Here is a 57,671-nt window from a genome sequence, read left to right as displayed (position 1 = left end):
GGCGCCTTGTGGGTGAGGGTGCGTTTGGCTGGGGCTGGCTCTGGGACTTCTGGGGCGCTTCGCTCGCTGGCGCTCGCTTGCTGGGGCCACGCGGGGGGTCGGTAGGCGGGCCGGGTGGGTTGGCTGTGGGTGGCCTTGGCTTGGCTATGTGCGGCCTTGGTGGTCGCTTCGCTCGCTGGCGCTCGCTTGCTGGGTACACGGCGGGGGTGGTAGGCGGATGGGTGCGTGTCCCCCCGTTCGGGGCGAGATCTACGATCGAGAGCCCGAGATCTACGTTCGGGGTGGCGAGGTCTTCGTTCCGGGCGGCGAGATCTTCGTTCGCCAGGCTGGGGCGTTCCTGGGGGCCCGAGGTGGGGTCCGGTCCGTGGGCGGCTACCCGAGGTCGCCTTCGGCTCGCGTCCTGCCACGTGGGACCCGTCCCACGTCAATGCCGCCCTCAGGATTGCGGGACGCGGGGAAACGGGGCGTACCACTGGTTCACGCGGGTTTGGATCACGCCCAGCTTGTCCAGCTCGGCGCCGGCACGGCCGTGGAAGGCCACGATCTGCCAGCCGGGGGGTGCGGTGTGGGTCCCCGTCGACGAGGTCGGGGTACCGCCGGACAGCACCCTGCCCAGATTGGTGCGGAACCGGACGTGGAAGATCCGCGTGCGGCCGTCCTTCTGCCCGGTGTCCAGCGTGATCTCCGTAAGATACTCGCCGGGCGACAGCGTGAGCGCACGCTCCGTTCCACCGCTTCCGCCGTGCGCGAACACCGTCCCGTCGGCCAACGTGGTGGACACGGCGTCGACGCGTTCGCCCGAGCGGATCGCCACCCTGCTCACCCGCGCCGGAACCGGAACCCGATCGACGTCGGTGAAGGGAACGCCGTGCGGACCGCCGACCTGGTCGGTGAGGCGCAGGCTCTCGTCAAGGCTCCACCGCAGGGTGGCGGCGATCGGGTAGTGGTCGGACAGCGGCTTGCCTTCCGCGTCGAGGAACCGACCGTGCTCGTTGCGGTAGTCGGTCGCGGTCAGCCGGACGTATCGGTTCCCCCGGTAGAGGATCTTGTCCACCACCTCGCAGACGTCCGTGACGTTGTCCGGGTCGCACACCAGTGCCGGGCTGCCCGCCGCCGGAGCCCGGCCCTCGCGCTCCAACTGGACCCAGGCATCGGTCAGTCCGTTGGCGACGACGAGCTCGCGGATGTTGTCCTCGGCGCGGGTGTACCGGGTGTTGGTGTCACCCATCACGACGACGGCGTTGCCCGCCGAGTACGTGGCGATGAACGCCGAGAGCTGGCTGATGTTCGACCGCCGGGCGGCCAGGTCGGCGGGGGACACCCCGGCATTGGGATGCAGGTTGTAGAAGTCGACGTAGGCGCCCTCGGCGAGCCTGATCCGCGAGAACGAGAACCCCTTCGGCGTGAGGCAGTCCGTGCCGTTGCAGGCGTTCCAGCGGACTCGCGCGAAGTCGGCGTAGGGGTGATGGGAGAGGGTGTTCAGTCCGTCACCGAGGCCGGCGCCGCCGCTGGTCGGGGTCCGGTGCGGATGGCGGTTGGTGCGGTACAGCGCGGCGTGGTAGTTGAAGTCCTCCTGGACGTGCACGACGTCGTAGGCGTTGATGTGCTCCCCGATGACCGGGGTGTTCCTCTCCGGATCACTGCCGGACAACAGTTCGGGCAGGCCGGCGATGTTGTAGGTGAGCACGGAGAACTGCCCGCCGGTGGCCGCCGGCTCCGCCGCGGCGGAGTCCACCGGGCCCGCCGGGGACGCCACCGCGAGAACGGCGGCGGCGCGGAGCGTTCCGATCCGCATCAGGCAATCCTGCCGGTGCCGATGGTGGATCGTCCAGGGAGTCACTCGAGGACGGCGAAGCGGATGTCGACGTTGACATGCGCGACGCCGTGGGGGGCGAACGGCACGTCAGGTAGCCCCCGGCCACGCCGGACCGGCCGGCGGCTCGCGGCGGCCGGCGGCGGCGCACCGAGCACGGTGGCCGCCGTGCCCACTCTCGCCGTTCACCGCACCCCCGTGCCTTCCGTCGACCTGGCGATCTGGGTGCCGTGATCGGTGGCCACGGACGAGAAGTACCGTGCACGAGCGGTGCGCACTCGTGCCGTCGGGCCGCGGAGGGTCGTGGGCCGCCGAAGGCTGGACGCGCGACCCGCCGCGGCCCGGACGTCATCGGCCGCGCCGCGGGTGCCGGTCAGCGGACCGCGAGGCCGGCGACCCGCGCGGGGGCCGGCGGGATGCGGAACATCTCGGCGAACCGGGTCAGCAGCTCGGGGCTGCCGGTGACCCGCACCGCGCCGCTGTCCAGTGCCTGGCGCGGCGTCATCTCCCCGGCCAGCATCGGCTTGATCGAGCCCATCGGCACGATCACCAGGTCCGCGTCCGGGTACGCACCCTCGGCCACCTTGAGCATGCCGTCGTCCACCATCGCGTGCACCACCATGTTCCCGTAGTGGACCTCGTAGGTCACGTGCGCTCCGGCGGCGTACTCCGGCCGGAAGGTGGTGTACAGCGACAGGATCGCCGAGTCCAGGGTGAAGACGTCATCCATCCCGGGCTCGCCCAGCGACCGCGCACCCCACAGCCCGAGCTGCAGCATGATCGGCTCCAGCTCGTTGCCGTACTCGGTTAGCTCGTAGACCACCGCGGCGTCGAGCTGCGGCAACACCCTCCGGCGGATCACTCCCGCCTGCTCCAGCTCGTTGAGCCGGGCGGACAGGATGCTCGCCGGGATCTTCGGCAACGTCTGCCGCAGGTCGGTGTACCGCTTCGGCCCCAGTAGCAGGTCCCGCACGACGAGCAGCGACCACCGCTCGCCCACGAGCTCCAACGCTCGCGCCACACCGCAGAACTGCCCATAGGTTCGACCAGTCATGATGCTCCCATAATCGTTTTCCGCTGTCGTTGAGTTGTGGTTGTCGGTGTCGACGGGGCGTCGGGACTCGGTGGGGGCACGGTCAGCACCTCGCCAGCCAGCTCTACACCGTCCAGTGTGTACGGAAGGGCTCGAGAAGCCCTCGACGATGCCACGACGTCTCCCGCTCGCCCTCCTGGCTGGTGACGATCGCCCGGCACGGCAGAAGAGGACAGCGTGCCGGATCTGGTGGCGGTTCGTGCCGTCAGCATGCCGTGGCCGCCCTTCCGTCCGAGGGGTCCTCCCGAACCGGATAATCCGGCAGCGGGAACCGGTGGCACAGCCGCGTCACCGCGTCCCGCACCCGCAGCCGCACCGCGTCGGGCAGCGAGTACTCCGTGTCCGACCGTGGCGTCACCGCGCCGAGCACGGTGTCCAGCAGCTCCGCGCAGCCGGCCATGTCGTCGGCCGACATCCCCCTCGCCGCCAGGACGTTGCTGCCCACCCGCAGGCCGCTGCCCACCTGTGGCGGCTTCACGTCGAAGGGCACGCGCGCTCGCGCGGTCAGCAGGCCGCACGACTCCAGCGCCGCCTCGGCCACCACGCCGGTCGTGCCGCGGGACATCACGTTCGTCACCACGAGGTGGTTGTCCGTGCCGTAGGTCAGCACGTCGTGCCCGTGGTCGAGCAGCACGGCGGCCATCCGCCGCGCCCCCGCCACCGCCCGCCGCGCCTGCCGGCCGAACCCCTCGGTGGTGACGTGCGCGAAGACCCTCGCCTTGGCCGCGACGGCGGCGGCGTCGGCGGCGCCCTGGGTGAGCGGGAACACCGAGCGCTGGACCAGTCGGCGTAGGGTGTGGTGCGCACCGGGCACCGGCGTGTCGGCGTCCTTGCCGAGCAGGATCACCCCGCCCCGCGCGCCGAGTTGAGCGGTGCTCGCCGTCGTGATGTGCGCGTCGTCCACGGGGTTGGGGTGCAGCCCCGCGGCGACCAGCCCGGCGACCTCCGAGATGTCGGCCAGTAGATAGGCGCCCACCTCGTCGGCGACGGCGCGGAACCGGGCGAAGTCCGGTGTCCGGGGATGGTCGCCGGCCGCGCACACGACGATCTTGGGCCGGAACCGCCGCGCCAGCCGCAGGAGTCGGTCGTCGTCGACCCTGCCCACCGTGTCGAAGCCGTAGCTGACCGCCGTGAAGTACCGGCCGGACACCGAGACCGGCGAACCGAGCGCGTGCTGCCCGCCGCCCGCCGGGTCCGGCACGAGGATCGTGTCCCCCGGCTCGAGCAGTCCGAAACAGACACTCGACCTGGCCGCGGTGCCGGAGTGCGGTTGCACGTTGGCGTGTCGGGCGGAGAACGCGGCCATGGCACGGTGCACCGCGAGCCGTTCGACCTCGTCGGCCTCCGCGCACCCGGCCCGAAGCCGGCGCCCGGGATACCCGTGGGCGGCGACTGTGCCGAGGGCGCCGGCACCGGCCAGCGCCGAGACGGGGCCGGCGCCGGCGGAGGCCACCAGTGAGAGGGTCCCGGCCTGCGCTCGCAGGTCATCGGCGAGCAGCTGGTAGAGCCGCGAGTCGGCCGCGGCCAGCGCTCGGACGGCCCGCTCGGCGAGCGCGGCCGGGCCGGGATCGGGTATCGGGGCGGTGACCGGGCCGCTCCGGAAAGGTGCGCTCATGGTCGGCTCCTCGCGGCCGTGCCGGGGACGGCATGCCGGGGTGGTACCGGTGTGGGGCCGGCGGAGCAGCACCGACACCGTCTACTGTGGATGAGGCTCAGGCGACGCGCTCGCCGGCGGAGAGCAGCTGGTGGTGCAGGTCCTGCAACTCCAGGCACGGCTCGAGACCGAGCTCCTCGTTCAGCTTGGCGCGCAGCTGCCGGTACGTGGCCAGCGCCTCGACCCGCCGCCCGCTGCGGCTGAGCACCTGCATCAGCTGGCTGTGCAGGCTCTCGTCCAGCGGGTTCGTGGCGACCAGGGACCGCAACTCGCCGATCAGGTCCCGGTGCATGCCCGCCTCGATCTCGGCCTGGAACCGCAGGTGCTGCACGGTACGGCGCTGTTCCTGCAGGTCCATCGCGTACGCCGAGAGCACCGGGCCGGAGTTCACGTTCGCCAGCGGGGGACCCCACCACAGCCCGAGTGCCGACCGGAACGCGGCGGCCGCCTCGGCGTGGCGGCGCTCGTCGAGCAAGGTCCTGCCCTGCTGACCGAACCGCTGGAAGGCAAAGACGTCGATCTGGGCGGAGGCGACGTGCAGCACGTAGCCCGGCGGCTTCGTGGCGAGGATCTCGTCGCCGTCGGCGGCGAGCCCGTTCTCCTCGATGCACCGGCGCAGCTGCCAGATGTAGGTCTGCATCGTGGTACGGACGCTGCGCGGCGGGTTGTCCGCCCAGAGCTCCTTAATGATCAGCTCGGCGGGCACGACCTTGCCGGGCCTGAGCAGCAGCATCGCGAGCAGCTGGAGGATCTTGGGCGCGGTCGGTGCGTGGTCGCGGCCGTCCTTCCGCACCTCCAGAGGACCGAGCAGGGTGAAGCTGACGTCTCTGTCGTCGGGTGTCATCGGGGTGTCCTGGGGGGCGGGTTCGGCGGCCATCGCGGGTGCTCCCATCTGTCACACCGCCGCGGGCCGTTCCACCCAGGTCGTCCGTGCGCCCAGCGGCGGTCGATCTTCTCGGAACCCTCGCAGAAGACCGGCGTCCGGCGGGAGTGCCAGTGCCACGAGTACGACCGTGAATCACACCCGTTGGGCCTATGAGAAAGCCACGTACGGCGCATGAGCCGAGCACTGGCAGTAGCCGTGATGGCCGACACAGAATCCTCTAGCCACCGCGACACCGGATCGCAACATCCGAAAGTCGCAACACATGGCAAGTCCGCAAGACCCGAAAGGATGGGGATTCCCATGCAGCAGCCAGGCGCTCGCCCAGTGAACCACGTCGGTGGGACGGTGCTCGACACCACCCCCGGAGTTCACCCGATCGAGTTCACCATCGACGAGTTCGACCAGTGGAGCAACCCGAGAACACTGCACCTCGGCCTTTCGCAGTGGACCAAGGCGGAGCGCTCTGAGAGAGCCGCCTGATGGATCTCGGCTCCATGGCCGAGCGCTTGGTGGGGTTCAAGCGTCACCTGCGAACCGAGGTCAGTCTCGACCAGGGCGCCTTCCTGTTCTCGGAGCGCGGGGTCACGGCCCTGCGTGGAGCGCAGATCGGGGCGCTGGTCGCACTGCTCGACGGCACGCGGGACCTCGCGACCGTGCTCGGGGCCAGACCGGGTGGGATGGGTGCCGACCAGGTTCGGCACGTCCTCACCCGGCTGGCCCGGGCCGGGCTCCTCGCCTTCCGCCCGCCGAACGCGCAGGGGAGTGCCGAGCCGGCGCTCGCCTACTGGGACGCGTGCGGTATCGACCCGGACGTACGCGACACCACGAAGCGGGTCAACCTGGTCACCGCCGGCGCACCGGGGGACACCGCCGCGGTCTCCGCCGCCCTGGAGGCGGCGGGGCTCCAACTGAGCGCGGGCGACTCCGATGTCTCCCTGGTGCTGTGCGACGACTATCTCCATCCCGACCTGGCGGAGATCGACGCCGCGCACCGAGCGACCGGCCGGCCGTGGCTGCTCGCCAAGCCGATCGGTGCCCAGGTCTGGATCGGGCCGATCTTCCAGCCGGGCGAATCGGCGTGCTGGCACTGCCTCGCTCACCGCCTCTGGCGCCACCGGCACGCGGAGGCGTGCGTCCAGTCGATGCTCGGCCGCCGCGGCCCCGCGCCCCGCGCGGCGGTGTCGGTGCCCCCGCTCGCCGCGGCGGCCGCCAACCTCGTCGCGCTGGAGCTGGTGAAGTGGCTCGGTGGCCACCGCCACCCCGGGCAGCGGTCCGTGTGGACCTTCGACAGCCTCGACCTCGGTGGCCGGTTCCACGAGCTGAGGGCCCGGCCGCAGTGCTCGGAGTGCGGTGACGTCTCGCTGATGGCCCGGCAGGCCCGGCGGCCGGTACGGGTGCCGCCGACGCCGAAGGTCACCGGCGCGGGTGGTGGGCACCGTAGCCTTCGACCCGAGCAAGTCCTCGAGCGCTACCGCCACCTGATGAGCCCGGTGACCGGCGTGATCAAGGAGATCACCCGGGACCCGCGCGGTCCCGCCTCGTTCCACTCGTTCCGCTCCGGCCCGAACCTCGGCGCGCGGGTGGGTGACCTGGACTCGGTGTACCGGGGGCTGCGCGACGAGAGCGGTGGCAAGGGCGTGACCGCCCTCGACGCGGAGGTGGGCGCGCTGTGCGAGGCGGTGGAACGCCACAGCGGCCGGTTCCACGGCGACGAGGAGCGGGTCCGTGGCAGCCTGCGCTCGCTGGGCGAGCGGGCCATCCATCCCAACGAGTGCCTGCTGTTCGACGAGCGCCAGTTCCGCGGGCGTGCCGAGTGGAACGCCACGCACGGCCCGTTCCAGCACGTCCTCGAGGTCTTCGACGAGACCGCGGAGACGGACTGGACACCGGTGTGGTCGCTGACCCACGAGCGGCACCGCCTGCTGCCCACCGCGATGCTCTACTACGGGGCGCCCGGTGGCTCGAACGCCGGGGCGTTGTCCGCCGACTCCAACGGCAACGCCGCCGGCAGCAGCCTCGCCGACGCCGTGCTGCAGGGGCTGCTCGAGCTGGTGGAGCGGGACGCGGTGGCGCTGTGGTGGTATAACCGCACGTCCCAGCCCGAGGTGGACCTCGACGCGTTCGCCGACCCGTGGCACGTCGAGATGCGGGAGCTCTACTTCGAACTGGGACGCGAGCTCTGGGTGCTCGACCTCACCGCGGACCTCGGTGTCCCGGTCATGGCGGCGGTGTCACGGCGTCGGTCCACGCGGCGGGAGCACATCCTGTTCGGATTCGGGGCGCACCTGGACCCGCGACTGGCGCTGCGCCGCGCGCTGACCGAGCTGAACCAGCTCATGCCCGCCACGCTGGCGGCCGACTCGTCGGACGAGATACCCACGACCGACCGGGACGCGCGGCACTGGTGGGAGCACGCCACGGTGGCCAACCAGCCCTACCTGCGGCCCACCACCGGCGAGGCCGCCCGGGGCCCGGACGCCTTCGACTATCGGCCGCGGACCGACCTCGCGGCGGATGTCGACGCGCTCGTCGCGGCGCTGGGAGAGCGCGGGCTGGAGACATTCGTGCTCGACCAGACCCGGCCGGACATCGCGCTTCCCGTGGTGAAGACGATCGTGCCGGGACTGCGACACTTCTGGGCGCGATTCGGGCCCGGTAGGCTTTTCGAGGTTCCGGTCCAGCTCGGCAGGATTTCCCGGCCGACCCCGTACGAGGAACTCAATCCAATGCCGATGTTCCTGTGAACGAGCGGCCCGATTCCCGGAGGAGAACGAGGTGGATTCCTCGTCGAACCGTTCCGTTCCGGCTACCGTCCGACGGTGGTCGCTGAGCGAGGACACGCTGGTGGAAGGCGATCCCGACGGCCCACTGCAGGTCGTCAGCCGATGGGGCGAGGTGCACTTGGGTGGTGCGGACGAGGTCGTTCGGGAGTTGCTGCGCCGGATGAGCTTCGGGCCGGTGTCGCTGGCCAACATCGCGCGGGGCACCGGCGCGGTGGAGCAGCGATTGACCGGCGTGCTGGAGCTGCTCGGCGGGTCGTTGGTGCACTCGCTCGCGCTGCACGACGGCCAGGCCCCGCTGCTGTCCGCGGTGCCGGTCTCGCCGACCGCCGCGTTCCGCTCGGCGCCGATCCCACCGGGGCGGCCGGTGCGGCTGTCCCGGTTCGCCACGCTGCGGACTGTCGAGGGTGAGCTGGTGGTGGACGCGCCGGGTGCCTCCTACCAGGTGCATCTGCACCAGCCCCTGGCCACCCGGGTCGCCGCGGCACTGGGCGTGCCCGCGCCGGTCCACCAGCTCCGGCCCGGTTCGCCGGCGCCCACCCCGGTGGTCGCCGACATCGTGGAGTTCCTGGTCGCGGCCGCCGTCGTGGTCGTCGGCGAGCCGGACGGCCACTTCGCCGAAGACCGCGACCCGGTGCTGCGGTTGTGGGCGCACCACGAGCTGCTGTTCCACACCCGCAGCAGGTCCCGGCACGCGGATCCGCCGTCGGAGGCACTCGTCAGCGGTGCGCTCGCCGCGCCGCCGACGGTGTGCAAGCCGGTGCCGGCGGGAAAGCGGTTCCCGCTACCGCGGCCGGAGCCGCGCCCAGCCGGTGCGGACGAGCCCTCGCTGACGGCGCTGCTCGAGTCCGAGCACGGCTGCCCGGAGCTGTCGGACCGGATGCTGACCCTCGAGCAGCTGGGCGGGCTGCTCTACCGCAGTGCGCGAGTCAGGTCCGTGAGGCCGGCCTACCTGCACACCGGGACCAGTCACGAAGCGTCGCAACGGCCGTACTTCAACGTCGCGTGCCTCTACGAGCTCGAGATCTACGTCAGCGTCGGGCGGTGCGCCGGGCTGCCCGAGGCCGTCTACCACTACGACCCGCTGGACCACGTGCTGACCATGGTCAATGACGACCGCGCGGCACCGGGCATTCTGCTGGACATGGCCAAGGTCGCGGCGGGCGGCGTGCGCCGACCGCCCGCGCTGCTCACGCTCACCAGCAGGATGGAGCGCGTCGCCTGGATCTTCGGTGGGGCCGCCTACGCGACCACGCTCACCCACGTCGGCGCGCTGCAACAGACCCTCTACCTGGTGGCGAAGGCGATGGGACTGTCGGCGCACGCGGTTCCGGTCGACGCCAGCGGAACGGTGGACCGATTGTTGCGCATCGACTCCCCAGCCGAAGTCAGCGTTGGGGAGTGCGTCCTCGACTCTCTCGGCTGAACGAGCGAACACCGTGTTGCCGAACGGAATTCCAGTAGCGGGGAATGACGCGGCGGGCCGAGCGACAGGCCGAGCGCGGAGGTCTCGTTACGGCAATTGCTCCGTTGTCTCGGGTTACGTAGGGTCGAGCCAGGTCAGTTGCGTTACGCGGCTGCGAGGGGAGACGCAATGAACGACGCGGGCCGCGACCAGGGAACCGTACGCCAATCGAGTGCCGATGATACGACGAACAGAGCAGTGGATCGGGTCTTCGCGTCGGAAAGCTCGGTGGGTGTGGACGACCGGCTGGGGGTGAGCCTGGCACCGAGGATGGCGTACGGCATCGTGACGGCCGTCTTCGCGACGCTCGCCGTCGTCTCCGTGCTCAGCCTGTTGCGCGTGAACGAACCTCCGGTCCAGGTCGCCCTCGGCGCGGTCTACGTGGCCGCGCTGCTGGCGCTGCAACTCGGCTACATCAGCCGGCCCAAGCTCCGCTTCCGCCCCATGCCGACCGCGATGGTCCTGACGGCGCAGGCCGCGCTGGTCTATCTGCCCATCCTGCAGTACGGCTACACCTGGGTCGGAGTCCCGGGCTTCCTGGTCGGCAGCCTGTTGGTCGCGCTGACTCCCAAGGTCGCGATACCCCTGGCGGCGGGAGTCGTGGCGAGCATCGGTGGGTTGGGACTGCGGTACGACCAGGATCCGTTGACCGTGGTCCACCTGATGATCTCGGTGGTCATCACCGGCTTGGTCGTGTTCGGTCTCACCCGCCTGGTCCGCCTGGTCCACGAGCTGCACGCCGCCCGGGGCGAGCTGGCCCGGCTGGCGGTGGCCGAGGAGCGGCTGCGGTTCGCCCGTGACGTGCACGACCTGCTCGGGCTCAGCCTGTCCGCGATCGCGCTGAAGTGCGAGCTGGCGGACCGGCTGCTCAAGGACCATCCCGACCGCGCGCGGTCCGAGCTCGCCGAGATCCTGGCCGTCTCCCGGCGCGCGATGGCCGATGCCCGCGCGGTCGCCAGCGGGTCCCGCGACCTCTCGTTCGAGGAGGAGTGCCAGGCCGCGCGATCCCTGCTCAGCGCGGCCGACATCGACGTGCGGCTCGAACGCGAGGTGCGGGACCTCCCCCGGCCGGTGGGCAGCGTCCTCGCCACGGTGCTGCGCGAGGGGGTGACCAACGTGCTGCGGCACAGCAAGGCGGAGCGCTGCGACATCACCGTCCGGAGAGTCGACCGGGTGGCCCTGCTGGAGATCGTCAACGACGGGGTCGAGCGTGATCCGCAGCCGAGTCGGGGCAGCGGGATCCGCAACCTCTCGCATCGCGTGGAGACGCTGGGCGGGTCGCTCACCGCGGCTACCGAGTCCGACGGGGAGTTCCGGCTGCGCGCGGAGGTGCCGCTGGCCGGGACCGTGCCGGTCGGCTGACCCGCCGGGTCACAGCCAGTCCGACTCGCGGGCGATCCGGATCGCGTCCACCCGGTTGCGGGCGTTGAGCTTGTTCACCACCGTCGTCAGGTAGTTCCGGACGGTCCCGGGGGAGAGGAACAGCTGGGCGGCGATGTCCGCGGCGTTGTGGCCGGCGGCTGCCAGCCGGAGGATCTCCAGCTCCCGCCTGGTCAGCGGGCAGTCGGCGGTGTCCCAGGCGGTGAGGGCGAGCTGGCTGTCCACCACCCGCCGGCCGGCGGTCACGTCCCGGATGGCGTTCGCGAGCTTGTCCGCGGGCGCGTCCTTGAGCATGAAGCCGTTGACCCTGGCGGCGAGCGCCCTGCGCACGGTGGCGGGCCGGCCGAGGCTGGTCAGGATCAGGGTGCGGCAGTCCGGGAGCGCCTCGTGGATCTCGGTCGCCGCGGTCAGCCCGTCCTTGCCGGGCAGGTCGATGTCGATGACCGCGACATCGGGCCGGTGCTTGTGGGCGGTCGGCAGGATCTCGTCCCCAGACGCCACGTCGGCGACCACCTCGATGTCCGGCTCCAGGCCCAGCAGCGCGATCAACGCGCCGCGAACCATGTGCACGTCCTCGGCCAGCAGGACCTTGATCAATGTCCGCCCTTCGTTCTCGCCTCGTCCGAACGGAGTCACTCCGTTCGGGCTATGTCCTTACTGCATTCGGGTAGGTCTGTTGACAGACGGTGCCGTTTTCAGCTCCTACCCGGCTCACCTATTACTGATTCACCTCGCCCTCGAACCCACTTTGACCTCCCAAAGAGCCCTGTGGGTCATGCTAGCTCCATCACTCGAGATCACGGCGCGATAAGGGATAACCGCATCACCGGACCGGTGGAAGGCGTGCTCCGGTGGAGGGACCCTGAGCCTCGCGGACGCCAGCTCGGGTAGTCGGGCTGACGGATCGTTCGTCGACCGGCACGGCATCTCCCGGCACCGACCCGGGGGTGACGGGACAGGGGCCTGATCCCGTCTTCGACGTGGCAAGGAGGGGCCATGCAGCTTCCTGTCCAGCAGGTGATCAAGGCGATGCGGGAGCGCTACTTCGACCCGATCACGCTTGAGGAGCTGGCGGCGGAGGTGTTCGTCAGCCAGTTCCACTTCTCCCGCATCTTCGCGAAGGCGACGGGGGTGACGCCGGGCCGCTACCTCACCGCGATCCGGATGTTCGAGGCGAAGCGGTTGCTGTTGACCACTTCGCTGACCGTGTCCGACATCGTGTGCAGCATCGGCTACAGCAGCGTCGGCACGTTCACCACCCGGTTCACCAGGGCCGTCGGGATGACCCCCACCCAGTACCGCGACCCGGCGGTGGGTGAACTTCTGCTCGCGCTCGCCCACGACTTCTTTCGGCTGCCTTCGCTGGAGGCCCTGCGCAACGCCGGCAAGAGCTGTACGTCGAGACCGCACCCGGGAAGCACCACGATCACCGGAGTTCTCGAGCTGCCGCCGGCGGTCTGCCCCGCGCACGTGCTGGTCGGTGTGTTCCCCGAACGGATTCCGCAGTGCGGCCCGGTCGCGTTCACCGCGTTGCCGTACACCGGCTCCACCCGGATGACCATCCCGAACGTCCCGCCGGGCCGCTGGCACGTCATCGCGGCGGCGGAACGGGCGGACGGCCTCCCCGGCAGACCGGTCTACCTCGGCACGACACGTCATCAGGTGACCGTGGTGCGGGGCCGGCCGGTGCACATCCACCTGCGCCTGCGGGAACTGCAGCCCACCGACCCGCCGATCGCCATCACGCTGGCCACCCAGACCTCCTCCGACAGCGGTCGGCTGAACGTGCCCCGCCGCCCCGCGTTGCGGATCGCCGCCTAAGCCAGAACCAGCAGGGCGCGCCGGCGTCCCCGCCCAAGGAGGCTCTGATGTCCACGTTCCTCGGCACGCTGCGCCGGTACTTCCTGGCGCCCTCCCTGACCGACGTGAGCTTCCGGGCCCGTGGCTTTCCTCCGGCCGAGCCGGAGGCGGTCGAGCGGTTAGAACGCATCCCGCAGGCCGTGGTGTGCGGGTTCGAGTGGGCGGTCGAGGCGCCCGCGCTGGAGGAGATCGAACGGCGCCTGGCCATGGTGGAGCCGGAGCTGCGCGGGTTCGCCTACGAGGGCGCCGCGATGGCGTTCTCGATTGTGGACTCCATGCCCGGCGGGCGGAGGGACCGAACCGCCGAGCTGCTGTCCGGTCCCGGCCGGCCGCACCTCTTCCTCACCTACATCGGCATCGGGTTCGCCATGGCCCGGCTTCCGCGCCCACTGTGGAAGGCGGTGCTGCCGGACCTGCCCGGCGAGCGCTACCACCCGACGATGACCTGGCTGGCGGTCGACGGCTACGGGTTCGACCGGGCCTACTTCGACACCCGCCGCTGGGTTGACGAGCAGCGGGTGCCGAGGCCCTACCCGTGGGCGGGCGCCCCGGACTACTTCCCGCGGGCGGTGGACCAGGGCATCGGCAGGGCGCTGTGGTTCATCCACGGGGCCAGGGCCGGTGACGTGGCGGTGGCCGTCGAACGGTTCGGCCCGCACCGCTGGGCCGACCTGTGGAGCGGGGTGGGACTGGCCGCCACCTTCGCCGGTGGCTGCCCGCCCGACGACCTCGCCAAGCTGCGGATCCTGGCCGGTTCGCACGCCGCTGACCTGGCGCTGGGCGCGGTGTTCGCGGTGAAGGCCCGGGACCACGCCGGCCACCTGCCGCCGCACACCGCGCCGGCCCTCACCGCCGTGGCCGAGCTGTCGGTCGCCGACGCGGTGGCGCTCGCCGACCGCACGGAGGTCACGGCGGACTCGTCCGACCCCGCCGACCCGGCCGTTCCTCCGTACGAGCTGTGGCGACGGGCGATCCGGTCGCATTTCGACGACAAGTGACCGGGTAACGACCGGTCCGCATTTCCGGAGTAGCCGCGCCGGGGTCGTGATCGTCACGATGAACTCCGGCAGTTTTTCGCCAGGATTTCCACCCGATGAGGGGGAGAGCGAGTTGGGCAACGGTTGGCGCGCCCTCAGGCGCCGAATTCTCACTCCGAACGTCTCGGCGACCTCGCTCGACGTCCGCGGTTTCCACAAGAAGAGCCCGCAGGCTCAGGAATTGCTCGAGACGGTCGGACGGACGTTTCTGGACGGTTACGCGTACGCCGTCGAGGCGCGGGACGTCGCCGCCGCGGAGGCGCGGCTGGAGCAGGTGCCCACCCGGTTCCAGGGGTTCGCCTACGAGGGCGCGGCCATGGGGTACGCGATGCTCGACGGCCTTCCGCTCGGCGGCGGTCGGCACGTCGTCGACTTCCTCGCCGGCAGGGCGCAGCGGCACGTCTACATGGTCTACGTCGGGATCGGGTGGGCGATGGCCAGGCTGCCCCGGTTCCGCTGGCCCCGCGGCGACGTGTTCGACCCGTTGCTGCGCTGGCTGATCCTCGACGGCTACGGGTTCCACCAGGCCTACTTCGCCACCCGCCGCTACGTGCACGAGCACTACCGGGAACCCGCCTTCCCCTGGCCGGCCGATGCCCGCGGGTACGCCGACTCCGCGATCGACCAGGGCATCGGCCGCGCCCTGTGGTTCGTCGGGGGCACCGACCCCCGGCGCGTCACCGAGTTGATCGACCGGTTCCCCCGGAAGCGGCACGCGGACCTGTACGGCGGTGTCGGCCTCGCCGCCGCCTACGCCGGTGGTGGCGACAGCGCGGAGCTGGTGCTGCTGCGCGAGCGCGCTGGCGAGCACCGGGCCCAGGTCGCCCAGGGCGCCGCCTTCGCCGCCGAGGCCAGGGTGCGCGCCGAGCTGCTGGTGCCGCACACCGAGCGGGCCGCCCAGGTGCTCTGCGGCACGTCGGCGGTGCGGGCCGCGGAGCTCACCCAGCGGCTCCGGCCGGAGTCGCCGGTGGACGGTGAGCTGCCGGCCTACGAGGTGTGGCGGCAACGCATCGCCGCAGAGTTCGTTTCCCTAGGAGGTGTTACCGCATGACCGCGACAGTCCGCTGGCTGCGTAAGCAGCTGGCCGGGATCGTGGCGCTCGTGCTCGTCGCGGGCATGTTCGCGGCGAGCCGCCTGCCGGAGTCCTCCGCCACGGAGCGGGCGGAGCTGGCGAGCGGGTACGGCTTCGAGCCGCTGTCGATCGCCCTGCCGAGTGGCTTCCCGCAGCAGGAGATCCGCGAGGTCAACAAGGACTACCAGCACATCGACGCGTGGATCTCCTCGGTCGGCGCGGGCATCGCGATGAACGACATCGACGGTGACGGGCTGGCCAACGACCTGTGCGTCACCGACCCGCGGATCGACAAGGTCGTGGTGACCCCGGCACCGACCGGGCGGGCCGACCGGTACTCGCCGTTCGCGCTGACCACCGGTGGCCTGCCGATGACCGACGTCACCGCGCCGATGGGCTGCGCGCCGGGCGACTTCAACGAGGACGGCCGGATGGACCTGCTGGTGTACTACTGGGGCCGCACCCCGACCGTGCACCTAGCCCTGCCGGACGCGCCGGGGCTGTCGGCCGCCGCGTTCCGGGCGGTCGAGCTGGTGCCCGACGTCGGCACTACGAGCTACACCGGTCCACAGTGGAACAGCAACGCGGTGGCGCTGGCCGACTTCGACGGCGACGGGCACCTCGACATCTACCTCGGCAACTACTTCCCGCACGGTCCGGTGCTGGACGGCTCGGTCTCCGGCGGGGTGGCGATGAACGAGTCGCTGTCCAACGCCAGCAACGGCGGCGAGGACTACTTCTTCCGCTGGACCGGCGCCGACGCGGGCCCCGAGCCGTCGGTGCGCTACCAGCGGCTCGACGACGTGCTGCCCACCGACCTGTCGAAGGGCTGGGTGCTCGCCTCCAGCGCCACCGACGTGGACGGCGACCAGCTGCCCGAGCTGTACCTGGCGCAGGACCACGGCCGCGACGCGATGCTGCACAACAGGTCCACCCCGGGGACCATCGCCTTCGAGCCGGTGCTCGGCGCGAACGCGCCCGGGTTGCCCAAGTCCAAGCGGATCGGTGCGGACTCGTTCAAGGGCATGGGCGTCGACTTCGGCGACCTGGACCGCGACGGCCTCTACGACATGTTCGTCAGCAACATCACCACGCCGTTCGGCATCCAGGAGAGCAACTACCAGTTCATGGCGACCGCCGGCAGCACGTCCGAGCTGCGCGCCCGGCTGCGGAGCGGTGAGGCGCCGTGGACCGACCGCAGCACCGAGACCGGCACCGCATGGGGCGGCTGGTGCTGGGACGTCAAGCTGGCCGACTTCACCAACCGCGGCGAGCTGGACATCGCGCAGGCGACCGGCTTCCTCAAGGGCGAGGTCAACCGGTGGCCGCAGCTGCAGGAGCTGGCCACGGCCAACGACCTGACGGTGGCCGACCCCGCGTGGTGGCCGCACGTCACCAAGGGCGACGACATCGCCGGCAGCCAGCGGCTGCGGTTCTTCGCACCCGAGGGCGACGGTCGCTATGTCGACATCGCGGGTGAGCTCGGGTTGGACGTGCCGGTGCCCACCCGGGGGATCGCGATCGGCGACGCCGACGGTGACGGCCGACTCGACCTGGCCGTGGCCCGGCAGTGGGACCAGCCGGTGTTCTACCGCAACACCGCGCCCGAGTCCGGCGCGTTCCTCGGACTGAAACTCGCCCACGACGACCCGGAGACGCCGGGTGTCCTGCCCGCGCCGGGCTCCCCGGTGGTGGGCGCGCAGGTGACGGTGACCACGCCGGACGGCCGCACCCTGCTGGGCGGGGTCGACGGCGGTGGCGGGCACTCCGGCAAGCGCAGCACCGACGTCCACATCGGACTGGGCGAGAACGTCACCGGACCCGTGTGGGTGCACCTGCGGTGGCGGGACCGGACCGGTCAGGTGCGGGAGCAGGAACTTCAGCTGACCCCGGGCTGGCACTCGCTGCGGCTCGGCGAGCGGGCCAAGGAGAAGTGAGGCGGAGATGGCCGAGCAGAAGACGACCAGCCCACCCCGGCACGACCCGAAGGTGATCACGGCGCTGCGGCGGTTCGCCATCTCGATGACCGTGTTCAACATCCTCGGCTACACCCTGCTCGGGTTCGAGCAGCCGTGGCTGTGGCCGCTCGTGGCGCTGGCCACGGGCTACACGGTCGAGCTGGTGCTGGAGACGATCGGCGCGCGGGCGGAGGGCCGGCCGGTGCGGTTCGCCGGCACCGGCGCGCGCGGGTTCGTGGAGTTCCTCTACCCCGCGCACATCACCAGCCTCGCGGTGAACATGTTGACCTACCCGCAGGACCAGATCCTGGTGATGATGTTCGGGATCACCGTCGCGGTCGGGGCGAAGTGGGTGCTGCGGGCGCCGGTGCGTGGCCGGCTGCGGCACTACATGAACCCGTCCAACTTCGGCATCGCGGTGATCCTGCTGCTGTTCCCGTGGGCGAGCATCGCGCCGCCGTACCACTTCACCGAGAACGTCGGCGGCGTGGTCGACTGGCTGATCCCGGTGCTCATCCTGGTGGCCGGCACGATGCTCAACGCCAAGCTCACCGGCCGGATGTGGCTGATCGCCGGCTGGCTCGGCTTCTTCGTGCTGCAGGCGGTGGTGCGCGGCATCCTGCTGGACACCGCGATCCTCGGCGCGCTGGGCATGATGACCGGTGTCGCGTTCGTGCTGTTCACCAACTACATGATCACCGACCCGGGCACGACGCCCTCGCGGCCCGCCTCCCAGTTCGCCTTCGGCGCCGGCGTCGCGGTGATCTACGGGCTGCTCACCGGCGCGGGGATCGCCTACGGGCTGTTCTTCGCCACCGCGGCCGTCTGCCTGATCCGCGGCGGGTTCCTCTGGTCGGTGCACTTCGTGAACAAGGCCAGGGAGCAGCGGGAGGCCCAGCAGCGGGCGGCGGCCGAGAGCGCGCCGGCGGCCCCGCCGGCACCCGCGGTCACCGGCCTGCCCACCGCCGGCTCGGCGGTGCCCGCCGCCGAGCCGGCCGTGGAGCCCGCCGCGCGGGCCGGCCGGCCACCCGGCGAGGCGGCCGCGGCATGACCGCCGTGGTCCCCGGCACCGTCGGTGGTACCCGGGACGGGATCCCGCCCCGGGTACCACCCGGCCCCCCGCGCCGGGCGACGCCGCGGCTGTTGAAAGACCTGGCCACCGACCGCCTCCGGCTGATGTCCACCGCGGCCCGGAACCACGGCGACGCGGTGCGGATGGCGATCGGGCCCAAGGTGCTGTACTTCTTCAACCACCCCGACCACGCCAAGCACGTGCTGGCCGACAACAGCGCCAACTACCACAAGGGCATCGGGCTGGTGCAGGCCAGGCGGGCGCTCGGCGACGGACTGCTCACCAGCGAGGGCGAGCTCTGGCGCACCCAACGCCGAACGATCCAGCCGGTGTTCCAGCACCGGCGGATCGCCGGCAAGGCCGGAGTGGTCGCCGAGGAGGCGGCCCGGCTGGTCGCGCGGCTGCGGACGAAGGCGGGCGGCCCGCCGGTCGACGTGACCGCCGAGCTGACCGGGCTCACCCTCGGGGTGCTCGGCCGGACGCTGCTCGACACCGACCTCGACGCATTCAACTCCATTGGCACGGTTGGCGCTGCCTTTGAGGCCGTGCAGGACCAGGCGATGTTCGAGATGGTCACGCTGTCGATGGTGCCGCAGTGGGTGCCGCTGCCCCGGCAGCGGCGCTTCCGCCGGGCCCGGCGCGAGCTGGAGCGCGTGGTCGCCACGCTGGTGAGCGAGCACCTGCGCACCGGTGGCGACACCCGGCCCGAGGCGGACGACGTGCTCTCCCGGCTGGTCCGGTCCACCCGCGCCGAGCCCGACCCCGCGGTCGGCCGGCGGCGGATGCGCGACGAGCTGGTGACCCTGCTGCTGGCCGGGCACGAGACCACGGCCAGCACGCTCGGCTGGGCGCTGTACCTCGTGGACCGCCACCCGGACGTGTTCGAGCGGTTGCGCGCGGAGGCGGTGGCCGTGCTCGGCGACCGGCTTCCCGAGCACGGGGACCTGCGCCGGCTGACCTACACGACGATGGTCGTGCAGGAGGCCATGCGGCTCTACCCTCCGGTGTGGATCCTGCCCCGGCAGGCGCTGGCCGGCGACGTGGTGGGCGGCTACGCCGTGCCGGCGGGGGCCGACGTGCTGGTCTGCCCGTACACCCTGCACCGGCACCCGGAGTTCTGGCCGGACCCGGACCGCTTCGACCCCGAGCGCTTCGACCCCGAGGCGACCACGGATCGGCCCCGCTACGCCTACCTGCCGTTCGGCGCCGGTCCACGGTTCTGCGTCGGCAGCCACCTCGGGATGATGGAGGCCGTCTTCGTGCTGGCCATGATCACCCGCGAGCTGCGGTTGACCGCGGTGCCCGGCCGGCCGGTGGTCGCCGAGCCGATGCTGTCGCTGCGCGTCCGGAATGGACTGGCGATGACCGTGCGCACCGCCTGACCCACCCGCCGGCGCGGCAGCCGAGGAGACGCCGTCGCCGCCGCGCCCCTGCTGTCCTGGTATCCCGCCCGACACATCCCGCCGAGGAGGAACCGGCCGTGGACCCCATCCCGACCGAGGAGGACAGGGTCGAGACGATGACCCTGGAGGCGTTCGCCGACACCATCGTTCCCGGCGAGAAGCGCTCCGCCGGCGACCACGCCATCGCCGGGGCGTCGGCGGGGCCGGGCGCCGTCGCCGCGGGCGCGCTCGAGCTGCTGCGCACCCCGGCGACCGGGGTGACCGCCGGCCTGCGGCCGCTGTCCGAGGCGCTGAACAAGCACGCCGAGGCGTTCGCCGCCGAGCGCGGGGTCGAGCTGGACGGCGCGCTGCCCGCGTTCGTCGCGCTGGACTTCGCGCACCGCACCGAGCTGGTGCGCACCCTGACCGCGCCCGGTCACCCGGAGAAGGACGGCTGGGTCAGCCTCGCGCTGTTCAGCAACATGGCCTTCGACAGCGCCGCCCACCGGCACACCGCCGAGGCCATCGCGAACGGCCACCCCGGCCTGCTGGCGATGGGCTTCACCACGCCGGACGCCGACGGGCTGTGGCGCTCGCCGAGCTTCTCCTACGGCCGGAAGCTGGCCGACCTCCATCCCGACACGACCGCATCCGGGAGCCCCGCATGAGCAGCATCGAGCGCACGGACGTCGTCATCGTCGGCAGCGGCTTCGGCGGCGCCATCGCCGCCTACCACCTGGCCGCGGGCGGGGCGAAGGTGGTGGTGCTGGAGCGCGGGCCGTGGCTGGAGTCCGCGGACTTCGAGCACGACTTCCTGCTCGGCTCGTCCTACACCCGGATCTTCGACTTCGTCGTCGGCGACGGGATGAGCGTGCTCGGCGGCAACTGCGTCGGCGGCGGCAGTGTCGTCTACTTCGCCGCCATGCCCCGCGCGCCCCGGTTCGTGTTCGAGCGGCACGGCGGCATCGGCCGTCGCATGTGGCCGGCGGCGATCAACAGGGACAGTCTCGAGCCCTGGTACGACCGGGTCAGCGAGTCACTCCCGGTGAGCAAGCAGGACTGGAGCGACGTGTCGTACGCGGGCGGGCTGTGGGCGGCCGCGTGCCACCACTCCGGACGGACCGCGAACCCGGCCCCGGTGGCGGTCGACAACGCCACCTGCACCAACTGCAACTGGATGATGGCCGGTTGCCGGTTCGACGCCAAGCGTTCGTTGCTGACCAACTACCTGCCGGCCGCGCTCGCGCACGGCGCCGAGATCCGCCCGCTGCACGAGGTGCAGCAACTGTCCAGGACAGACGATGGCTATCGGGTGCACTACACGATGGTCGACGACGAGGACTACCGCGTGCAGGGCGGCGGCGGCGTGCTGGACGCCAAGATCGTGGTGCTGGCCGCGGGCGCCGGCGCCACGCCGGTGATCCTGCAGCGCTCCGAGCCCACCCTCGGTGCGCTGCCGCACGCCGTGGGCCGGTACTTCTCCGGCAACGGCGAGCGGCTCAACACCGCGATGATCAACGAGGACCGGGTGCGCGAGGTGCTCGGCCTCGACCGCGGTGACGGCCTCGCCTACGCGGCCAACCAGATCGGCAAGGGGCCGACCGTGGCGTGCTGGGACCGGCTGGACGGCAGCCTGCCGGAGTATTCCCGGTACTCGCTGGAGCAGCTGTACTTCCCGCCGGGCCTCGGCACGATCCTCGCCCAGGTCCCCGGCGGCGAGGACCCCACGTGGTTCGGTGTCGAGAAGAAGGAGATGCTGAAGCGCTGGCAGTCCTGGCTGACCATCTTCCTGATGACCGAGGACGACAACGAGGGCGTGTTCGGCCCGCCGCCGCCCACCGGCAACGCCTACCGCATCTCACAGCAGATGCTCGGTCGGGGCACCCTGCGCTACGACCCGACACCCAACACACTGCGCGGGTGGGCCGAGGCCGACGCCGAGGTCAAGGAGATCCTCGAGCGGGACGGGCTGGCGACCGTGGCGCCGTGGACCAATGACGTGGTCGGCGCCTACACCGTGCACCCGCTGGCGTCCTGCCGGATCGGCGACGACCCCGCGACGTCGGCACTGGACGATCGGCACGAGCTGCGCGACCACCCCGGGATCTTCGTCACCGACGGCTCCGCGGTGCCCGGCGCGTTGACCGTGAACCCGGCGATGACCATCGCGGCACTCGCCGAGCGGGCCGTCCCGGCCATCGTGGCGGCGGCACGGGAGCGGGGCGTCGAGGTCACCTACGGGGCGCCCACCCCCGACGGGGGCACCGCGTCCCGGCGCGCGACCGCCCGGCAGGTTCCGGACCTGGCCCGGAGGTAGGGCGATGACGGCGACACTGCCGACGAGGCCGGCCCGCCCGCGGCCCGGCCTCGTCGAGACGCTCAACACCCGCCGGCACCGGCCCGCGCTGGTGGCGTTCGCGGTGCTCGTGCTCGCGCACTGGGCCGAGCACATCGCCCAGGCCGTGCAGGTCTACCTGCTCGGCTGGCCGGTGCCGGAGGCGCTCGGTGTGCTCGGGCTGTGGTTGCCGTGGGTGGTGACCTCGGAGTGGCTGCACTACTCCTACGCGATCGGGATGTTGGTCTGCTTCGTCGTGCTGCGGCACGGGTTCGTCGGGCGCGCGGCGAGCTGGTGGCGGGCGGCGCTGTGGATCCAGTTCTGGCACCACCTCGAGCACCTGCTCCTGCTGCTGCAGGCGGTCACCGGGACCTACCTGCTCGGTTTCGACAAGCCCACCAGCATCGTCCAGCTGGTGATCCCGCGGGTGGAGCTGCACCTGTTCTACAACACGATCGTGTTCGTGCCGATGGTGGTGGCCATGGTCCGGCACCGGCGCCCGCTGCCGGCCGAGCGGGACCGGATCGCGTGCGGCTGCGCGGTTTCCGCGCCCCGGCCGCCGGCCGAGTAGCCCCGTGCGGGCCGCGCAGGTCATCCACGAGCACGGGGTCGACGTGCCCGTGCTCGCCGGCCCGGCCGTGCTGCGGGTCGTGGTGCTCACCGCGGTGCTCGTGGCGGCCGGGTTCGGCCTGCTGCGGCCGTTCCTGCCGCTCGGCCGCGGCGCGGTCCGGCTGGTCACCGGGATCGCCGCCGCCGGCGTGCTCGGGGAGCTGCTGCTGGCCGAAGGGGTGGGCTTTCCGAGGCAGCTCGTGGTGCCCCTGCTCGCGGTGCTCGGCGTGCCGCTGTACGTGGCCGGGCACCGGGGCGACCCGCGGTTCGCCCCGGCGGTCGGGCTCGTGCACCGGGCGGCGCCGTACGTGGTGGCCGCCGCCGCGGGCGGCGCGCTCGTCGCGTTCGGTGGGGCCTGGCTCGGCGGTGGGGGCGCGGTGGCCCTGCACACCGGGCTGGTGGTCGCGCTGGTCGGGCTGTCCTGGTGCGCGCTCTGCCGGCCGCGGCCCGGGGCCAGCGTGGTCGCGGTGGGCGCGCAGGGATGGGCGCTGGCCTGCGCCACGGTCGGCGGCGTCGCGCACGTCGCGGCGTCGAGCCTGGCGCAGGTCACCGGGTAGCCAGAATCCACGTCCAGGGAGGAAGCATGTCGCTCGTCCGTCTCGCGCTGCGCGGCGCGCAGACCCGGATCCGGCACGTGGGCCCGGTGCGGCCTGGTGCCGCCACCGGGGTGGTCGCCCGCGTCTTCGCCCAGGTGGAGCGGGACTTCGGGATGCTGGCGCCGCCGGTCAGCCTGCACGCGCCGGCGCCGGACCTGCTGGCGGCCACCTGGGCGATGCTGCGCGAGACGCTGCTCGCCGACGGCCGTGCCGGGCGGACGGCCAAGGAGGTGGTGGCCACCGCGGTCTCCCGGGCCAACGCCTGTCCGTACTGCGTCGAGGTGCACGGCGCGACCCTGCACGGCCTGCTCCCGCCCGGCGACACCGGCGCCGTCACCGGGGACCGGACCGGGCCGGCGGCCGACCCCGGGGTGCGCGCCCTCGCCGCGTGGGCCGGCGCGGAGGGCGGCGCGGTGCCGTTCCCCGCGGAGCGGCTGCCCGAGCTGGGCGGGGTCGCGGTGACGTTCACCTACCTCAACCGCATGGTCAACGTGTTCCTCGACGACTCGCCCATCCCGCCGCGGGCGCCCGACCGGGCCCGCCGGTACGCGCGCCGGCTGCTGGCGTTCGTGCTGCGGCCGCGGCCGGGCCGGGTGCCACCGGGAAGCTCGCTGGAGCTGTTCGCCGGTGCGGTGCCGCCGCTGCCGGCCGAGCTGGCCTGGGCCGCCGAGCACGGCACGGTGGCCGGCGCGCTGGCCAGGGCGGCGGCCGCCGCCGAGGCGGCGGGCGCCCGGTCGGTGCCGCCGGCGGTGCGCGAACTGGTGGCCACCGAGCTGGCCGGCTGGTCCGGGAAGCCGCCGGGGCCGAGCCGGGCCTGGGTCGAGGACCCCGTGGCCACGCTGCCGGCGCCGGACCGGCCCGCTGGTCGGCTGGCCCTGCTCACCGCCATGGCCGCCTACCAGGTGGACGACGGGGCGGTGGCTCGGCTCCGCGACACGGGAGCCGACGACGCCCGGCTGGTGGAGTTGACCGGGTGGGCCAGCTTCGCCGCCGCTCGTAGGGTGGGCGCCCGCATCGCCGCGGCGACCGACCCCGGTGCCGCTCGGGGTTAGTTCGCTCGGTCAGAACTCGTTGGGGCGTCGGTGTCCCAGGCGGTGAGGACGTCGCGCTGATGCAGGGTTGGGGCCAAACGTGCCCAGATCGACCGCGCAGCCTGGGACGCCCGTTCAGGGCATTCAATCTCCTGCTCCGGAGGTACGAGCTCCGAGTGGTTGATCCGATCGGGGCGGTCGCCGTGCAGGATACGCAAGGCAGTGGGCTTACCGCAGGGACCACGCTTACCCATGACGTTCATCTCCCTAGCCGGACGCCTCAACAACGAGATGTCGACGCGATAACGACTGCCTATGACACAGAGCAGCCCAAGAGCTCACTCTCCGATGGTCATAACAATTCAGCACGTGACACGCGCGCGGAATCTAGAATTAGCGCCACTGGCAGTAGTGCTTAGCGAGAAGTTAGTGAGCTTTGAGGGAATCTGGTACAATTGCTCGATCTTTCTCTTGATGTCACGTTAGCTTCACGTTCATACGTGCGGAGTATTGCCCGCCACGGCTCATGAGTGAAGACTGTGAGGCGCCTGCGAAATTCCGTCGCCAACCAGGCGGTCAGTGAAACAGGGGGCGCGCGGGAAACAAACTTGGCGTCGGACAAGTACGCCCGCTGTTGCCGTGGAGTGCTTCTTTTGGAAGGAAGCGTTCGGACGACCGCCTACACTCAAGTAACAGGGGTGAAGTATATGCGCAGTTTTAGTTCCCGCACGTCAAATTTACGTGCGCGTACAGCTGTAGTTGCTGCTTTGCTGTCCGTGGTATTGGGGTCCCTGGCATCACCGCCAGCGCTAGCAAGTCCACCTACGCAAACAGATCATCAGTCGAGTGCGAACGATGCCAAGAGCGATTCAGAGATTCTTGGTTCGACGGATATCAACGGCGGCTGGCGAATGCACAACAACCAGCACGTAGCTTCGCCTGATGGTCAGACAAGGCTCGTGATGCTCCGGGGCCTTCTTGAGGTCTGGGTTGACGGTAGTCACGCCTGGACTGCTGCTCAGAGTCGCAGCAGGTGACTACGTCGACTTTCAACACGACGGCAACCTAGTGGTGTACACCCACTCCAGACAGGTAAGGTGGGCGAGCAACACTTCCACGTGGTGCGGAAACGATGGATGCCACCTCAGTATTCAAGACGACGGCAACGTTGCGATCGAAGACGACTTCACTCAGCACGACTATTGGTCGACAAACACTGCGCGAGATCTTGCAGTGGCACCCGCAACTAAGGGCTGAGTCTTGACATGCCTTGTGGGTCGGGCAGGTGGTCACTTGCCCGACCCACGAGTGGCCGCACTAGCGCTGAGTAGCAAGCGTAGATCCGTCTACCGAAATACCGCTTGCCGAAAGGCCGAACAGCGGCCATTCGGCCATCAATTTGAAGTGCGCTGACTCTACGGTAGGCCAAAGCCAGAGGCTTTGCCTGCTACTGAGTTGCTTGCCAGTGACGTGGTAGCCGGGCCCGCCAAGGCTGGCAAGGTAGGGTGGTGCAGGAGGCAAAGAAGGAACTAGTTGATGATCCAATGTACTGGCCGAACGGCCATCCGAAAGTTGAACAATGAACCGTAGAACCGCCGGCGGGGTGCCGCGGTGCTCAGCCATGCTCGACCGGATGAGCTCTCCTGGCTCATCGCTCTCGGTTGTGGCCGTCGCCTCAACCTCGATCGCATAACCATGCGTATACTTGCGCAACTCTAGTACCGTGACCGAGGCCTGCGCAGACTGCGCCAGTACCTGATTCGCTGGTCGAACGTTCAGCGCCGCTTCTCCGGCAGGCGGCCCTGCCCATCCCCCAGTCTCGTCACGTCCGGCAGAAGACAGCTCATTCATGTCTCGACGTTATCACGTTACGGGGTCAATCAGCATCCGGAGACTTGCAGCCCACGGGGGGACCGCGAGTTGCGTTCACCTCAAGCGCCGACATTCCACCACCATACAAGTGATCACGACTGGAAAAGTCCAATCGGGGCGGGTGTCACCCCTTTTCCGGTGGGCGTGCCCTGGCTGGACTTGGGGCGTGCGCCGCTGATCAGGCGGTCAGGTGGCGTTCCAGGTGGGCGGGGACCTCGGCCAGGGCGACCCTGGTCTGCTCGCCCGAGGCCATGTCCCGCACGGTGACCTCGCCGGCCTCCTGCTCGTCCGGGCCGTACAGCAGCACCACACGGGCCGACTGGTCGTTGGCCCACTTCAGCTGCTTGGCCAGCTTGCCGGAAGTACCGAGGTACACGCCGGTGCGCAGGCCCCTTCCCCGCAGCTCGCCGGCCAGCCGCATGACCTCCTCCTCCGCGCCGAGCACGGTGAGCGCCACGTCCAGTCCGCGCCGCTCGGGCACGCCGTCGGCCTCCTGGATGGCGAGGATCCGCTCGACGCCGATCGAGCCACCGCAGGCGGGCAGGTCGGGGCCGCCGAGCTTGGCGACCAGGCCGTCGTACCGCCCGCCCGAGGCGATCGAGCCGGGGAAGCCCGGCGCGACCACCTCGAAGATCGGCCCGGTGTAGTAGTCCAGCCCGCGCACCATGCCGGGGGCGTACCGGACCCGCCCCGCGGGCAGCCCCGCGGTCAGCTCCAGCAGCCGGTCGACCTCCGCGAGACCGCGCCGGCCGCGCTCGGTGTCGTCGAGCTGCTTGCGGACCCGGTCGGTGTCCTCGCCGGCGAGGTCGGCGACCAGGCTCTCCGCGGCCGCGGTCGGCAGCCCGCGCTCGACCAGCTCGGTCACCACCGCGGCCGGGGGCAGCTTGTCGAGCTTGTCGAGGCTGCCGAGCACCGGCGGGCCCAGCTCGGCCGGCACCGCGTAGGCGTCCAGCAGGCCGTACAGCGCCAGCCGGCTGTTCACCAGGAAGTGGAAGTCGGCCAGGCCGAGCGCGGCCAGGCCGTCGTGCACCGCCCACACCACCTCGGCGTCGGCCAGGGGGGAGGACGACCCCACGGTGTCGATGTCGCACTGGGTGAACTCACGGAAGCGGCCACGAGCGGGGCGGTCGGCCCGCCACACCGGACCGATGGCGTAGCGCTTGTACGGCGACGGCAACCGGCTCCCGTACGTACCCACGACCCTGGCCAGCGGCACCGTGTGGTCGTAGCGCAGGGCCAGATCGGCCGCACCACTGGCCTCGTGCACCCCCCGCTTGAGGATCTTGAAGATCAGCGCGGAGGCGTCCTCGCCGAGCTTGCCGGCGAACACCTCCAGCCGCTCGAACGCCGGCGTCTCCAGCGGGTCGAAGCCGTACCGCTCGAACACCGCCGCCAGCGTGTCGAAGGCGTGCTTGCGCCGCCGAACGTCGTCGGCCAGCAGGTCACGAGTGCCGGATGGCGGCTCGGCGGCCTTCGCCATGAACGGGTCCTTCCGGTGTCGGTCGAGGTCTGCGCTGCACCGCCATTGTCGCCTGCTCCGGACGACCCGGCACAGCCACCCGCCGGAGGCCGCACCCGCGGAGAAGACCGGGCCCCTCGCGGGGCGCCACGCTGGGCAGGACGGCGGCGGGCCCCGCCGCGAACCCGTCCAGGAAGAGGGCAGAAGCATGACCGATCTCCAGGGCGTCCTCGCCGACCTCGCCGCGGAGGCCGACGCGTTCGACCGGCTGGTCGCCGACCTCCCCGCCGACCGCTGGACGCTGCCCACCCCCGCGCCGGGGTGGACGATCAAGCACCAGGTGGGCCACCTCGCCTTCATCTTCCGGATCGCCGGCATGGCGGCCGCCGAGCCGGCCGCGTTCACCGCGATGACCGCGGGAATCGGTGGCGGCGCCGGCTTCGACGCGGCGGTGAACGGCGCACTCGCCGACTACGTGGACGACCCGCCGGAGGCACTGCTCGCCCGCTGGCGCGCCGAGCGCGACGCGGGGCTCAAGGCGCTCGCCGCGGTCCCCGCCGACCAGCCGGTGCCGTGGCTGGTCAACCCGCTGCCCCCGGCCGTGCTGGCCGCCGCCGGGCTGATGGAGCTGTTCGCGCACGGCCAAGACGTCGCCGACGCGCTGGGGGTGCGCCGGGAGGCCACCGACCGGCTCCGGATCCTGGCCGGCTTCGCGGCGCGGACCTGGGAGTTCGGCTACCAGGCGCGCGGCCTGACGCCACCGGACACGCGGTTCCGCTTCGAGCTGGTCGGCCCCGCCGGGCAGCGGTGGACGTTCGGCCCCGCCGACGCCGAGCAGGTCGTCTCCGGGCCCGCGCTGGACTTCTGCCTCCTGGTCACCCGGCGCCGGCACCGCGCCGACCTGTCCCTCACCGCGTCCGGGCCCGAGGCCGACCACTGGCTGGACATCGCCCAGGCCTACCGCGGCCCCGCCGGCCCCGGCCGCCAGCCGGGCCAGTTCGCGCGGGTAGCCGCCCAGCCGAGCTGAGCTCTTTCCCGATGGCCGGCGTCGGCATGCACGGAGAAGACGACCGACGCCGCCGCCACCCATGCTTGATCCGACCGCACACCGAACGTCGGCCATCCCTCCACTGTCAACGGATTCGATCTCCCGATTCAGTTCGCGGAACGGGATGTGCGTGCACGATGGAAGGTAGTCCATGAGCAGCGAGCGAATCGCGATCGTCGGCATCGGACTCCGCTACCCCGACGCCAACACGCCCGAGGAGCTGTGGGAGAACGTGCTGGCCGGGCGCCGCGCCTTTCGCCGGCTGCCCGACGAACGGATGAACCGCGCGGACTACTGGTCGGCCGACCCCGCGACGCCGGACCGCTTCTACTCGGAGAAGGCGGCGGTGCTGCGCGACTTCGAGTTCGACCGGGTGCGTTACAAGGTCGCCGGCAGCACCTACCGTGCCACCGACCTCACCCACTGGCTCGCGCTCGACGTGGCCACCCAGGCACTGGCCGACGCGGGCTTCCCCGAAGGCGCCGGCCTTCCCCGGCAGGCCACCGGCGTCGTCCTGGGCAACAGCCTCACCGGCGAGTTCTCCAGGGCCAACATCATGCGGCTGCGCTGGCCGTACGTGCGCCGCACGGTCGCCGCGGCGCTGGCCGGCAAGGGCTGGAGCGACGACGAGACCGCCGAGTTCCTGCGCGAGCTGGAGGTCCAGTACAAGGCGCCGTTCCCGGCGATCAACGAGGACAGCCTCGCCGGCGGGCTGGCCAACACCATCGCGGGGCGGATCTGCAACCATTTCGACCTCGGCGGCGGTGGGTACACTGTGGACGGCGCGTGCTCGTCCTCGCTGCTGTCGGTGGCCACCGCGGCGAACGCGCTCGCCGAAGGCGACCTCGACGTCGTGCTCGCCGGCGGCGTCGACCTGTCGATCGACCCGTTCGAGGTGATCGGGTTCGCCAAGACCGGCGCGCTGGCCACCGGCGAGATGAAGGTGTACGACAAGGACTCCAACGGCTTCTGGCCCGGCGAGGGGTCCGGCCTGCTGGTGCTGATGCGCGAGCGGGACGCGCTGGACCGCGGGGCGCGGATCTACGCCACCATCACCGGCTGGGGTGTCTCCTCCGACGGCAAGGGCGGGATCACCCGCCCCGAGGCCAGCGGGCACCGGCTCGCGCTGACCCGCGCCTACGGCCGGGCCGGCTACGGCGTGGAGACGGTGTCCTACTTCGAGGGGCACGGCACCGGCACGGCGGTCGGCGACGCCACCGAGATCGAGGCGTTGTCCACCGCCCGGCGCGCGGCCGACCCGACCGCCGTGCCGGCCGCGCTGAGCACGGTCAAGGGCAACTTCGGGCACACCAAGGCAGCGGCGGGGGTGGCCGGGTTGATCAAGGCCGCCCTCGCCGTCCACCACCAGGTGATCCCGCCGGCCACCGGGCACCACGACCCGCACCCGCTGCTGACCGCCGCCGACGCGGCGATGTACGTGCCGGCCACGGCCGCGCCGTGGCCGACCGAGCAGCCGGTGCGGGCGGGGGTGTCCGCCATGGGCTTCGGCGGGATCAACAGCCACGTGGCGATCGAGCAGGCCCCCGACGCCGCCCGCCGGGACCGGCTCGACCAGCGCGTCGTGGACATGGTGACCGGTCGCCAGGACGCCGAGCTGCTCATGGTGGACGCCGCCGACGTCGAGGCGCTGCGGGAGCAGGTGGCCCGGCTGGTCCGGCTGGTGCCCCGGCTCGCCATGGCCGAGCTGACCGACCTCGCCGGCGCGCTCGCCGGTGAGCTGTCCGGCCGGCCGGCGCGGGCCGCGGTCGTGGTCACCGGGCCCGACGACGCCGAGCGGAAGCTCACCCGGTTGCTGGCCTTGCTCGACGAGGGAGAGCACGGCGTGTTCGCGGCCGGGGAGGGCGTCTTCCTCGCGCATGCCGCCGCACCGCCGAAGATCGCGTTCCTGTTCCCGGGGCAGGGCTCGGGGCGCGGCGCCGCCGGCGCGATCCGCCGCCGGTTCCCCTCCGCCGAGGACGTCTTCCGCACCGCAGGCCTCCCCGCCGACGGCGACCAGGTGGCCACCGAGGTCGCGCAGCCGCGGATCGTCACCGGGTCGCTCGCCGCGCTGCGGGTGCTGCACGCGCTCGGCGTGGACGCCGACACCGCGGTCGGGCACAGCCTCGGCGAGCTGACCGCGCTGCACTGGGGCGGCGCGATGAGCGAGACCGAGCTGCTCCGGCTGGCCGCGGTCCGCGGCAGGGTGATGGCCGAGGCGAGCCGGGGTGACGGCGCCATGGCCGGGCTCGCCGCCAGCCCCGACCAGGCCGCCGGGTTCTTCCGCGACGACGACGTGGTCATCGCCGGCTACAACGCGCCCCGGCAGACGGTCGTCTCCGGCCCGGCCGAGGCGGTGGACCGGGTGTGCACCAGGGCACGCGCGGCCGGGGTCACCGCAACCCGGATCAACGTCTCGCACGCCTTCCACTCGCCGTCGGTCGAGCCGGCCGCGCTGGCGATGGCCGAGCACCTCGCGGGCTTCGACTTCGGCCGGCTGACCCGCCCGGTGCTGTCCACGGTCACCGGCGACGTGCTGCACGCCGCCGAGGACCTGCGTGCCCTGTTGCAGGACCAGGTGGTGCTGCCGGTGCGCTTCCGGGAGGCCGCGGCGAAGGCCGCCGAGCGGGCCGACCTGGTGCTCGAGGTCGGCCCAGGGCGGGTGCTGACCGGGCTGCTCGCCGAGATCGCGCCCGGCAAGCCGGTGCTGCCCGTCGACACCGACAGCGGCTCGCTGGTGCCGCTGCTGCGGGTGCTCGGCGCGGCGTTCGCGCTCGGCGCGCCGGTGCGGGCCGACGTGCTGTTCGCCGACCGGGTCGTCCGGCCGCTGTCCCTGGACGGCGAGTTCACCTTCCTCGCCAGCCCCTGTGAGGCCGCCCCGGCCATCGACGCCGAGCTGACCCTCCCCGAGGGCGTCCCGGCTCCCGACGTGGCGACCGAGCCCGCCGCCGAGTCCGGCGCGAACACCACCCTGGAGCTGCTCCGCCGGCTGGCCGCCGAGCGGGTCGAGCTGCCGCTGGAGACGGTCACCGCGGACACCCACCCGCTGGACGACCTGCACCTCAGCTCGATCACCGTCGGGCAGATCGTCAACGAGGTCACCAGGGCGCTCGGCCGGCCCGCGCTGGACGGCATGCCGAACTTCGCCACCGTGTGCCTCGGTGACCTGGCCGAGATGATCGACGAGCTGGCCGAGACCGCGCGGAGCGGCGACGACCCGGCCGGCGAGGTGCCCGGCGTGGCGCCGTGGGTGCGGCCGTTCGCCGTCGAGTACGTCGAGGCCCAGCGCCCCGCCGTCGACCTGCCGGGTGGCGGGACGACCAGCGACTGGAGCGTGCACGCCCCGCCCGGTCACCCGCTGGCCGAGCCGCTGCGGGTGGCGCTGGCCGAGGCCGGGGTCGGCGACGGCGTGCTGCTGTGCCTGCCGGCCGAGTGCGGTGCCGCGCACGCGGGGCTGTTCCTCGACGCCGGCAGGGCCGTCCTGGCCGCGCCGACCGGCACCCGGTTCGTCGTGGTCCAGCAGGGCCTCGGCGCCTCCGGCCTGGCGAAGACGCTGCGACTGGAGGACCCGTCGGCGCGCACCACGATCGTCGAGCTGCCGGACGTCGTGCCCGGTGACGCCGCGTCCCGCGCGGAGGCGATCGGCAGGGTGGTCGCCGAGACCGCCGCGACCACCGACTTCGCCGAGGTGCGCTACACCGCCGACGGCGCGCGGACCGTGCCGGTGCTGCGGGCGGTGCCCGCTCCGGTGTCCGCCACGGAGCCCGGCACGGACGTCGCGACGTCCCCGCTCGACGCGAGCGACGTGCTGCTGGTGACCGGTGGCGGCAAGGGCATCACCGCCGAGTGCGCGCTGGCCGTGGCGCAGGACTCCGGTGCCGCGCTGGCCCTGCTCGGCCGGGCCGACCCGGCCGAGGACACCGAGTTGGCCGGCAACCTGGCCCGGCTGGACGCGGCCGGCGTGCGCTACGCCTACCAGCGGGCCGACGTCACCTCCGCCGAGCAGGTGGCGGCCGCGGTCGAGGAGGCACAGGCCGCGCTCGGGCCGGTGACGGCGGTGCTGCACGGTGCGGGCCGCAACGAGCCGGCCGCGTTGTTCAGTCTCACCGAGGAGACGTTCCGGGCCACCCTCGCGCCCAAGATCGACGGGCTGCGGGCCGTGCTGGCCGCGGTGGACGCCGACCGGATCAAGCTGCTGGTGACCTTCGGCAGCATCATCGGAAGGGCCGGCCTGCGCGGCGAGGCGCACTACGCCACCGCCAACGACTGGATGTCCGAGCTGACCGCGCGCTTCCAGCGGGAGCACCCGGGGGCGCGGGCGCTGGCGCTGGAGTGGTCGGTGTGGTCCGGCGCGGGCATGGGGGAGAAGCTGGGCGTGGTCGAGGCGCTGATGCGCGACGGCATCACCCCGGTCTCCACCGAGAACGGCATCGCCGTGCTGCGCCAGGTGCTGGCCGACCCCGCCGTCCCACCGGTGCTGGTGGTCGGTGGCCGCACCGGCGGCCTGCCCACCCTGCCGCTGGAGCGGCGGGAGCTGCCGCTGACCCGGTTCGTGGATCGGGTGCTGGTGCACTACCCCGGGGTGGAGCTGGTCACCGAGGCCGACCTGTCCGCGGGCAGTGACCCCTACCTCGCCGACCACCTGCTCGACGGCGACCTGCTGTTCCCCGCGGTCATGGGCATGGAGGCGATGACCCAGATCGCCAGCGCGGTCACCGGGGCCGCCGGCCCGCCGCTGCTGGAGAACGTCGAGTTCCTCCGGCCGGTCGTGGTCCCGGTGAACGGGTCGACCACGGTGCGGCTGGCCGCGCTCGCCCGCGACACGGGAACGGTCGACGTGGTGATCCGCAGCGCGGAGACCGGGTTCAGCGCCGACCACTTCCGGGCCACGCTACGGTTCCCCCGGCCGGACGTGCCGGGTGAGCCGGCGGCAGGGGAGAGCGGGCTGCCGGTGGTCCCGGTCGACCCGGTGGCGGAGCTGTACGGCGGCGTGCTGTTCCAGGGCAAGCGGTTCCAGCGGCTCACCGCGTACCGCAGGGCCAGCGCGCGGCACGCCGTCGCCGAGATCGCCACCCGCACGCCGGCGCCGTGGTTCGCGCCCTTCCTGCCGCAGCAGCAGCTGCTGGCCGACCCGGGCACCCGGGACGCGATGATGCACGCCATCCAGTGCTGCGTCCCCGACGCGACGTTGCTGCCGCAGGGCATCGAGCGGCTGTACCTGGCCGACCCGGCCGACCAGGACACCGACTACGTGGTGCTCGACGCCCGCGAGCGATCCCAGGACGGGGACTCCTACGTCTACGACCTCGACGTGCGCGCGCCGTCGGGCGCCGTGGTCGAGCGGTGGGAGGGCCTGTCGCTGCGCGCGGTGCGCAAGCGTGACGGTGCCGGCCCGTGGGTGCCCACCATGCTCGGCTCCTACCTGGAACGGGCGCTGGAGCGGGTGCTCGGCGGCGGAAGGGCGGTGGTCGTCGAGCCGGACCCTGCCGGGGTTCCCATAGGGTCTACTTCGGAGCGTCGCAAGCAGACCGAGCTCGCGGTGAGTCGCGCCGAGAACCGGCCGGTGCGGCTGCGCTACCGCCCGGACGGCAAGCCCGAGGCCGACGGGGTCGAGGTGTCGGCGTCGCACGGCGCCGGGCTCACCATGGCCGTGGTCGGCGATCGGCCGCTCACCTGCGATCTCGAGTCCGCCGTGGACCGTGGCCCGCAGGACTGGGCCAGCCTGCTCGGTCCCGAGCTGCTGGCCGTCCGTGACCTCGTGGCCGTCGAGGCCGACGAGGCGATGGCGGTGGCGAGCACCCGGGTGTGGAGCGCGATGGAGTGTGTCCGCAAGACCGGCAGCATGACGCAGGCGCTCACCGTCGACACCGTGCGCGCCGACGGCTGGGTGCTGCTCTCCGCGGGGGAGGTCAGGGTCGCCACCTGGGCGACCACCGTGGAGGACCGGGCGGAGCCGGTGGTCTTCGCCGTGCTCGAGGCAGGAAGGGACTGACATGTCCGGCTACTACGAGATCCGCCACACGGTGGGGTTCGAGGAGACCAACCTCGTCGGCAACGTCTACTACGTGAACTACCTGCGCTGGCAGGGCCGGTGCCGGGAGATGTTCCTCAAGGAGAAGGCGCCGAGCGTGCTGGAGGAGGTGCGCGACGACCTGAAGCTGTTCACGCTCAAGGTCGAGTGCGAGTTCTTCGCCGAGATCACCGCGTTCGACGAGCTGTCCATCCGGATGCGGCTGGAGGAGCTGACCCAGACGCAGGTGCAGTTCAGCTTCGACTACGTGCAGGTCACCGGCGGGCAGGAGAACCTGGTCGCCCGCGGCCGGCAGCGGATCGCGTGCATGCGCGGGCCGAACACCAACACGGTCCCGGCCAGGGTGCCAGAGGAGCTGCGCGCGGCGCTGGTCCCGTACGCCGAGTCCGTCCAGACCATCGGAGGATGACGTGACCGGCAATGGCCAGGCAGCGCCGCGAACGGCAGGGCCCCGATCGAACCTGCGGACGCTGCCGGTGCCCCCGCAGCGCCGGTCCCGGCTGTCCCAGCAGGCCTCGCTGCGCGAGGTGATGGCGCAGTTCGCCACCGGGGTCACCGTGCTCACCGCGGGCGGCAGGGACGGGCACGGGATGACCGCCAACGCGTTCAGCTCCGTGTCGCTCGATCCGCCGCTGGTGCTGTGCTGCGTGTCCAGGGCGGCGCGGATGCACGAGGCGATCATGGCGGCCCAGTCGTTCGCCGTGTCGATCCTCGGTGCCGAGCAGCAGGAGCTGGCTCGCTACTTCGCCGACTGGAAGCGACCCCGTGGGCGGGCCCAGTTCGACGCGGTGGACTGGCAGCGCGGTCCGCGCACCGGCGCGCCGTTGCTCACCGGTGCGCTCGCCTGGCTGGAGTGCGAGCTGGTCAAGGTGTACGCCGGCGGAGATCACTCGATCTTCCTCGGTGAGGTGCTCGACTGCAGCCGCGGCACCGGGCCGGAGGCGCTGCTGTTCTTCGGCGGGGACTTCCACCAGATCGGGCGGATGCCGGCCTGACGTGGTTCGAGCGAGAAGGGAGACGTGCCGTGCGGAGTGAGTCGACGTCGGGGCAGCATCCGACCGGTGACGTGGTGCGGCTGAGCCGTCCTGCCGACGAGGAGTCGGAGGAGCATCTGCCAGCCGTGGTGCCCCGGCTGGCCAGGGGCATCCGGTGGAGCGACGTGGTGGCCGAGATGGAGCGGGAGCACGAGGCTCGGCGGGTGAGCCGGATGGGGAGGGCCGCGTGACGACGGCACGACCGGATTCCGGGCCGGTGCCGCCACCCGGGGAGGGGCGGGGCGGCCTGCGGGTGGTGCGCGCGGACGAGTTCGCCGAGCCCAAGCCGCCGCTGCCGGCTCGGGGGTCGATGGACCGGTTGCGCGCCGAGCACGCGGCGTTGCGGGAGCGGATCACCGCCGGTGACGCCAAGGCCGTCGAGCGGCAGCGCGGGCTGGGCAAGCACACCGCGCGGGAGCGGCTGGACATGCTGCTCGACGCCGGCTCGTTCACCGAGATCGACCAGTTCCGCCGGCACCAGGCCAGCGGGCGCAAGCTCACCGACCACCGGCCGCACACCGACGGTGTGGTGGCCGGTTCCGGGACGATCGAGGGTCGGCGGGTGTTCGTCTACGCCCAGGACTTCACCGTCTTCGGCGGCTCGCTGGGACAGGCGCACGCCGCCAAGATCCGCAAGGTGATGGACCTCGCGCTGGCCACCGGCGCGCCGCTGATCGGGTTGAACGACAGCGGCGGCGCGCGGATCCAGGAGGGGGTGCTGGCGCTGCACGGCTACGGCGGCATCTTCCGCCGCCAGGTCGCCGCGTCCGGGGTAATCCCGCAGATCAGCGTCGTGCTCGGCCCGTGCGCCGGCGGTGCCGCCTACTCACCGGCGCTGGCGGACTTCACCTTCATGGTGCGGGACACCGCGAAGATGTATCTCACCGGGCCGGACGTGGTGGCCGCGGTGAGCGGCGAGCGGGTCAGCCACGAGGAGCTCGGCGGCGCCGACGTCCATGGTGGACAGTCGGGAGTGGCCACCGTGGTGCACGACGACGAGGAGAGCTGCCTCGCCGACGTGCGTTACCTCGTCTCGTTGCTGCCGGCCAACAACCTCGATCCAGCGCCGCGGCTACCGGAGCGGGGCGCGGCCGGCGACGAGCGGCCCCGGCTCGCCGAGCTCGTCCCACCGGAGCCGAGCAAGCCCTACGACATGCGGGACGTGGTGGCCGAGCTGGTCGACGACGGCGACTTCTTCGAGGTGCACGAGGGCTGGGCGGCCAACGTGATCTGCGCGCTGGCCAGGATCGACGGCGACGTGGTCGGCGTGGTCGGCAACCAGCCGATGGTGCTGTCCGGCGTGCTGGACCGGGCCGCCTCGCAGAAGGCGGCGCGGTTCGTGCGGTTCTGCGACGCGTTCGCGATCCCGCTGGTCACCCTGGTCGACGTGCCCGGGTTCCTGCCCGGCACCGAGCAGGAGCACGCCGGAGTGATCCGGCACGGCGCGCAGCTGCTCTACGCCTACTGCGAGGCGAGCGTGCCGCGGATCCAGGTGATCCTGCGCAAGGCGTACGGCGGCGCCTACATCGTGATGGACTCCCGCTCGATCGGCACCGACCTCTCGCTGGCCTGGCCGACCAACGAGATCGCCGTGATGGGCGCGCAAGGAGCGGTGGACGTGCTGTTCCGCCGCGACCTCGCCGCGGCCGCCGACCCCGAGCGGCTGCGTCGGGAGCTGGTCGCGGAGTACACCGAGCAGCTCATGCACCCGCACTACGCGGCGGAGCGCGGGCTGGTGGACGACGTGATCGACCCGGCGCACACCCGTGCCGCCGTGGCCGGGGGGCTGGCGATGCTGCGGGACAAGCGCGTGCAGGGCCCGCGGCGCAAGCACGGCAACGTCCCGCTGTGAGTGTCTGCTGTGGATCCTGAGTTCCGGGTGAACCGCGGCCGGCCCGACGACGTCGAGGTGGCCGCGCTGGCCGTGGTGATCGCCGCGGCCGCCGCCGCGCCGCCGCCCGCCCCGGTGCGGCGGCGCTCGCGGTGGGCGGATCCGGCGCCGGTGCTCGGGGTGCCACCGCGGGCGGCGCCGGGAGCGTGGCGGGCGTCGGGTGGCCCGGCCTGACTCGAGGTGGGGGTTCCGGCGGGGCGACGGCGGTGCGATGATGAGCCGGTCGGCGGAGCTCGTCCGCCCTTCCGCCGACGGTCCACCGGTCGGGGGCGCGAGGTCGCGCCGGGTGGGCCCCAACTCACGGCATACCGGGCCGCATCGGCACCGGCCGGAAGAAGGTACCCATGACCTGGGCACGGCACAAGACAGCGCTCGACGCCACTGAGGACACCGGCTGGATGGCGGGGGTGCGGGCCGAGGCGAGGGCCAGTCGCGACGCGCAGGCCGGCCGGGCCGCGCGCACCGTCGCCGGGCACTGCCGGGACGTGCGGGAGTGCGTCGAACTGCTCGAAATGCTCGGCCTGACCACCGCCGACGCCCGTCGCGGCACCGAGGGCTGACCCCGGGACCTCCCCGGCGAGGGCGTGCCGGGCCAGCTGCCGGTCGTGCGCGCGGGAGAACACCAGCTGGCTCAGCACCGCGCCGGACAGCGCCATCGCCATGTCCCACTGGCTGTCCAGCGGGTCGCCCCGCGTGGCCAGGTAGTCACCGCCCTGCCCGGAGACCGCCGCGACCAGCATCTCGACCAGCTCGAACGCGGCGCTGAGACCCAGGCTGCCGAGGGTCACCGCGAGCACCAGCCAGCGCCCGGGGCGCATTCCGGCCCGGCGCCGCAACAGCTCGCGCAGCACCACGGCCGCGACCAGCCCCTGCACGAAGTGCCCGACCCGGTCGTAGTGGTTGCGCTCGAAGCCGAACCAGTCCTGCAGCCAGAAGCCGAGCGGCACCTCCGCGTAGGTGTAGTGCGCACCGAGCGCGATGAACAGCGCGCCGGCGGTGAGCAGCCGGTAGCTCAGCAGGGTCAGCGGGAAGCGTCGGTGCACCGCGACCAGCACGGGCACCGCCACCGCGACCGGGGCCATCTCGAGCAGCCAGGTGCCGAGGTCGCGGGCGTCGATCCCGGACCAGACCGTCGCGGCCAGCACGACGCCGAGCAGCGCGGCGGGCTCGCGGGAGGTGGCCGAGGTCGTCGATGAGGTCACCATCGCCCAGGGGTGCCCGGGCGGCCGCGTCGCTACCGTCGTGCCGGTCGTCGACGCCAGGAGCCCGCACCCGCCTCCCGCCTGTCCGGCCGCCGGCGGTGACGTCGGCTAGTGGGGCCTCGGAGCCGCGCCACGGCATCCTCCACGACATCCTCGGCACCACCGTTTGACCACTCCCGACCAGGGGCAACCCGAAGGGTGGACGACGTGGAAGGAGAGGTCATGCGACACGACGAGTTCATCGGTCAGGTCCAGGCCCGCGCGAAGCTGCCCAGCCGCGGGGCCGCCGAGGGCCTCACCCGCGCGACGCTGGAGACGCTGGGCGAGCGGGTGCCGGAACACGTCGCCGACAACGTGGCCGCGCAGCTGCCCACCGAGATCGGCGAGCACCTGCGGCGCACGGTGGTCATGGGTGGCGCCGGCTCGGGCGAGCGGTTCGACCGGGACGAGTTCACCCGGCGGGTCGCCGAGCGTGGCCACCTCGCCGAGCCGGACGCGGTGTACGGCGCGCGCGTGGTGCTCGAGGTGACGCGGGAGGCCACCCAGGGCGTCCTGGACAAGGTGCGTGACTCGCTGCCCGAGGATCTGCGCGAGCTGGTCGACTCCGGCAGCGCCGGCGAGCTGCGGTAGCGGCCCGGCCACCGCGCCGTCGAGGTCGCCGCCACACCGTCGGCGCGACGGAGGGGCCCTCATCGCGCCGGTGGCCAGGGCACCCGGCCGCCCAGCCGGCCGGTCAGCTCGGTGGCGGTGCGCCGCACCTCCACGGCCAGCTCGGGCCAGTCCGCCCCGCACGGCTCGCCCTCGCACGGGTGCCGCAGCGTCACGCTGATCGCCGCCAGCGGCCGGCCACCGTGGTCGAACACCGGCAACGCCACCGACGCGAACCCCGCCGTCACGAACCCGTCCTCCACGGCCCACCCGCGCCGGCGCAGCGCGGCCAGCGTCGCGCGCAGCTCGGCCAGGCTCGCCGGCCCCCGGCCGGTACGCAGCACGAAGGCCCCTGCCGAAGGGAACAGCGCCCGCACGTGCGCGCCCGGCAGGTACGCCAGCATCGCCAGCCCCGACGCGGTGAGCTGTGCCGGCAGCCGCACGCCCACCTCGGTGACCAGCGTCTCCGGCCGCGCCGGCCGCTCCTTGATCAGGTACAGCGCCTCGTTGCCGTGCAGCACGCCGAGGTGCGCGTTGTGCCCCACCCGGTCGACCAGCCGGCGCAGCAGGGGCGCGGCCAGTCGCTCGAGCGGCTCGTGCCGCAGGTAGGCCGAGCCGAGCTCGAACGCCGCGATGCCCAGCCCGTACCGCCGCTCCGCGGGCAGATGGGTGACGAACCCGGCGGCCTGCAGCTCGGCGAGCAGGTGGTACGTGGTCGACCGGGGCAGCGCCAGCTCCCTGGCGATCGCCGACGCCGACACCGGGCCGGGCCGGGTGGCCAGCAGCCGCAGCACGGCCAGCCCGCGGCGCAGTGCTGGCACCTCACTGCTGCCGTGCGGGGCCGCACCACTGGCCACGGTCCTCCTCCTCGGGGGTTGTCTGGAATACCAGACAGTGTCCCCCATCGAGGACTCGCCCGCCGGCGCGGCGCGCGCTGGGATGGAGGGCATGAACGCAACCGTCGTCGTCGGCGGCCGACCGCTGACCCCGGACGACGTCGTCGCGGTCGCCCGCGGCGGCGCCCCGGTGCGGCTCGCCGAGGAGGCCGAGCGAGCGCTCGCCACCGCGCGCGCCCACGTCGAGGCTCTCGCCGGCGCGGAACGCCCCACCTACGGCGTGTCCACCGGGTTCGGCGCGCTGGCGGTCCGGCACATCCCGACCGACCGGCGTGCCGAGCTGCAGCGGTCGCTGATCCGCTCGCACGCCGCGGGCGCCGGGCCCGCCGTCGAGACCGAGGTCGTGCGCGCGCTGATGCTGCTGCGGCTGCGCACCCTGGCCACCGGGCACACCGGCGTGCGCCCGGAGACCGCCTCCGCGCTGGCCGGGCTGCTCAACGCCGGCATCACGCCGGTGGTGCCGGAGCACGGCTCGCTCGGCTGCTCCGGCGACCTCGCCCCGCTGGCCGCGGTGGCGCTCGCGCTGATGGGCGAGGGCGAGGTGGTGGACACCGCGGGTACGCGCCGGCCCGCCGCCGAGGCGTTGCGCGCCGCCGGGCTGGCGCCGCTCACCCTGGCCGAGAAGGAGGGCCTCGCGCTCACCAACGGCACCGACGGCATGCTCGGCATGTTGCTGCTGGCCGCCGCCGACCTGCGCCGGCTGCTCGACGTCGCCGACCTCACCGCCGCGATGAGCGTGGAGGCACTGCTGGGCACCGACCGGGCGTTCGCCGCCGACCTGCAGGGACTGCGCCCGCACCCGGGGCAGGCCCGCTCGGCCGCGCGGCTGCGCGCCGCGCTGGCCGGCTCGGCGATCGTGGCCAGCCACCGCGGGCCGGACTGCACCCGGGTGCAGGACGCCTACTCGCTGCGCTGCGCCCCTCAGGTGCACGGTGCGGCCAGGGACACGCTGGCGCACGCCGAGCTGGTGGCCGAGCGCGAGCTCGCCGCCGCGGTGGACAACCCGGTGGTGCTGCCCGACGGGCGGGTGGAGTCCAACGGCAACTTCCACGGCGCGCCGGTGGGCTACGCGCTGGACTTCCTCGCGATCCCGGTGGCCGACCTGGCCAGCATCGCCGAGCGGCGCACCGACCGGATGCTCGACATCGCCCGCTCGCACGGCCTGCCCGCGTTCCTCGCCGCCGACCCCGGCGTCGACTCGGGGCACATGATCGCGCAGTACACCCAGGCCGCGGTGGTGAGCGAGCTCAAGCGGCTGGCCGTGCCGGCGTCGGTGGACTCGATTCCCAGCAGCGCCATGCAGGAGGACCACGTGTCCATGGGCTGGGGCGCCGCGCGCAAGCTGCGCCGCGCGCTGTCCGGGCTGACCACCGTGCTCGCCGTCGAGTACCTCACCGCGGCTCGGGCGCTGGACCTGCGCGCGCCGCTGGAGCCCGCGCCGGCCACCGCCGCCGCGCGCGACCTGCTTCGCACCCGCGTGCCGGGCCCCGGCCCGGACCGGCACCTCGCACCGGAGATCGCCGCCGCCGAGGACCTCATCCGCACCGGCGCCGTCCTCGACGCCATAGCCACTCACCTGGAGGAGCAATGACCCGAACCGTCCGGGCCGCCCGGGGCGGCACGCTCGCCGCGCGGAGCTGGCAGACCGAGGCCGCGCTGCGCATGCTGCACAACAACCTCGACCCGGAGGTCGCCGAGCGGCCCGAGGACCTGGTGGTCTACGGCGGCACCGGCAGGGCGGCGCGGGACTGGGCCAGCTTCGACGCCATCACCCGCTGCCTGACCACGCTGGACGAGGACGAGACGTTGCTGGTGCAGTCCGGCAAGCCGGTCGGGGTGTTCCGCACGCACGAGTGGGCACCCCGGGTGCTGCTGGCCAACTCGAACCTGGTGGGCGAGTGGGCCACCTGGCCGGAGTTCCGCCGGCTCGAGGCGCTCGGGCTGACCATGTACGGCCAGATGACCGCCGGCTCGTGGATCTACATCGGCACCCAGGGCATCCTGCAGGGCACCTACGAGACGTTCGCCGCGGTGGCCGAGAAGCGGTTCGGCGGCTCGTTGGCCGGGACACTGACGGTGACCGCGGGCCTCGGCGGGATGGGCGGGGCGCAGCCGCTCGCGGTGACGATGAACGGCGGTGTGGCGCTGGTCGTCGAGTGTGACCCGCGGCGGGCCCGGCGCCGGGTGGAGACCCGCTACCTGGACGAGCTGGCCGACGACCTCGACGACGCCGTCGCCAGGGTCACCGCGGCGCGCGGGGAGCGGCGGGCGCTGTCGGTGGGGCTGATCGGCAACGCCGCCGAGGTGCTGCCCGAGCTGCTGCGCCGCGGCGTCGAGGTGGACGTCGTCACCGACCAGACCTCCGCGCACGACCCGCTGGCGTACCTGCCGATCGGCGTCGACCTCGACGACTGGCCCGACTACGCGGCGGCCAAGCCGGACGAGTTCACCGACCGCGCCCGCGACTCGATGGCCGAGCACGTCGACGCGATGGTCGGGTTCCTCGACGCCGGCGCCGAGGTGTTCGACTACGGCAACTCGCTGCGCGGTGAGGCCAAGCTGGGCGGCTGCGCTCGCGCGTTCGACTTCCCCGGCTTCGTCCCCGCCTACATCCGGCCGCTGTTCTGCGAGGGCAAGGGCCCGTTCCGGTGGGCGGCGCTGTCCGGCGATCCCGCCGACATCGCCGCCACCGACCGGGCGATCCTCGAGCTGTTCGGTGAGAACGAGACGCTGGCCCGGTGGATCCGGCTGGCCGGCGAGCGGGTGGCGTTCCAGGGGCTGCCCTCGCGGATCTGCTGGCTCGGCTACGGCGAGCGGCACCTCGCCGGGCTGCGGTTCAACGAGATGGTGGCCAGTGGCGAGCTGAACGCGCCGGTGGTGATCGGCCGCGACCACCTCGACTCCGGCAGCGTCGCCTCGCCCTACCGGGAGACCGAGGGGATGGCCGACGGCTCCGACGCGATCGCCGACTGGCCGCTGCTGAACGCGCTGGTGAACACCGCCTCCGGGGCGAGCTGGGTGTCGATCCACCATGGTGGCGGCGTCGGCATGGGCCGCTCGATCCACGCCGGGCAGGTGTGCGTGGCCGACGGCACCGAGCTGGCGGCGCGGAAGATCGAGCGGGTGCTGACCAACGACCCCGGCATGGGCGTGATCCGGCACGTGGACGCCGGCTACGACCGGGCGAGGGAGGTCGCCGCCGAGCGCGACGTCCGCATCCCCATGCGGGAGGAGCGGTGACCCCAACCAGCCGTGTCCGCGCGCTGCGCACACGTGTCCGCGGTCTGTGCACGCGTGTCCGCACCTCCGGTACGCCAGGCAGTTCACGAAACGCGGACACGCGATCAGGAACCGCGGACACGCGGTCAGGGAGCGCGGACACGCGGTCAGGGAGCGCGGACACGGCGGGGGTGGAGGTGTGACGGCGCAGGGGTTGTTGGACGAGTTGGTTGACGTCGGGCGGGATCGGGGGCGGGGTGGGTACTCGCGGCACGTGTTCACCCCGGTCGAGCGGGAGCTGCGCACTTGGTTCACCGAGCAGGCCACCCGGCGCGGGCTGGACGTGGAGACCGACCGCAACGGCAACCTGTGGGCGTGGTGGGGCCGCCCCGGACCGAACGCGCTGGTCACCGGCAGCCACCTCGACTCGGTACCGGGCGGCGGCGCGTTCGACGGCCCGCTGGGCGTGGTGAGCGCGCTGGCCGCGGTGGACACGCTGAAGGCACGGGGGTCCACCCCGGCTCGGCCGTTCGCCGTGGTGGTGTTCGCCGAGGAGGAGGGCGGCCGGTTCGGGGTGCCGTGCCTTGGCTCGCGGCTGCTCACCGGGTCGATCGACCCCGACACCGCCCGCCGGTTGGCCGACCCGGACGGGGTGACGCTGGCCGAGGCGGCCGCGTCCGCCGGGCTCGACCCCGCGTGGCTGGGCGCCGACCGGCGGCGGCTGGCGATGCTGGGCACGTTCCTCGAGCTGCACGTCGAGCAGGGCCGCGGGCTGGTGCTGGTGGACCGGCCGGTCGCGGTGGGCAGTGAGGTGATCGCCCACGGGCGGTGGCGGTTCACCTTCACCGGTGAGGGCAACCACGCGGGCGCCACCCCGCTGCGCGACCGCCGCGACCCGATGCTGCCGGCGGCCGAGGTGGTCGCCGCCGCCCGCCGCGCGGCGCGGGCCGTGCCGGACGGCAGGGCCACCGTGGGTCGGCTGGTGCCGACACCGGGCGGCACCAACGTGATCGCGTCCACCGTGGACGTCTGGCTGGACGCGCGGGCCGGCGACGAGGCCGCCACCAGGGCGATGGTGGCCGAGGTGACCGCGGCGGCCGAGGCGGCGGCCGCGGCGGAGGGGTGTGCGGTGACGGTGCGCGAGGAGTCCTACTCGGACACCGTCGGGTTCGACCCCGGCCTGCGCGAGCGGCTCGGCCGGCTCCTCGGCCGTGGGTCCGACGATGCCCCCGAGCTGCCCACCGGGGCCGGCCACGACGCGGCGATCCTCGCGCCGCACGTGCCCTCGGCGATGCTGTACGTGCGCAACCCGACGGGGGTGAGCCACGCGCCGGAGGAGCACGCCGAGCCGGCCGACGTCGAGCGCGGTGCTGCGGCGCTGGCGGATGTGCTGGACCATCTGGGGGCGAGCCGGGCCGGCACAGTCGACGACGAGTGAGGCGGGATCGATGGCGACGAAGCTCTGGTGCGAGTACGCGTGGCTGCCCGACGGGGTGGCCGAGGGAGTGCGGATCGAGGTCGAGGACGGCCGGATCCGCTCCGCCGAGCCGGACCTGCCCCGCGCCGGGACCATCCTTAACGGACTGACCGTGCCCGGCATGACCAACGCGCACTCGCACGCCTTCCACCGCGCGTTGCGCGGCCGCACCCACGACGATCGCGGCACGTTCTGGACCTGGCGGGACCGGATGTACGCGGTCGCCGGGCGGCTCGACCCGGAGTCCTACTACCGGCTGGCCAGGGCGGTCTACGCGGAGATGGTGCTGGCCGGCTACACCAGCGTCGGCGAGTTCCACTACCTGCACCACGCTCCCGGCGGCACCCGCTACGCCGACCCGAACGCGATGAGCGCGGCGCTGGTCGCGGCCGCCGCCGACGCCGGCATCCGGCTGACCCTGCTCGACACCTGCTACCTCACCGGCGGGTTCGGCACCGGGCTGGCCGAGCACCAGCTGCGCTTCGGCGACGGCGACGCCGAGGCGTGGGCCGAGCGGGTGGCGACGTTCCGCCCGGAGGGTGACCTGGTGCGGGTGGGTGCCGCGGTGCACTCGGTGCGCGCGGTGCCCGCCGAGCAGATCCCGGTGGTGGTGGAGTGGGCGGGGGAGCGGCCGCTGCACGCGCACCTGTCCGAGCAGCGCGCGGAGAACGCCGACTGCCTCGCGCACTATGGCCGCACGCCGACCGCCGTGCTGGCCGAGGCGGGGGCGCTGGGGGAGCGGACCGTCGCGGTGCACGCCACCCACCTGACGGAGGGCGACATCGGGGCGCTCGGCCGCACCGGCACCCGGGTCTGCCTCTGCCCCACCACCGAGCGGGATCTCGGTGACGGGATCGGGCCGGGCCGCGCGCTGGCCGACGCCGGATCGCCGCTGTGCCTCGGCAGCGACAGCTCGGCGGTGATCGACCCGTTCGCCGAGGCGCGGGCGCTGGAGCTGGACGAGCGGCTGGCGAGCGAGACGCGCGGCCGGTTCACCGTGACCGAGCTGATGGCCGCCGCGGTCGACCACGCCGCGCTCGGCTGGCCGGAGGTGGGCCGGATCGCCGCCGGCGCGGCCGCCGACCTGGTCACCGTCGACCTGCGCTCGCTGCGCACCGCCGGCGTCGACCCGGCCGGCGCGGTGTTCGCGGCGACCGCCGCGGACGTGACGGACGTGCTGGTCGCCGGCCGCCAGGTGGTGCGCGACCGGGCGCACCGGCAGATCGCGCATCCGGAGTCGCTGCTGGCGCGGGAGGTCGAGGAGCTATGGCGGTAGTCGTCACGGGCATCGGTGAGCTGACCACGAACGAGCCCGGGCTGGGGACGGTGACCGACGCGGCCGTGGTGCTGGAGGGCGACCGAGTGGCGTGGGTCGGGCGGTCGGCGGAGGCGCCGGTGGCCGACGAGTGGGTCGACGTCGAGGGGCGCGCGGCGTTGCCCGGCTGGGTGGACAGCCACACGCACCTGGTGTTCGCCGGCGACCGCACGGCGGAGTTCGAGGCGCGGATGTCCGGGCAGCCCTACCGGGCCGGCGGGATCGCGACCACGGTCGAGGCGACCAGGGCCGCCTCCGACGCTCAGCTGGCGGCGAACCTGCGGCGGCACGTGGCCGAGGCGGTCGCCCAGGGCACCACGTACCTGGAGACGAAGACCGGCTACGGGCTCGACGTCGAGCACGAGGCCAGGACGGCGCGGATCGCGGCCGGGCTGGCCGACGAGGTGACCTTCCTCGGCGCGCACCTCGTGCCACCCGGCGCCGACATCGAGTCCTATGTGGACCTTGTGTGCGGGGACATGCTGGACGCGGTGGCGCCGTACGTGCAGTGGGGCGACGTGTTCTGCGAGAGTGGGGCGTTCGACGAGGCGCGGGCGGAGCGGGTGCTGCTGGCGATGGCCGATCGTGGGCTCGGCCTGCGGGTGCACGGCAACCAGCTCGGTCCGGGGCCGGGAGTGCAACTCGCGGTGCGCCGCGGTGCCGCGAGCGTGGACCACTGCACCCACCTCACGGATTCCGATGTGGATGCTCTGGTGGGCTCGGCCACGGTGGCGACGTTGCTGCCGGCGTGCGACCTGTCCACCCGGCAGCCGCTGGCGCCGGCCCGCCGGCTGCTCGACGCCGGTGCGACGGTCGCGCTGGCGTCCAACTGCAATCCCGGTAGCTCGTACACGACGTCGATGGCGTTCTGCGTCGCCACGGCGGTGCTGCAGATGGGGATGTCCGTGGGTGAGGCGGTGTGGGCCGCCACCGCCGGCGGGGCGCGGGCACTGCGCCGCGACATCGGCGAGGGGGCGGTGGGCGTGCTCCGGGTGGGGGCGCGGGCGGACCTGCACGTGCTGGACGCACCGTCGGTGACGCATCTCGCGTACCGGCCGGGGGTGCCGCTGACCTGGGCGGTGTGGCGGGCTGGCGAGCGCGTCCGCTGACCTCGGTAGACGGGCGGCGGCCGATGCCGCGCGGCGCGGATCGGGCACTCGGCGACGGCGGTACGGTCACCGTGCTGGCACGACAGCGGCAGGGGGTATGCGGTGGAGCTGCGACATCTGCGGTACTTCCGTGCCGTGGCCGAGGAGGAGCATCTCACTCGGGCCGCGAACCGGCTGCGGATCCAGCCGACTTCGCCGAGCCAGCAGATCCGGGCCCTGGAACGGGAACTGGGAGCCGCGTTGTTCTGTCGGACTCCTTCCGGCATGACACCCACATCAGTGGGCGGGCTCTGCTGCCGCAGGCTCGACGGGTGCTCGACGCGGCGGACGAGGCCGTCCGCGTGGCGCGCGGCCCGCCCCGCCACGGGCTGTTCGTGGCCGAGCTGCGCCACGGTGGAGCGGTGGTGGCGTTGCGTCCGCGCTGGGATCTGCGTCCGGGCGACGCGCTTTCCTGGGTGCCGCTCGCCGGGGACGCGCCGCGATTGCGTCACGGGCTCGTGTGGAATCCGGCACACGAGCGCGCGCAGCACCCTGCTGATCTCGCGGCCCACCTCAAAGCTGAGGCGTTGCCGCACGAGCGTGTGCCCTCACCTCGTGGACAGCGGTGAGGGATCTCAGCTGGAGTGAACGCACACAGCCGTTCACACCACATGGGGAGCAGACATGGCACTCGTTCACTGGGGGTTGATCTACGTCGCGGAAGGTTGCGATCCCGCACGCGACGTGTCCGTTGTGGACACCGGCGCCTGCCGCATAGTCCTCGTCGGCATGGGCCATGTCGACCAAGCCGCCGAAGTGGCGACGTCCTTGGCGGCCCAAGGTGTGCAGCTCATCGAGCTGTGCGGAGCGTTCGGCCCCGTGGGGACAGCCGCAGTCATCCAGGCGGTCGAGGGATTGGTCTCAGTCGGGGCGGTCGGCTGTGGTGCCGAGGCGATCGACCAGGTCCACGCCATCGTCAACTGACGCGGCCCATCGAACTCAGGACTCGGTCAGATAGCGCTGCAGGGTGGGGCCGATCCAGTCGATGATCTCCTCGCGGGTCATGGACACCACCGGCGGGAACGCCAGCACGTAGCGGCACAGGGCCATGCCGAGCACCTGGGTCGCCGCCAATCCCGCCCTGACCGGCGCGGTGGTACTCGACGTCCCCTCGGAAACCGCGGCGACGACGGGGCTCAACTGGGCCGCGAAGATCTGCCGCATCCGCTCCGCGACGGTGGGATTCGTCACCGCCGCCCGCAGTAGAAGGGTCAGCGCCTCATCCCCTTCCCACCGGTTCAGGAAGTGCGTCGCCAGCGCCCTTCCGATCCGATCGCGCGGCACTTGGGCCAGGTCGGGCAGCGCCAGATCGAACTCGGCCGCGGCCGCGAAGAGCCCCTCCTTGTTGCCGAAGTACCGCATGACCATCGCAGGGTCGATGTGCGCCTCCGCGGCGATCGCCCGGATGGTGGCCCTGTCGTAGCCGTCCGCGGCGAACCGTTCACGGGCCGCGGCCAGGATCTTCGACTTCGTCTCCTCGGCTGACCTCCGCACGCCAACAAGTGTAGGCCAACAGCTGTTGACTTGCAGTGGCAGCCCGGTCTAACGTCGAAGTCAACAACCGTTGACCACCGCAGGAGTGGATCATGAGCAGCGACGTACTCATCATCGGCGCGGGGCCGGTCGGCCTGGCCGCCGCGATCGTGCTCACCCAGCACGGCCATGACGTCGTCGTGGTCGACGCGCAGGCCGAGGGCGCCAACACCTCGAGAGCGGCGGTGGTGCACTCACGCACACTGGAGCTGCTCGAGCCCTACGGCGTGGCCGCGACGCTGACGGCTCGCGGCGTGCCTGCCCCGCGCTTCACCATCAGGGACAGGGACCGAATCCTGATCCCCGTCCCGTTCGACGACCTGCCTACCGCATACCCCTACACGTTGATGGTGTCCCAGGCGGACACGGAGGCGTTCCTGCTCGCCAGGCTGGAGGAACTCGGCGGCAAGGTGCGTCGTCCGACCACGGTGACCGACGTGCGTCAGGACTCCACCGGGGTCACCGCCACGGTCGAGGACGGCAGCGAGTTGCGGGCGGACTACCTGATCGGGGCCGACGGCATGCACAGTGTGATCCGCGACCGAGCGGGAATCGGGTTCTCCGGCGGCACCTACGCCGAGTCGTTCGCCCTCGCCGACGTGCGACTGACTGGCGGCGCCGAGGGCAACGAGGTCATCCTCTACTTCTCCCCCGACGGCCTGGTCGTCGTGGCACCGTTGCCCGGCGGGCTGCACCGTATCGTGGCCACCGTGGACCAGGCGCCCAAGGCGCCAGACATGGCATTCGTGCAACAGTTGCTGGACACCCGGGGACCGCAGGCGCATCCGGCCATCGTGCGGGAGGTGGTCTGGGGATCCCGGTTCCGGGTGCACCATCGCATCGCCGACCGCTACCGGCAGGGACGCATCCTCCTGGCCGGCGATGCCGCCCATGTCCACTCCCCCGCGGGCGGTCAGGGGATGAACCTCGGTATCGAGGACGCCGTGCTACTGGGCGAGAGTCTCCACAATGTCCTCACCGGAGCGCCCAGCGAGCTGCTCGACGACTACGCGAACGCACGAAGGCCGGTCGCCGAGAAGGTCGTCACGCTGGCAGGCAGGCTCACCACGCTGGCCACGATGGAAGCGCGGCGCCGCCCGCTGCGCAATCTGGTTCTCGGTCTGGCCGGCAGGCTTCCCGCTGTCCGCCGCAGGCTCGCGCGGCAACTGTCGGGGCTCTACCGCCGCTGAGCTGACTGCCCCACATCATCAGTTCGAAGACGAAGAAAGGTGACAGCAATGAAGATCGTCAACGACCGGCTCGCGGTCAAGGCCAGCCTCCGCGAACCCAATCACAACGGCTACCTCCTGCTGGCCGGCGAGGTCGGCCGCTGGCGTGGGCTGTTCCCGGTGGCCACCCGTACCACGAAACGGATCGCCACCCAACTGAGCACACTGGCCGCCGGCCTGACCGCTCGCGACGATGTCGAGGAAGCCACCGTGTTCCGCGCGGTGCTCCGGGCACCGGGCGAAGGCAGTGAGATCCTCGACCAGCGAGGGCGCAGGCACGCGCGGTACGACATCGTCGTGCTGATCCGCACCACCAGTCCGGACTCCGCGGGCGGCCTCCGCGACGACCCCGGCTACCAGAAGCTGGCCGAGACCCTGCGACGGGAAGCCCGGCACACCCACCAGATCGTGGCCCGCAACGCCGCGCGCATCGACGATGTCGACCCGACCCAGGACCACGCGTTCCTGTTCAACTACTTCTACGCCGACGACAACGACGTCCTCCTGGACGTGTGGGAGTACACGGCGGGCTGGTTCCAGACCAAGACGGACCTGCCCAACTCCATCCTGATGCGCCCCCTTGACGGGGAACCCGCCGACTACGGCATCATCAACTACGCCAGCTGGCCCGGCCTGCGGACGTTCTTGCCCAGCTTGGTCTTCCGGCCCAGCTTCCGCAGCTTCGTCCTCGCCAACTTCAAGGCCAATGGAGTCGCCGCGCAGCCGATCATCTACCGCCGGACCTGAGTGGGGAATTCAGTGGCGTTTCGGCCGCGCACATCTGGTGCCCAGTGGCAGAAACCCGTGAGATGTGTGCGTGTCGGGAGTTCGAGGATGTCTTCTCCTTTCCTTCCTCCAGGCGAAGGGCTGGGATCCTCGGCCAAGTTTGCCGATCCATGCGCGGACCTCCTTCTCCGGCGCGGCAACACTTTGTGAACGCCGCGCCGGAGGAGTCGACGGCGACAAGGAATTTCCAGCTGAGCCGACAGTCCTGCGGTTCTCGTTCGGTCTCGTCTGCGCAGGACCGTTGTGCTCGGCGGGCGGACGAGCGGGGGAGCGGGCGAGCGGGCGAACGGGGGAGCGGGCGGGTAGAGAGGAACCAGCGGGCCCGCCGCCGAAGGCGCGGCCACCGACGGTGCGCCCGACAAGCAGACGCGCACCAACGAACCCCACCCGCGGATCGGCGAACCCCACCTCGTAACCCACCGCACCCTGGGGGCCATCCCCGAGTCCAGTCTATCGCTGGTCAGGGCGTCGTGGAGGCGTCGCGAGAAGATGTGGACAACTTCGGGTGTCCAGGCGGCACGAACGGTCGCCTCGGGTCGGATTTCGCCCGTTCGTGGATGGTCGGCACCGCCGTTGCCGTCATCGTTTCGACCCTCTTCGGAAGAGGGTGGCCGTTCCTCCCGGCAGGGCCAGGCTGGCGGTGGAACCGGAAAGGGACCCCTTCGGGACAGCTGCGCATCGCCTCGGTCCGCTCCGCGGCGACCTCGGTGCTCCGGGTGAGTGGCCGCGCGGGAATCCGAGGCAACCAGGAGTCCTACCCGCGCCCGGCCGGCTGGCTGCCCCCGCCACGGCTCCGCTCGGCGGCGACCAACTCGCGGGTGGCCGGTGCGACGTCCTTGGCGAAGGTCTCGGTCGACGCGGCGTCGTCGGTGGCGAGGACGAACGTGCTGACGCCGTGGTCGAGGACGAGGCCGGCGAGCTCCTCCGCCCACTGGTCCGGCGGCCCGTGCAGAAACGCGGTGCTCGTCCCGGCGAACTCGCCGGAGATGTTGAGCAGGCGCCGCACCGCCGCGGGGTCGCGGCCCGCCGTCTCGGCCGCCTCGTCGATGGCGCGGTTCATCCCGGTGAGGTCGTCGGGGCCGCCGGGCAGGTAGCTCAACGACGGGAGCCAGCCGTCCGCGACACGACCGACGAGGTCGAGCATCCTCGGCTTGTAGGCGCCCACCCAGATCGCGATGTCGTGCGCCGGTGCCGGCCCCCGCTTGGCGCCGCCGATCCGGTAGTGCCTGCCGTTCAACCGGACCCCGCCGCGCCGGTCGGCCGCCCAGACGGCCCGGATGACGGCGATGGCCTCCTCCAGCGCCACCCTGGCCTGGCCGGGGGAGAGCCGGTGACCGCCCATCGCCTCGATCGCGTCCCAGAACGCCCCGGCGCCGAGGCCCAACTCGACCCGACCGCCGCTGAGCAGGTCGAGGCTGGCGGCGGCCCTGGCCAGCACCGCCGGTTGCCGCAGCGGCAGGTTCAGCACGTTCCCGCTGAGCCCGACCCGCTCCGTGCGAGCGGCCACATAGGACAGCAGCGTCCAGGTGTCGTGGAAGCTCGGTTGGTACGGGTGGTCCTGGAAGGTGACCAGGTCTAGCCCGGCCCGGTCGGCGACGACGGCGAGGTCGACCGCGTGCCGCACCGGCCGGACGGTGGGCGTGACGAACGTGCCGAACCGAAGGTCGTGCCCGTAGTCGGTCATGATGTGCTCCCCGCGGTCGAGCAGGCGTGCCACCTGGGCGAACCCGGCCGGCCGCGGACCTATTCCGCGCCGTCTCAGGTGCCGGTGACGAGCAGGACGCCCATGGTGATCATGGTGCCGGCGACGAGCCCGTCGAGGACCCGCCACGAGGACGGCCGGGCGAAGAACCCGCTGAGCAGGCGCGCGCCGAAGCCGAGTGCGGCGAACCAGCACGCGCTGGCCAACACCGCGCCGAGCCCGAACGCCCAACGGAACGTGCCGTGCCCGGCGGCCACCGAGCCCAGCAGGAGCATGGTGTCGAGGTAGACGTGCGGGTTGAGCCAGGTCACGGCGAGGCAGGTGAGCACCGCCCGCCGCCGCGATGGTGCCGCCACGCCCCCGGCGTGCAGCGCGGAGGGGCGCACCGCCCGCCGGGCGGCGAGCGCGCCGTAGCAGAGCAGGAACCCGCCACCGACCAGGCCGACCACGGTCAGCGCCTCCGGCCACGCGGTCACCACGGCGCCGAGGCCGCCGACGCCCAGCGTGATGAGCAGCGCGTCGGACAGCGCGCAGATGACCACCACCGCGAGCACGGCGTGGCGGCGGATGCCCTGCCGCAGCACGAAGGCGTTCTGCGCGCCGATGGCCATGATCAGCGAGAGGCCGGTGGCGAACCCGGCGGCGGCGGAGAGCGGAACGGGTCCCACGCGACGAGGCTAGGCACCGGCGCGGCGGCAGTACAGCTAATGATTCTTACGTACCATTAGCGATCGTGATGAACGACCTGCCGCTGGACCACGTGCGCACCCTGCTCGCCGTGGTGGACGAGGGCACCCTCGACGCGGCCGCCGCCGCGTTGCACGTCACCCCGTCGGCGGTGAGCCAGCGGATCAAGGCGCTGGAGCGGCGCACCGGTCGGGTGCTGCTGGTCCGGGCCAAGCCGGTGCGGTTGACCGAGTCCGGTGAGGTCGTGGTGCGGTTCGCCCGCCAGCTGGCCAGGCTGGAGCGGGACACCCTCGCCGAGCTGGGTGTGGGGTCCGGTGCCGAGCCCGCCCGGCTGCCGATCGCGGTGAACGCCGACTCGCTGGCCACCTGGTTCCTCCCGGCGCTGACCCGGGTGCCGGCGGACCCGCCGGTGTGCTTCGAGCTGCGCCGGGAGGACCAGGACCGCACCACGACGCTCCTGCGCGAGGGTGTGGTGATGGCCGCCGTCACCTCGTCGCCGGACCCCGTCCCCGGCTGTGCGGTGCGCCCGCTCGGTCGGATGCGGTACCTGGCCGCGGCCAGCCCCGGCTTCGTCGCCCGGTGGCTGGGCACCGGCCACGGGCCACTGGGCCGAGCCCTGCCCGCCGCGCCGGTCGTGGTCTTCGACCGGTACGACGACCTCCAGGACAGGTTCGTCCGCACGCTCACCCGTGGGCGGCGCGGCGCCGGTCGGGTCCGGCACCACGTGCCCACCTCCGAGGGGTTCGTCGACGCGGTCGTCGCCGGGATGGGCTGGGGCATGGTGCCGTTGGCGCAGGCCGAGCCGTGGCTGCGCGCCGGCGCGCTGGTCGACCTCGACCCCGCCCGCTCGGTCGACGTGGCGCTGTACTGGCAGCAGTGGAAGCTCGACTCACCGGCGCTCGCCGCGGTGGCCGACGCCGTGGCGGCCGCGGCGTCGGCGGTGCTGGAGACCCGCGCCGGCCACTGAGGATCCTCGGTCGGTGACGAGGTGGAGCGGACCGACCGTGGGGGACGGCCGGACTCGACGCCAACGGGGCCGGGTACGAACCGCCTCTCGGCGCCGCGGTCCACCGTGGTGTCCCGTGTGGACCCGCTGGAGATCGTGGACGTGGCGGCGCCGACCCTGTCGCCGACGGCACCCGGGTGGCGTTCCGTACCCATTGGGTCGAGGTCGCCGACTACCGCGCCGCGTGGCACGTGGCGTCCACGGTGCGCGCCGGGCCGAGCGTTCGGCTGGCCGAAGCCGGTGAGCCGGTGGTGGAGGCCGGGCTGCTGGAGGGCGCGCCGCGCTACGGCGGACACGACCCGGTAATCGCCTGATCGCCGGCGATGTCATCCCGCTCGCCGAGCTGGACGGGGTGGTGCGGGCGCCGCGGTGCACCGGCGGTGACGCTCGGCTGCTGGTGCGGACCAGCCCGCCGCTGCCGGCGCCGATCCGCTCGCCGCGGGCGCGATTCGGCGCCGGCCAGCCGCCGTGGCCGAGACGGCGGAGCTCGGCGCCGGCCGGGTGGAGGTCGAGGGCGCGCTGTACGCCGCACCGTCGTCGACGGCACCGAGGTCGCCTTCGTCGACGCGTCCGAGGACGCGAACCCCTACGTCGACCCGGCCGGGGATCCGGCGTGCCGCCGGCTGGTCACCCGCCGGCACGCGCGGCCGCACCCGATAAACCACGTGGTGCCGGTGCCGTGGTGGAGCGCGGACGGCACCGGCCTGCGCTTCGCGCCCACACCGATGTCGGGGACCTGGGCAGGTGCCGGGTGCCGGCGGCTTGGAACGAGCCGCTGCCTTTCGTATACGATGTGCGGTATGCCGTTGAGAGCGACACTCCAGCTCGGCCACCCCGCACTGCGCGAGCCGTGTGCGGAGGTCGACGATCCGTCGGCGCCGGACGTGGCGGCGGTGGTCACGGATCTCCGGGACACCCTCGCCGACTGGGTGGCGCGGACCGGCTACGGCCGGGGCATCGCCGCGCCGCAGATCGGGGTGCCGTCGCGGCTGGTCTACCTCGACGTGGACGGCCCGTGGCCGATGGTCAACCCGCGGATCGTGGCCCGGTCGGAGGCCACCTGGGCGCCGTGGGACTCCTGCCTGAGCTTCTCGCTGGAGTTCTTTTGCCGGGCCCGGCGGGCGGTGTGGGTGGACGTCGAGTACCTCGGACTCGACGGCCGGCGGCGGACCGTGCACGCCGAGAACGAGCTCGGCGAGTTGCTGCAGCACGAGCTCGACCACCTCGACGGCGTTCTCGCGGTGGATCGGATGACCGATGCCTCGACGCTGTGCCTACGCGGGGAGTTCGAACGCCGCCACCGTGCCGAGAGCCCGTACCGGCGGTGAGTGCCCCACACCGGGGCGATCGGGTCAGGAGAACCGGTAGGTGAGGTGCCCCAGCGCGCACAATCGTCGGTCCGCCGCCGTGGAGACGGTGACGTCGCACCAGAAGACTCGCTCGTCGTGGGCGCGGACGCGCGCGCGGGCGACCACCGGACCGCCCGGCGGCGGGCCGAGGATGTGGGCGTGCAGGGCGATGGTCGCACCGCTCGACGATGGGCGGGGCAGCGTCCACGGGGCGCTGGTGCCGGCCAGGTCGATCAGCGTGAGCAGGGCGCCCTCGTGAATCCGGCCCGTGCCGTCGAGGTTGCGTTCCGCGGTCGCCATGCCGATCTCGACGGCGCCGTGGTCGATGCCGTGCACCCGGAGGCCGCGCCCGGCGTGGAACGGGATGGCCTGGGTCGCCCGCTCGAACTCGGCGGGATCGCCGGGCAGCGGTGCCGAGGGCTCGGCGGCGGTCATGACGGCGGCGTCGCCGTGCCGGCCGGTGGACAGGGTGCTCGACGCGCCGGCGATCACGGCGCCGTGCTCGTCGCGCACCTCGGTCTGGTAGAAGCCGAGCTCGCGGGCACGCCGGACGGTCGAGCTGGCCGCGGTGAAGGTGGTGCCCCGGCCGGCTCGGGCGTAGGTCACGTGCAGCGAGGTGGTGTACGGGGCGAGCTGGCCGTCCTCGGCGCGCAGGGTCGACTGGGCCGACACCATGGCCAGCGCGGCGATCGCGCCGCCGTGCAGGGCCCCGGAGGCGGTGTGTGGCTCGGTCACGGTCAGGACGATCTCGCCGTCCCGCCGCGCGACGCCGAGGTCGCGGAGGAACGGGCTTCCGGTGAGCTCGGCATCCTCGATCGCCATGTGTGTTGACCCTTCCCCTCAGTGCCGGTGCCGGTGCCGGTGCCGGTGGCTGTGGCCGTGGGAACGCTACTACCGCCGCCGCCGCGGTCGCACCGGTCGCGCTGGCGGGCCCGGCCACCTCGATCCTTCCGAATGTGTGGGCGGGCACCGTGGTCGAGATCACCGCGTGCTTCCAGCATGGTGGGTCCCTGCGATGTTGGAGGCGCGGATATGCGAATCACACAGGTGCTCCTGGCCGTCGTGGCGGCCGTTGGCCTGGCCACGACGTTCCCGCCCACCGCGACGGCGGCGGTGCCGCCGCCGACCCGGGGCACGTTGGGCGAGCACGACATCACCGGTACCTACGTCAGTGGACTGTCGTCCGGCGGGTTCATGGCCAACCAGTTGCACGTGGCCTACTCCGGCGTGTTCCAGGGCGCGGGCATCTTCTCCGCCGGCCCGTACGACTGCGCGCAGAACAGCCTGAACACGGCGCTCTACGCGTGCATGGACACCTGGCAGGCGCGCAGGACGCCGGCGCAGCTGGTCCAGTTGACCCGGGACCGGGCCGCGGCGGGCAGCGTCGACCCGGTGGCGAACCTGTCGGGCGATTCGGTGTGGTTGTTCCACGGCACGAACGACAACACCATCGACCGGGCGGTCAACAACGACCTGGCCACCTACTACCGCGACCTCGGCGCGAACGTCGCCTACGACACGTCGACCGGGGCCGGGCACGCGTGGGTGAGCCCGCTCGGTCCCAACGCCTGCTCGTCCACCTCGTCGCCGTACGTCAACCAATGCGGTACCGCCGACCCCGTGAGGGAGATGCTGACCCACCTGCTCGGCTCGGTGAAGCCGGCCACCACCTCGGCGCTCACCGGAACGCTCGTGCAGTTCGACCAGGGCGCCCACGTCCCCGGCGGCAACCCCGGTTCGATCAGCATGGGCAGGGAGGGCTTCGCCTACATCCCGCGGGCCTGCGAGTCCGGGCCCTGCAGGCTGCTTGTCACCCTGCACGGCTGCTACCAGTACCACGGGCTGGTCGGCGACGCGCTCATGGAAGGGAGCTACCTCAACGAGTACGCCGACACCAACGACATGATCGTGCTCTACCCGCAGGCCACCACCATGGCCGGCAACCCGCGCGGCTGCTGGGACTGGTGGGGCTACCAGTCCGCGCGGTACCCGCTCAGGAGCGGCCCGCAGCTGACCGCGGTGGTGAACATGGTCAGGGCGCTGGGCGGGGCCGGTGGCGGCACCGACCCGACGGACCCGACGGATCCGACGGATCCGACGGATCCGACGGATCCGACAC

Annotated in this window: 47 protein-coding genes and 2 pseudogenes (1 of these 49 cut by a window edge); 36 read left to right on the top strand and 13 right to left on the bottom strand. The window is 72.6% G+C overall.

The annotated features are described in order from the left end of the window. Positions 1 to 436: 436 nt before the first annotated feature. The 4 genes from BM051_RS04640 to BM051_RS04625 all read right to left on the bottom strand — a co-directional run bounded on the left by BM051_RS04640 (position 437) and on the right by BM051_RS04625 (position 5,404). Positions 437 to 1,795 carry a jacalin-like lectin gene (locus BM051_RS04640; protein WP_092528234.1) on the bottom strand — a complete coding sequence of 453 codons (1,359 nt, stop codon included), beginning with the start codon at positions 1,793 to 1,795 and terminating at the stop codon, positions 437 to 439. 391 nt (positions 1,796 to 2,186) lie between these two features. After that, on the bottom strand, positions 2,187 to 2,867 hold the full coding sequence (locus BM051_RS04635; RefSeq protein ID WP_092528232.1) for a winged helix-turn-helix transcriptional regulator: 681 nt from the start codon (positions 2,865 to 2,867) through the stop codon (positions 2,187 to 2,189). A 244-nt stretch (positions 2,868 to 3,111) separates the two neighbouring features. Continuing rightward, positions 3,112 to 4,521 carry a PLP-dependent aminotransferase family protein gene (locus BM051_RS04630; RefSeq protein ID WP_208325949.1) on the bottom strand — a complete coding sequence of 470 codons (1,410 nt, stop codon included), beginning with the start codon at positions 4,519 to 4,521 and terminating at the stop codon, positions 3,112 to 3,114. Between the two features lie 97 nt (positions 4,522 to 4,618). Then, positions 4,619 to 5,404, bottom strand: coding sequence for an AfsR/SARP family transcriptional regulator (locus BM051_RS04625; RefSeq protein ID WP_092528552.1), 786 nt, complete (start codon positions 5,402 to 5,404; stop codon positions 4,619 to 4,621). A 387-nt stretch (positions 5,405 to 5,791) separates the two neighbouring features. On the opposite strand from BM051_RS04625, the gene BM051_RS30285 reads away from it, so the two are divergent. The 4 genes from BM051_RS30285 to BM051_RS04610 all read left to right on the top strand — a co-directional run bounded on the left by BM051_RS30285 (position 5,792) and on the right by BM051_RS04610 (position 11,053). After that, positions 5,792 to 5,926 (top strand): hypothetical protein, encoded by a 135-nt coding sequence (locus tag BM051_RS30285; RefSeq protein WP_279587046.1) that lies wholly within the window; start codon positions 5,792 to 5,794, stop codon positions 5,924 to 5,926. Between the two features lie 14 nt (positions 5,927 to 5,940). After that, the gene (locus BM051_RS04620) at positions 5,941 to 8,190 is read left to right on the top strand and encodes a TOMM precursor leader peptide-binding protein (RefSeq protein WP_092528550.1); all 2,250 of its coding nucleotides are present in this window, start codon (positions 5,941 to 5,943) and stop codon (positions 8,188 to 8,190) included. A 100-nt stretch (positions 8,191 to 8,290) separates the two neighbouring features. Further along, positions 8,291 to 9,652 carry a SagB family peptide dehydrogenase gene (locus BM051_RS04615; protein WP_243859547.1) on the top strand — a complete coding sequence of 454 codons (1,362 nt, stop codon included), beginning with the start codon at positions 8,291 to 8,293 and terminating at the stop codon, positions 9,650 to 9,652. 267 nt (positions 9,653 to 9,919) lie between these two features. Beyond that, complete coding sequence (locus BM051_RS04610; RefSeq protein WP_166677724.1) at positions 9,920 to 11,053, top strand: sensor histidine kinase; 1,134 nt, start codon at positions 9,920 to 9,922, stop codon at positions 11,051 to 11,053. A 9-nt stretch (positions 11,054 to 11,062) separates the two neighbouring features. Here the strand turns inward: BM051_RS04610 and BM051_RS04605 are convergent, their stop codons facing one another. Beyond that, positions 11,063 to 11,668, bottom strand: a complete 606-nt coding sequence (locus BM051_RS04605) for a response regulator transcription factor (RefSeq protein ID WP_092528226.1) — start codon at positions 11,666 to 11,668, stop codon at positions 11,063 to 11,065. A 399-nt stretch (positions 11,669 to 12,067) separates the two neighbouring features. Between BM051_RS04605 and BM051_RS04600 the strand changes: the two genes are divergently transcribed. The 11 genes from BM051_RS04600 to BM051_RS04550 all read left to right on the top strand — a co-directional run bounded on the left by BM051_RS04600 (position 12,068) and on the right by BM051_RS04550 (position 24,044). Further along, entirely contained in the window at positions 12,068 to 12,892 is an 825-nt protein-coding gene (locus BM051_RS04600; protein WP_092528224.1) for a helix-turn-helix transcriptional regulator, read from the top strand. A 47-nt stretch (positions 12,893 to 12,939) separates the two neighbouring features. After that, entirely contained in the window at positions 12,940 to 13,929 is a 990-nt protein-coding gene (locus BM051_RS04595; protein ID WP_092528222.1) for a DUF1702 family protein, read from the top strand. 112 nt (positions 13,930 to 14,041) lie between these two features. Further along, the gene (locus BM051_RS04590) at positions 14,042 to 15,019 is read left to right on the top strand and encodes a DUF1702 family protein (RefSeq protein ID WP_279587045.1); all 978 of its coding nucleotides are present in this window, start codon (positions 14,042 to 14,044) and stop codon (positions 15,017 to 15,019) included. Further along, positions 15,016 to 16,977 carry a CRTAC1 family protein gene (locus BM051_RS04585; protein ID WP_092528220.1) on the top strand — a complete coding sequence of 654 codons (1,962 nt, stop codon included), beginning with the start codon at positions 15,016 to 15,018 and terminating at the stop codon, positions 16,975 to 16,977. Before BM051_RS04590 ends, BM051_RS04585 begins: the two co-directional genes overlap by 4 nt. Positions 16,978 to 16,984: 7 nt before the next feature. Continuing rightward, a complete protein-coding gene (locus BM051_RS04580) occupies positions 16,985 to 18,049 on the top strand; it encodes an enediyne biosynthesis protein (RefSeq protein ID WP_243859546.1) in 1,065 nt (354 codons plus the stop codon). After that, complete coding sequence (locus tag BM051_RS04575; protein ID WP_092528217.1) at positions 18,046 to 19,452, top strand: cytochrome P450; 1,407 nt, start codon at positions 18,046 to 18,048, stop codon at positions 19,450 to 19,452. Before BM051_RS04580 ends, BM051_RS04575 begins: the two co-directional genes overlap by 4 nt. Positions 19,453 to 19,589: 137 nt before the next feature. Further along, the gene (locus BM051_RS04570) at positions 19,590 to 20,120 is read left to right on the top strand and encodes a DUF5987 family protein (protein WP_092528546.1); all 531 of its coding nucleotides are present in this window, start codon (positions 19,590 to 19,592) and stop codon (positions 20,118 to 20,120) included. After that, positions 20,117 to 21,769 (top strand): FAD-dependent oxidoreductase, encoded by a 1,653-nt coding sequence (locus BM051_RS04565; RefSeq protein WP_092528215.1) that lies wholly within the window; start codon positions 20,117 to 20,119, stop codon positions 21,767 to 21,769. Before BM051_RS04570 ends, BM051_RS04565 begins: the two co-directional genes overlap by 4 nt. A gap of 4 nt (positions 21,770 to 21,773) precedes the next feature. Then, positions 21,774 to 22,358, top strand: coding sequence for a hypothetical protein (locus tag BM051_RS04560; RefSeq protein ID WP_092528213.1), 585 nt, complete (start codon positions 21,774 to 21,776; stop codon positions 22,356 to 22,358). A gap of 4 nt (positions 22,359 to 22,362) precedes the next feature. Then, complete coding sequence (locus tag BM051_RS04555; RefSeq protein WP_092528211.1) at positions 22,363 to 22,953, top strand: DUF6239 family natural product biosynthesis protein; 591 nt, start codon at positions 22,363 to 22,365, stop codon at positions 22,951 to 22,953. A gap of 26 nt (positions 22,954 to 22,979) precedes the next feature. Then, entirely contained in the window at positions 22,980 to 24,044 is a 1,065-nt protein-coding gene (locus BM051_RS04550) for a carboxymuconolactone decarboxylase family protein (RefSeq protein ID WP_092528209.1), read from the top strand. A gap of 1,296 nt (positions 24,045 to 25,340) precedes the next feature. On the opposite strand, the gene BM051_RS28330 is transcribed toward BM051_RS04550, so the two are convergent. Beyond that, positions 25,341 to 25,874 carry a hypothetical protein gene (locus BM051_RS28330; protein WP_134046168.1) on the bottom strand — a complete coding sequence of 178 codons (534 nt, stop codon included), beginning with the start codon at positions 25,872 to 25,874 and terminating at the stop codon, positions 25,341 to 25,343. 199 nt (positions 25,875 to 26,073) lie between these two features. Further along, positions 26,074 to 27,375, bottom strand: a complete 1,302-nt coding sequence (gene hisS, locus BM051_RS04535) for a histidine--tRNA ligase (RefSeq protein ID WP_092528205.1) — start codon at positions 27,373 to 27,375, stop codon at positions 26,074 to 26,076. A 187-nt stretch (positions 27,376 to 27,562) separates the two neighbouring features. Here hisS and BM051_RS04530 point away from each other — a divergent pair, with 187 nt between their 5' ends. The 6 genes from BM051_RS04530 (at position 27,563) to BM051_RS04505 (ending at position 37,316) form a co-directional block, all read left to right on the top strand. Next, entirely contained in the window at positions 27,563 to 28,381 is an 819-nt protein-coding gene (locus BM051_RS04530) for a TIGR03084 family metal-binding protein (RefSeq protein ID WP_092528203.1), read from the top strand. Between the two features lie 172 nt (positions 28,382 to 28,553). Further along, positions 28,554 to 34,391 (top strand): type I polyketide synthase, encoded by a 5,838-nt coding sequence (locus BM051_RS04525; RefSeq protein ID WP_092528201.1) that lies wholly within the window; start codon positions 28,554 to 28,556, stop codon positions 34,389 to 34,391. A 1-nt stretch (position 34,392) separates the two neighbouring features. Then, the gene (locus tag BM051_RS04520) at positions 34,393 to 34,839 is read left to right on the top strand and encodes an acyl-CoA thioesterase (RefSeq protein ID WP_092528199.1); all 447 of its coding nucleotides are present in this window, start codon (positions 34,393 to 34,395) and stop codon (positions 34,837 to 34,839) included. Positions 34,840 to 34,906: 67 nt separating this feature from the next. After that, the gene (locus BM051_RS04515) at positions 34,907 to 35,425 is read left to right on the top strand and encodes a flavin reductase family protein (protein WP_424923279.1); all 519 of its coding nucleotides are present in this window, start codon (positions 34,907 to 34,909) and stop codon (positions 35,423 to 35,425) included. Positions 35,426 to 35,454: 29 nt separating this feature from the next. Further along, complete coding sequence (locus tag BM051_RS04510; RefSeq protein ID WP_092528197.1) at positions 35,455 to 35,655, top strand: DUF6222 family protein; 201 nt, start codon at positions 35,455 to 35,457, stop codon at positions 35,653 to 35,655. A 119-nt stretch (positions 35,656 to 35,774) separates the two neighbouring features. Beyond that, positions 35,775 to 37,316, top strand: coding sequence for an acyl-CoA carboxylase subunit beta (locus BM051_RS04505; protein ID WP_092528542.1), 1,542 nt, complete (start codon positions 35,775 to 35,777; stop codon positions 37,314 to 37,316). A gap of 650 nt (positions 37,317 to 37,966) precedes the next feature. Here BM051_RS04505 and BM051_RS29665 read toward each other — a convergent pair. After that, a pseudogene (locus BM051_RS29665) lies at positions 37,967 to 38,560 on the bottom strand (DUF2238 domain-containing protein); the annotation flags it as partial. A gap of 219 nt (positions 38,561 to 38,779) precedes the next feature. On the opposite strand from BM051_RS29665, the gene BM051_RS04485 reads away from it, so the two are divergent. Next, positions 38,780 to 39,187, top strand: coding sequence for a DUF2267 domain-containing protein (locus tag BM051_RS04485; RefSeq protein ID WP_092528191.1), 408 nt, complete (start codon positions 38,780 to 38,782; stop codon positions 39,185 to 39,187). 59 nt (positions 39,188 to 39,246) lie between these two features. Here BM051_RS04485 and BM051_RS04480 read toward each other — a convergent pair whose 3' ends face one another. Then, positions 39,247 to 40,062 (bottom strand): IclR family transcriptional regulator, encoded by an 816-nt coding sequence (locus BM051_RS04480; protein ID WP_243859545.1) that lies wholly within the window; start codon positions 40,060 to 40,062, stop codon positions 39,247 to 39,249. A 91-nt stretch (positions 40,063 to 40,153) separates the two neighbouring features. Between BM051_RS04480 and hutH the strand changes: the two genes are divergently transcribed. From hutH to BM051_RS04445, 8 genes and pseudogenes are all read left to right on the top strand, one after another. Next, the gene (hutH, locus tag BM051_RS04475) at positions 40,154 to 41,692 is read left to right on the top strand and encodes a histidine ammonia-lyase (protein ID WP_092528540.1); all 1,539 of its coding nucleotides are present in this window, start codon (positions 40,154 to 40,156) and stop codon (positions 41,690 to 41,692) included. Next, complete coding sequence (hutU, locus tag BM051_RS04470) at positions 41,689 to 43,341, top strand: urocanate hydratase (RefSeq protein WP_092528187.1); 1,653 nt, start codon at positions 41,689 to 41,691, stop codon at positions 43,339 to 43,341. The genes hutH and hutU overlap by 4 nt, the downstream gene beginning before the upstream one ends. 178 nt (positions 43,342 to 43,519) lie before the next feature. After that, a complete protein-coding gene (locus BM051_RS04465; protein WP_092528185.1) occupies positions 43,520 to 44,758 on the top strand; it encodes an allantoate amidohydrolase in 1,239 nt (412 codons plus the stop codon). 10 nt (positions 44,759 to 44,768) lie between these two features. Continuing rightward, positions 44,769 to 46,073: a formimidoylglutamate deiminase gene (locus BM051_RS04460; protein ID WP_092528183.1), complete on the top strand. Its 1,305-nt coding sequence runs from the start codon at positions 44,769 to 44,771 to the stop codon at positions 46,071 to 46,073. Continuing rightward, positions 46,064 to 47,221: an imidazolonepropionase gene (gene hutI, locus BM051_RS04455; RefSeq protein ID WP_092528181.1), complete on the top strand. Its 1,158-nt coding sequence runs from the start codon at positions 46,064 to 46,066 to the stop codon at positions 47,219 to 47,221. The genes BM051_RS04460 and hutI overlap by 10 nt, the downstream gene beginning before the upstream one ends. Before the next feature lie 102 nt (positions 47,222 to 47,323). After that, positions 47,324 to 47,446, top strand: a pseudogene (locus tag BM051_RS30280) (LysR family transcriptional regulator); the annotation flags it as partial. Positions 47,447 to 47,532: 86 nt separating this feature from the next. After that, positions 47,533 to 47,829, top strand: coding sequence for a hypothetical protein (locus BM051_RS29655; protein WP_243859558.1), 297 nt, complete (start codon positions 47,533 to 47,535; stop codon positions 47,827 to 47,829). 55 nt (positions 47,830 to 47,884) lie between these two features. Then, positions 47,885 to 48,184 (top strand): DUF6506 family protein, encoded by a 300-nt coding sequence (locus BM051_RS04445; protein WP_092528177.1) that lies wholly within the window; start codon positions 47,885 to 47,887, stop codon positions 48,182 to 48,184. Between the two features lie 15 nt (positions 48,185 to 48,199). Here BM051_RS04445 and BM051_RS04440 read toward each other — a convergent pair whose 3' ends face one another. Next, entirely contained in the window at positions 48,200 to 48,754 is a 555-nt protein-coding gene (locus BM051_RS04440; protein ID WP_092528175.1) for a TetR/AcrR family transcriptional regulator, read from the bottom strand. 92 nt (positions 48,755 to 48,846) lie between these two features. Between BM051_RS04440 and BM051_RS04435 the strand changes: the two genes are divergently transcribed. Both BM051_RS04435 and BM051_RS04430 read left to right on the top strand, forming a co-directional pair. Beyond that, positions 48,847 to 49,983 (top strand): FAD-dependent oxidoreductase, encoded by a 1,137-nt coding sequence (locus tag BM051_RS04435; protein ID WP_092528173.1) that lies wholly within the window; start codon positions 48,847 to 48,849, stop codon positions 49,981 to 49,983. A gap of 48 nt (positions 49,984 to 50,031) precedes the next feature. After that, a complete protein-coding gene (locus tag BM051_RS04430) occupies positions 50,032 to 50,769 on the top strand; it encodes a hypothetical protein (protein ID WP_092528171.1) in 738 nt (245 codons plus the stop codon). 793 nt (positions 50,770 to 51,562) lie between these two features. Here BM051_RS04430 and BM051_RS04425 read toward each other — a convergent pair. Both BM051_RS04425 and BM051_RS04420 read right to left on the bottom strand, forming a co-directional pair. Next, complete coding sequence (locus BM051_RS04425; RefSeq protein WP_092528538.1) at positions 51,563 to 52,492, bottom strand: LLM class flavin-dependent oxidoreductase; 930 nt, start codon at positions 52,490 to 52,492, stop codon at positions 51,563 to 51,565. 74 nt (positions 52,493 to 52,566) lie between these two features. Beyond that, positions 52,567 to 53,178, bottom strand: a complete 612-nt coding sequence (locus tag BM051_RS04420) for a LysE/ArgO family amino acid transporter (protein ID WP_243859544.1) — start codon at positions 53,176 to 53,178, stop codon at positions 52,567 to 52,569. Between the two features lie 68 nt (positions 53,179 to 53,246). On the opposite strand from BM051_RS04420, the gene BM051_RS04415 reads away from it, so the two are divergent. From BM051_RS04415 to BM051_RS04410, 3 genes are all read left to right on the top strand, one after another. Further along, positions 53,247 to 54,164: a LysR family transcriptional regulator ArgP gene (locus BM051_RS04415; RefSeq protein WP_092528169.1), complete on the top strand. Its 918-nt coding sequence runs from the start codon at positions 53,247 to 53,249 to the stop codon at positions 54,162 to 54,164. A 176-nt stretch (positions 54,165 to 54,340) separates the two neighbouring features. Beyond that, positions 54,341 to 54,517 carry a hypothetical protein gene (locus BM051_RS28920; protein WP_166677723.1) on the top strand — a complete coding sequence of 59 codons (177 nt, stop codon included), beginning with the start codon at positions 54,341 to 54,343 and terminating at the stop codon, positions 54,515 to 54,517. 486 nt (positions 54,518 to 55,003) lie between these two features. Next, positions 55,004 to 55,531, top strand: a complete 528-nt coding sequence (locus BM051_RS04410) for a peptide deformylase (protein ID WP_092528167.1) — start codon at positions 55,004 to 55,006, stop codon at positions 55,529 to 55,531. 24 nt (positions 55,532 to 55,555) lie between these two features. Here BM051_RS04410 and BM051_RS04405 read toward each other — a convergent pair whose 3' ends face one another. Beyond that, the gene (locus BM051_RS04405) at positions 55,556 to 56,374 is read right to left on the bottom strand and encodes a hotdog fold thioesterase (protein ID WP_092528165.1); all 819 of its coding nucleotides are present in this window, start codon (positions 56,372 to 56,374) and stop codon (positions 55,556 to 55,558) included. Between the two features lie 210 nt (positions 56,375 to 56,584). On the opposite strand from BM051_RS04405, the gene BM051_RS04400 reads away from it, so the two are divergent. Then, positions 56,585 to 57,671 carry the 5' portion of an extracellular catalytic domain type 2 short-chain-length polyhydroxyalkanoate depolymerase gene (locus tag BM051_RS04400; protein ID WP_177216885.1) on the top strand. 185 nt of this gene lie beyond the right edge of the window, so only the first 1,087 of its 1,272 coding nucleotides appear in the window; its start codon is at positions 56,585 to 56,587; the stop codon falls past the right edge of the window.

This window comes from Amycolatopsis arida (assembly GCF_900115565.1).
In the GTDB taxonomy this organism is placed as follows: domain Bacteria; phylum Actinomycetota; class Actinomycetes; order Mycobacteriales; family Pseudonocardiaceae; genus Yuhushiella; species Yuhushiella arida.
Note: the sequence above shows the minus strand (reverse complement) of the source record. Positions and strands in the feature narration are given on the sequence as shown.

Bases quoted from the DNA above. Each gene is read 5' to 3' on its own strand.
- BM051_RS04640 (WP_092528234.1), bottom strand. From the start codon at position 1,795: ATGCGGATCGGAACGCTCCGCGCCGCCGCCGTTCTCGCGGTGGCGTCC.
- BM051_RS04635 (WP_092528232.1), bottom strand. From the start codon at position 2,867: ATGACTGGTCGAACCTATGGGCAGTTCTGCGGTGTGGCGCGAGCGTTG.
- BM051_RS04630 (WP_208325949.1), bottom strand. From the start codon at position 4,521: ATGAGCGCACCTTTCCGGAGCGGCCCGGTCACCGCCCCGATACCCGAT.
- BM051_RS04625 (WP_092528552.1), bottom strand. From the start codon at position 5,404: ATGACACCCGACGACAGAGACGTCAGCTTCACCCTGCTCGGTCCTCTG.
- BM051_RS04620 (WP_092528550.1), top strand. From the start codon at position 5,941: ATGGCCGAGCGCTTGGTGGGGTTCAAGCGTCACCTGCGAACCGAGGTC.
- BM051_RS04600 (WP_092528224.1), top strand. From the start codon at position 12,068: ATGCAGCTTCCTGTCCAGCAGGTGATCAAGGCGATGCGGGAGCGCTAC.
- BM051_RS04595 (WP_092528222.1), top strand. From the start codon at position 12,940: ATGTCCACGTTCCTCGGCACGCTGCGCCGGTACTTCCTGGCGCCCTCC.
- BM051_RS04585 (WP_092528220.1), top strand. From the start codon at position 15,016: ATGACCGCGACAGTCCGCTGGCTGCGTAAGCAGCTGGCCGGGATCGTG.
- BM051_RS04580 (WP_243859546.1), top strand. From the start codon at position 16,985: ATGGCCGAGCAGAAGACGACCAGCCCACCCCGGCACGACCCGAAGGTG.
- BM051_RS04575 (WP_092528217.1), top strand. From the start codon at position 18,046: ATGACCGCCGTGGTCCCCGGCACCGTCGGTGGTACCCGGGACGGGATC.
- BM051_RS04570 (WP_092528546.1), top strand. From the start codon at position 19,590: ATGACCCTGGAGGCGTTCGCCGACACCATCGTTCCCGGCGAGAAGCGC.
- BM051_RS04565 (WP_092528215.1), top strand. From the start codon at position 20,117: ATGAGCAGCATCGAGCGCACGGACGTCGTCATCGTCGGCAGCGGCTTC.
- BM051_RS04560 (WP_092528213.1), top strand. From the start codon at position 21,774: ATGACGGCGACACTGCCGACGAGGCCGGCCCGCCCGCGGCCCGGCCTC.
- BM051_RS04550 (WP_092528209.1), top strand. From the start codon at position 22,980: ATGTCGCTCGTCCGTCTCGCGCTGCGCGGCGCGCAGACCCGGATCCGG.
- BM051_RS28330 (WP_134046168.1), bottom strand. From the start codon at position 25,874: ATGAATGAGCTGTCTTCTGCCGGACGTGACGAGACTGGGGGATGGGCA.
- hisS (WP_092528205.1), bottom strand. From the start codon at position 27,375: ATGGCGAAGGCCGCCGAGCCGCCATCCGGCACTCGTGACCTGCTGGCC.
- BM051_RS04530 (WP_092528203.1), top strand. From the start codon at position 27,563: ATGACCGATCTCCAGGGCGTCCTCGCCGACCTCGCCGCGGAGGCCGAC.
- BM051_RS04525 (WP_092528201.1), top strand. From the start codon at position 28,554: ATGAGCAGCGAGCGAATCGCGATCGTCGGCATCGGACTCCGCTACCCC.
- BM051_RS04520 (WP_092528199.1), top strand. From the start codon at position 34,393: ATGTCCGGCTACTACGAGATCCGCCACACGGTGGGGTTCGAGGAGACC.
- BM051_RS04505 (WP_092528542.1), top strand. From the start codon at position 35,775: ATGGACCGGTTGCGCGCCGAGCACGCGGCGTTGCGGGAGCGGATCACC.
- BM051_RS04485 (WP_092528191.1), top strand. From the start codon at position 38,780: ATGCGACACGACGAGTTCATCGGTCAGGTCCAGGCCCGCGCGAAGCTG.
- hutH (WP_092528540.1), top strand. From the start codon at position 40,154: ATGAACGCAACCGTCGTCGTCGGCGGCCGACCGCTGACCCCGGACGAC.
- hutU (WP_092528187.1), top strand. From the start codon at position 41,689: ATGACCCGAACCGTCCGGGCCGCCCGGGGCGGCACGCTCGCCGCGCGG.
- BM051_RS04460 (WP_092528183.1), top strand. From the start codon at position 44,769: ATGGCGACGAAGCTCTGGTGCGAGTACGCGTGGCTGCCCGACGGGGTG.
- hutI (WP_092528181.1), top strand. From the start codon at position 46,064: ATGGCGGTAGTCGTCACGGGCATCGGTGAGCTGACCACGAACGAGCCC.
- BM051_RS04445 (WP_092528177.1), top strand. From the start codon at position 47,885: ATGGCACTCGTTCACTGGGGGTTGATCTACGTCGCGGAAGGTTGCGAT.
- BM051_RS04435 (WP_092528173.1), top strand. From the start codon at position 48,847: ATGAGCAGCGACGTACTCATCATCGGCGCGGGGCCGGTCGGCCTGGCC.
- BM051_RS04430 (WP_092528171.1), top strand. From the start codon at position 50,032: ATGAAGATCGTCAACGACCGGCTCGCGGTCAAGGCCAGCCTCCGCGAA.
- BM051_RS04425 (WP_092528538.1), bottom strand. From the start codon at position 52,492: ATGACCGACTACGGGCACGACCTTCGGTTCGGCACGTTCGTCACGCCC.
- BM051_RS04415 (WP_092528169.1), top strand. From the start codon at position 53,247: ATGAACGACCTGCCGCTGGACCACGTGCGCACCCTGCTCGCCGTGGTG.
- BM051_RS04410 (WP_092528167.1), top strand. From the start codon at position 55,004: ATGCCGTTGAGAGCGACACTCCAGCTCGGCCACCCCGCACTGCGCGAG.
- BM051_RS04405 (WP_092528165.1), bottom strand. From the start codon at position 56,374: ATGGCGATCGAGGATGCCGAGCTCACCGGAAGCCCGTTCCTCCGCGAC.